The 55,090-nt window shown below is 69.1% G+C and carries 58 protein-coding genes and 1 tRNA gene (1 of these 59 only partly in view); 22 read left to right on the top strand and 37 right to left on the bottom strand.

Features of this window, described 5'->3' with window-relative positions; genetic code table 11:
• Positions 1-115, top strand: the end of a protein-coding gene (gene slmA / locus CR157_RS07355; RefSeq protein WP_110282917.1) for a nucleoid occlusion factor SlmA. 503 nt of this gene lie to the left of the window's left edge; the window shows 115 of its 618 coding nt (coding positions 504-618); the start codon falls outside the window, past its left edge; its stop codon occupies positions 113-115.
• A gap of 15 nt (positions 116-130) precedes the next feature.
• Here slmA and CR157_RS07350 read toward each other — a convergent pair whose 3' ends face one another.
• The 6 genes from CR157_RS07350 to ftsY all read right to left on the bottom strand — a co-directional run bounded on the left by CR157_RS07350 (position 131) and on the right by ftsY (position 8,482).
• A complete protein-coding gene (locus tag CR157_RS07350; RefSeq protein WP_110282916.1) occupies positions 131-1,477 on the bottom strand; it encodes a DUF3999 domain-containing protein in 1,347 nt (448 codons plus the stop codon).
• Complete coding sequence (locus CR157_RS07345) at positions 1,474-4,173, bottom strand: DUF2339 domain-containing protein (protein WP_110282915.1); 2,700 nt, start codon at positions 4,171-4,173, stop codon at positions 1,474-1,476. Before CR157_RS07345 ends, CR157_RS07350 begins: the two co-directional genes overlap by 4 nt.
• Positions 4,174-4,363: 190 nt before the next feature.
• On the bottom strand, positions 4,364-5,230 hold the full coding sequence (rpoH, locus tag CR157_RS07340) for an RNA polymerase sigma factor RpoH (protein ID WP_110282914.1): 867 nt from the start codon (positions 5,228-5,230) through the stop codon (positions 4,364-4,366).
• 287 nt (positions 5,231-5,517) lie between these two features.
• The gene (gene ftsX / locus CR157_RS07335) at positions 5,518-6,495 is read right to left on the bottom strand and encodes a permease-like cell division protein FtsX (protein ID WP_110282913.1); all 978 of its coding nucleotides are present in this window, start codon (positions 6,493-6,495) and stop codon (positions 5,518-5,520) included.
• Positions 6,492-7,160: a cell division ATP-binding protein FtsE gene (gene ftsE, locus CR157_RS07330; RefSeq protein ID WP_110282912.1), complete on the bottom strand. Its 669-nt coding sequence runs from the start codon at positions 7,158-7,160 to the stop codon at positions 6,492-6,494. The genes ftsX and ftsE overlap by 4 nt, the downstream gene beginning before the upstream one ends.
• Positions 7,157-8,482 (bottom strand): signal recognition particle-docking protein FtsY, encoded by a 1,326-nt coding sequence (gene ftsY, locus CR157_RS07325; protein WP_110282911.1) that lies wholly within the window; start codon positions 8,480-8,482, stop codon positions 7,157-7,159. Before ftsY ends, ftsE begins: the two co-directional genes overlap by 4 nt.
• 90 nt (positions 8,483-8,572) lie before the next feature.
• Between ftsY and rsmD the strand changes: the two genes are divergently transcribed.
• The gene (gene rsmD, locus CR157_RS07320) at positions 8,573-9,235 is read left to right on the top strand and encodes a 16S rRNA (guanine(966)-N(2))-methyltransferase RsmD (RefSeq protein ID WP_110283446.1); all 663 of its coding nucleotides are present in this window, start codon (positions 8,573-8,575) and stop codon (positions 9,233-9,235) included.
• A 151-nt stretch (positions 9,236-9,386) separates the two neighbouring features.
• Entirely contained in the window at positions 9,387-9,581 is a 195-nt protein-coding gene (locus CR157_RS07315; protein ID WP_110282910.1) for a cell division protein ZapB, read from the top strand.
• 10 nt (positions 9,582-9,591) lie between these two features.
• On the opposite strand, the gene CR157_RS07310 is transcribed toward CR157_RS07315, so the two are convergent.
• The 7 genes from CR157_RS07310 to CR157_RS07280 form a co-directional block, all read right to left on the bottom strand.
• Complete coding sequence (locus CR157_RS07310) at positions 9,592-10,047, bottom strand: GNAT family N-acetyltransferase (RefSeq protein ID WP_110282909.1); 456 nt, start codon at positions 10,045-10,047, stop codon at positions 9,592-9,594.
• A complete protein-coding gene (locus tag CR157_RS07305) occupies positions 10,025-10,855 on the bottom strand; it encodes a hypothetical protein (RefSeq protein WP_181422001.1) in 831 nt (276 codons plus the stop codon). Before CR157_RS07305 ends, CR157_RS07310 begins: the two co-directional genes overlap by 23 nt.
• Entirely contained in the window at positions 10,852-11,163 is a 312-nt protein-coding gene (locus CR157_RS07300; protein ID WP_110282908.1) for a BolA family protein, read from the bottom strand. Before CR157_RS07300 ends, CR157_RS07305 begins: the two co-directional genes overlap by 4 nt.
• A gap of 204 nt (positions 11,164-11,367) precedes the next feature.
• Positions 11,368-11,754 (bottom strand): hypothetical protein, encoded by a 387-nt coding sequence (locus CR157_RS07295; protein ID WP_110282907.1) that lies wholly within the window; start codon positions 11,752-11,754, stop codon positions 11,368-11,370.
• Positions 11,755-11,814: 60 nt separating this feature from the next.
• On the bottom strand, positions 11,815-13,356 hold the full coding sequence (lysS, locus tag CR157_RS07290) for a lysine--tRNA ligase (protein WP_110282906.1): 1,542 nt from the start codon (positions 13,354-13,356) through the stop codon (positions 11,815-11,817).
• Between the two features lie 105 nt (positions 13,357-13,461).
• Positions 13,462-14,560 (bottom strand): peptide chain release factor 2 gene (gene prfB, locus CR157_RS07285; protein ID WP_110282905.1). Its coding sequence is split into 2 segments (ribosomal slippage): positions 13,462-14,484 and positions 14,486-14,560, totalling 1,098 coding nucleotides; the frame shifts between segments, so codons are not numbered across the junction.
• Between the two features lie 180 nt (positions 14,561-14,740).
• Entirely contained in the window at positions 14,741-16,081 is a 1,341-nt protein-coding gene (locus CR157_RS07280) for an OmpP1/FadL family transporter (protein WP_110282904.1), read from the bottom strand.
• 414 nt (positions 16,082-16,495) lie between these two features.
• Here CR157_RS07280 and CR157_RS07275 point away from each other — a divergent pair, with 414 nt between their 5' ends.
• The gene (locus CR157_RS07275; protein WP_110282903.1) at positions 16,496-16,915 is read left to right on the top strand and encodes a VOC family protein; all 420 of its coding nucleotides are present in this window, start codon (positions 16,496-16,498) and stop codon (positions 16,913-16,915) included.
• Positions 16,916-17,028: 113 nt separating this feature from the next.
• On the opposite strand, the gene CR157_RS07270 is transcribed toward CR157_RS07275, so the two are convergent.
• From CR157_RS07270 to ffh, 10 genes are all read right to left on the bottom strand, one after another.
• Positions 17,029-18,825 (bottom strand): single-stranded-DNA-specific exonuclease RecJ, encoded by a 1,797-nt coding sequence (locus CR157_RS07270; protein WP_110283445.1) that lies wholly within the window; start codon positions 18,823-18,825, stop codon positions 17,029-17,031.
• A gap of 242 nt (positions 18,826-19,067) precedes the next feature.
• A complete protein-coding gene (gene thrC / locus CR157_RS07265; protein ID WP_110282902.1) occupies positions 19,068-20,456 on the bottom strand; it encodes a threonine synthase in 1,389 nt (462 codons plus the stop codon).
• A gap of 241 nt (positions 20,457-20,697) precedes the next feature.
• Complete coding sequence (locus CR157_RS07260) at positions 20,698-22,014, bottom strand: homoserine dehydrogenase (RefSeq protein WP_110282901.1); 1,317 nt, start codon at positions 22,012-22,014, stop codon at positions 20,698-20,700.
• A 100-nt stretch (positions 22,015-22,114) separates the two neighbouring features.
• Positions 22,115-22,852, bottom strand: a complete 738-nt coding sequence (locus CR157_RS07255) for a DsbC family protein (RefSeq protein ID WP_110282900.1) — start codon at positions 22,850-22,852, stop codon at positions 22,115-22,117.
• A 2-nt stretch (positions 22,853-22,854) separates the two neighbouring features.
• The gene (gene xerD / locus CR157_RS07250; protein WP_110282899.1) at positions 22,855-23,757 is read right to left on the bottom strand and encodes a site-specific tyrosine recombinase XerD; all 903 of its coding nucleotides are present in this window, start codon (positions 23,755-23,757) and stop codon (positions 22,855-22,857) included.
• 119 nt (positions 23,758-23,876) lie between these two features.
• Positions 23,877-24,233 (bottom strand): 50S ribosomal protein L19, encoded by a 357-nt coding sequence (rplS, locus tag CR157_RS07245; protein WP_110282898.1) that lies wholly within the window; start codon positions 24,231-24,233, stop codon positions 23,877-23,879.
• A gap of 156 nt (positions 24,234-24,389) precedes the next feature.
• Positions 24,390-25,151 (bottom strand): tRNA (guanosine(37)-N1)-methyltransferase TrmD, encoded by a 762-nt coding sequence (trmD, locus tag CR157_RS07240; RefSeq protein ID WP_110282897.1) that lies wholly within the window; start codon positions 25,149-25,151, stop codon positions 24,390-24,392.
• Positions 25,152-25,198: 47 nt separating this feature from the next.
• Positions 25,199-25,747 carry a ribosome maturation factor RimM gene (gene rimM / locus CR157_RS07235; RefSeq protein WP_110282896.1) on the bottom strand — a complete coding sequence of 183 codons (549 nt, stop codon included), beginning with the start codon at positions 25,745-25,747 and terminating at the stop codon, positions 25,199-25,201.
• Positions 25,748-25,790: 43 nt separating this feature from the next.
• Entirely contained in the window at positions 25,791-26,039 is a 249-nt protein-coding gene (gene rpsP, locus CR157_RS07230; protein ID WP_110282895.1) for a 30S ribosomal protein S16, read from the bottom strand.
• A 335-nt stretch (positions 26,040-26,374) separates the two neighbouring features.
• Positions 26,375-27,784 carry a signal recognition particle protein gene (gene ffh, locus CR157_RS07225; RefSeq protein ID WP_110282894.1) on the bottom strand — a complete coding sequence of 470 codons (1,410 nt, stop codon included), beginning with the start codon at positions 27,782-27,784 and terminating at the stop codon, positions 26,375-26,377.
• A 180-nt stretch (positions 27,785-27,964) separates the two neighbouring features.
• Between ffh and CR157_RS07220 the strand changes: the two genes are divergently transcribed.
• Both CR157_RS07220 and CR157_RS07215 read left to right on the top strand, forming a co-directional pair.
• The gene (locus CR157_RS07220; RefSeq protein WP_110282893.1) at positions 27,965-28,765 is read left to right on the top strand and encodes a cytochrome C assembly family protein; all 801 of its coding nucleotides are present in this window, start codon (positions 27,965-27,967) and stop codon (positions 28,763-28,765) included.
• An 81-nt stretch (positions 28,766-28,846) separates the two neighbouring features.
• A complete protein-coding gene (locus tag CR157_RS07215) occupies positions 28,847-30,130 on the top strand; it encodes an HlyC/CorC family transporter (RefSeq protein ID WP_110282892.1) in 1,284 nt (427 codons plus the stop codon).
• Here CR157_RS07215 and CR157_RS07210 read toward each other — a convergent pair whose 3' ends face one another.
• Positions 30,131-30,841 carry a 1-acyl-sn-glycerol-3-phosphate acyltransferase gene (locus tag CR157_RS07210; RefSeq protein WP_110282891.1) on the bottom strand — a complete coding sequence of 237 codons (711 nt, stop codon included), beginning with the start codon at positions 30,839-30,841 and terminating at the stop codon, positions 30,131-30,133. It lies immediately after the preceding gene.
• Between the two features lie 8 nt (positions 30,842-30,849).
• A complete protein-coding gene (locus CR157_RS07205) occupies positions 30,850-31,467 on the bottom strand; it encodes a TetR/AcrR family transcriptional regulator (RefSeq protein ID WP_110282890.1) in 618 nt (205 codons plus the stop codon).
• 192 nt (positions 31,468-31,659) lie between these two features.
• Here CR157_RS07205 and CR157_RS07200 point away from each other — a divergent pair, with 192 nt between their 5' ends.
• Both CR157_RS07200 and CR157_RS07195 read left to right on the top strand, forming a co-directional pair.
• Positions 31,660-32,337: an SOS response-associated peptidase gene (locus tag CR157_RS07200; RefSeq protein WP_110282889.1), complete on the top strand. Its 678-nt coding sequence runs from the start codon at positions 31,660-31,662 to the stop codon at positions 32,335-32,337.
• 9 nt (positions 32,338-32,346) lie between these two features.
• Entirely contained in the window at positions 32,347-35,244 is a 2,898-nt protein-coding gene (locus tag CR157_RS07195) for an insulinase family protein (RefSeq protein ID WP_110282888.1), read from the top strand.
• Positions 35,245-35,399: 155 nt separating this feature from the next.
• Here the strand turns inward: CR157_RS07195 and sbcB are convergent, their stop codons facing one another.
• The 4 genes from sbcB to minC all read right to left on the bottom strand — a co-directional run bounded on the left by sbcB (position 35,400) and on the right by minC (position 38,882).
• Positions 35,400-36,893, bottom strand: coding sequence for an exodeoxyribonuclease I (sbcB, locus tag CR157_RS07190; RefSeq protein WP_110282887.1), 1,494 nt, complete (start codon positions 36,891-36,893; stop codon positions 35,400-35,402).
• A gap of 81 nt (positions 36,894-36,974) precedes the next feature.
• Entirely contained in the window at positions 36,975-37,226 is a 252-nt protein-coding gene (minE, locus tag CR157_RS07185; protein ID WP_102588074.1) for a cell division topological specificity factor MinE, read from the bottom strand.
• Positions 37,223-38,041: a septum site-determining protein MinD gene (gene minD, locus CR157_RS07180; RefSeq protein ID WP_110282886.1), complete on the bottom strand. Its 819-nt coding sequence runs from the start codon at positions 38,039-38,041 to the stop codon at positions 37,223-37,225. Before minD ends, minE begins: the two co-directional genes overlap by 4 nt.
• 82 nt (positions 38,042-38,123) lie before the next feature.
• Entirely contained in the window at positions 38,124-38,882 is a 759-nt protein-coding gene (gene minC, locus CR157_RS07175) for a septum site-determining protein MinC (protein ID WP_110282885.1), read from the bottom strand.
• Between the two features lie 260 nt (positions 38,883-39,142).
• Here minC and CR157_RS07170 point away from each other — a divergent pair, with 260 nt between their 5' ends.
• Positions 39,143-41,917, top strand: coding sequence for a DUF349 domain-containing protein (locus CR157_RS07170; RefSeq protein WP_110282884.1), 2,775 nt, complete (start codon positions 39,143-39,145; stop codon positions 41,915-41,917).
• Positions 41,918-42,035: 118 nt separating this feature from the next.
• Here CR157_RS07170 and phbB read toward each other — a convergent pair whose 3' ends face one another.
• Positions 42,036-42,782: an acetoacetyl-CoA reductase gene (gene phbB / locus CR157_RS07165; protein ID WP_110282883.1), complete on the bottom strand. Its 747-nt coding sequence runs from the start codon at positions 42,780-42,782 to the stop codon at positions 42,036-42,038.
• 192 nt (positions 42,783-42,974) lie between these two features.
• On the opposite strand from phbB, the gene CR157_RS07160 reads away from it, so the two are divergent.
• Positions 42,975-43,051: transfer RNA gene (locus CR157_RS07160), tRNA-Met, on the top strand.
• A 101-nt stretch (positions 43,052-43,152) separates the two neighbouring features.
• Here the strand turns inward: CR157_RS07160 and CR157_RS22560 are convergent.
• Entirely contained in the window at positions 43,153-43,299 is a 147-nt protein-coding gene (locus CR157_RS22560; RefSeq protein ID WP_181422000.1) for a hypothetical protein, read from the bottom strand.
• A complete protein-coding gene (locus CR157_RS22555) occupies positions 43,274-43,417 on the bottom strand; it encodes a hypothetical protein (RefSeq protein WP_181421999.1) in 144 nt (47 codons plus the stop codon). The genes CR157_RS22560 and CR157_RS22555 overlap by 26 nt, the downstream gene beginning before the upstream one ends.
• 80 nt (positions 43,418-43,497) lie before the next feature.
• Here CR157_RS22555 and CR157_RS07150 point away from each other — a divergent pair, with 80 nt between their 5' ends.
• A complete protein-coding gene (locus CR157_RS07150) occupies positions 43,498-44,433 on the top strand; it encodes a tetratricopeptide repeat protein (RefSeq protein ID WP_110282881.1) in 936 nt (311 codons plus the stop codon).
• Positions 44,434-44,467: 34 nt separating this feature from the next.
• Here CR157_RS07150 and CR157_RS07145 read toward each other — a convergent pair whose 3' ends face one another.
• On the bottom strand, positions 44,468-45,646 hold the full coding sequence (locus tag CR157_RS07145) for a MalY/PatB family protein (protein WP_110282880.1): 1,179 nt from the start codon (positions 45,644-45,646) through the stop codon (positions 44,468-44,470).
• 57 nt (positions 45,647-45,703) lie between these two features.
• On the opposite strand from CR157_RS07145, the gene CR157_RS07140 reads away from it, so the two are divergent.
• From CR157_RS07140 to CR157_RS07110, 8 genes are all read left to right on the top strand, one after another.
• Positions 45,704-46,138: a hypothetical protein gene (locus CR157_RS07140; protein WP_110283444.1), complete on the top strand. Its 435-nt coding sequence runs from the start codon at positions 45,704-45,706 to the stop codon at positions 46,136-46,138.
• An 87-nt stretch (positions 46,139-46,225) separates the two neighbouring features.
• A complete protein-coding gene (locus CR157_RS07135; RefSeq protein WP_110282879.1) occupies positions 46,226-46,633 on the top strand; it encodes an acyl-CoA thioesterase in 408 nt (135 codons plus the stop codon).
• Positions 46,630-47,100 carry a Cys-tRNA(Pro) deacylase gene (gene ybaK, locus CR157_RS07130; protein ID WP_110282878.1) on the top strand — a complete coding sequence of 157 codons (471 nt, stop codon included), beginning with the start codon at positions 46,630-46,632 and terminating at the stop codon, positions 47,098-47,100. The genes CR157_RS07135 and ybaK overlap by 4 nt, the downstream gene beginning before the upstream one ends.
• Positions 47,101-47,185: 85 nt before the next feature.
• Positions 47,186-47,512, top strand: coding sequence for a hypothetical protein (locus CR157_RS07125; RefSeq protein WP_110282877.1), 327 nt, complete (start codon positions 47,186-47,188; stop codon positions 47,510-47,512).
• Entirely contained in the window at positions 47,484-48,005 is a 522-nt protein-coding gene (locus CR157_RS07120) for a DUF501 domain-containing protein (protein WP_110282876.1), read from the top strand. Before CR157_RS07125 ends, CR157_RS07120 begins: the two co-directional genes overlap by 29 nt.
• 62 nt (positions 48,006-48,067) lie before the next feature.
• Entirely contained in the window at positions 48,068-48,193 is a 126-nt protein-coding gene (locus tag CR157_RS22980) for a hypothetical protein (protein ID WP_258364096.1), read from the top strand.
• Between the two features lie 135 nt (positions 48,194-48,328).
• Positions 48,329-48,883, top strand: a complete 555-nt coding sequence (locus CR157_RS07115) for a TIGR00730 family Rossman fold protein (RefSeq protein WP_110282875.1) — start codon at positions 48,329-48,331, stop codon at positions 48,881-48,883.
• Positions 48,884-48,923: 40 nt separating this feature from the next.
• Positions 48,924-49,895 (top strand): NAD(P)H-quinone oxidoreductase, encoded by a 972-nt coding sequence (locus tag CR157_RS07110; protein ID WP_110282874.1) that lies wholly within the window; start codon positions 48,924-48,926, stop codon positions 49,893-49,895.
• A 29-nt stretch (positions 49,896-49,924) separates the two neighbouring features.
• Here the strand turns inward: CR157_RS07110 and CR157_RS07105 are convergent, their stop codons facing one another.
• On the bottom strand, positions 49,925-50,425 hold the full coding sequence (locus tag CR157_RS07105; RefSeq protein WP_240566764.1) for a hypothetical protein: 501 nt from the start codon (positions 50,423-50,425) through the stop codon (positions 49,925-49,927).
• A gap of 74 nt (positions 50,426-50,499) precedes the next feature.
• A complete protein-coding gene (locus CR157_RS07100; protein WP_110282872.1) occupies positions 50,500-51,015 on the bottom strand; it encodes a tetratricopeptide repeat protein in 516 nt (171 codons plus the stop codon).
• Between the two features lie 243 nt (positions 51,016-51,258).
• On the opposite strand from CR157_RS07100, the gene CR157_RS07095 reads away from it, so the two are divergent.
• Together CR157_RS07095 and yaaA are read left to right on the top strand one after the other, a co-directional pair.
• On the top strand, positions 51,259-52,290 hold the full coding sequence (locus tag CR157_RS07095; RefSeq protein WP_110282871.1) for an NADP(H)-dependent aldo-keto reductase: 1,032 nt from the start codon (positions 51,259-51,261) through the stop codon (positions 52,288-52,290).
• A 112-nt stretch (positions 52,291-52,402) separates the two neighbouring features.
• Positions 52,403-53,182 (top strand): peroxide stress protein YaaA, encoded by a 780-nt coding sequence (gene yaaA, locus CR157_RS07090; protein WP_110282870.1) that lies wholly within the window; start codon positions 52,403-52,405, stop codon positions 53,180-53,182.
• A 7-nt stretch (positions 53,183-53,189) separates the two neighbouring features.
• Here the strand turns inward: yaaA and CR157_RS07085 are convergent, their stop codons facing one another.
• The gene (locus tag CR157_RS07085; protein WP_110282869.1) at positions 53,190-53,762 is read right to left on the bottom strand and encodes an isochorismatase family protein; all 573 of its coding nucleotides are present in this window, start codon (positions 53,760-53,762) and stop codon (positions 53,190-53,192) included.
• 99 nt (positions 53,763-53,861) lie between these two features.
• Between CR157_RS07085 and CR157_RS07080 the strand changes: the two genes are divergently transcribed.
• Complete coding sequence (locus tag CR157_RS07080) at positions 53,862-54,665, top strand: Tim44 domain-containing protein (RefSeq protein ID WP_110282868.1); 804 nt, start codon at positions 53,862-53,864, stop codon at positions 54,663-54,665.
• Positions 54,666-54,735: 70 nt separating this feature from the next.
• On the opposite strand, the gene CR157_RS07075 is transcribed toward CR157_RS07080, so the two are convergent.
• Complete coding sequence (locus tag CR157_RS07075) at positions 54,736-54,930, bottom strand: hypothetical protein (RefSeq protein ID WP_110282867.1); 195 nt, start codon at positions 54,928-54,930, stop codon at positions 54,736-54,738.
• Positions 54,931-55,090: the final 160 nt, after the last annotated feature.

The following is a 55,090-nucleotide window of genomic DNA, read 5'->3' as shown; positions in this document are numbered from 1 at the left end:
CTCCCAGTACGTGCGCAGCGACTTCCGCCGCCGCCCCACCGAACACTGGGACGACCAGTGGACGCTGCTCTCGGCGCAACTGCTCAGGGAGACGCCGCAGCTGGCGAGGGCCTGAGAGGCCGGGTGGGCCTCAGCCGCGGGCCTGGCGCAACAGCCCCAGCGCCAGGCCCGCCACCAGGGCCGCCCCTCCGCCCAGCACCGCCCACAGCAGCCAGGTCGTCCAGTCGCGAGGGGGTCGCAGCGCCCGCTCGCCGGCCAGCTCCCTCGCCGCACCGGCCGTGGCCACCGCCGGCCGCCACGCCTCCCCCCGCTGCTCGCGCAGCGAGGCCAGTACCGTCGCTACCGGCGCTTCGGCGCGCCTTGCCCGGGCGCTGCCGGCCGCCAGGCTGAAGGGCGCCTCGCCCTGGGCCAGGAACACCACGCGCTCGGGACGATACCCCAGGCGCAGGGTCGGCGCCGTGCCGGCCGCCTCGCCCTCGGCCGTCAGCCGCCAGTGGCGATCGCGCACCGGGCCGGCGATCTCCCGGGGCGGCGAGCGCACCTCGCCGCTCTCGTCGTCCAGTCGGTAGCCGATCCAGGGGCCGCTGCGCCGCCGCCAGTCGTCGCCCTCGTCGTCACGACTCCACAGCGTCCAGCGCCCGACCCCGGCCCCCGAGGCCGGTTCGACATCGGCCCGTACGACCGGGAATCGCCCGTCGAGCCGATAGTCGACGCCGCCCTCCGCCCGCCGCTGGCCGTCGAGGGCCAGCCACTGCCAGGGCCGCTCGGCGCGAACCGGCATCGGCACCGCGCGCACCTCCTCGAGTTCGAGTGGCGCCTCGCCAACGGTCGGGCGCAGCCGCAGATAGGGGGCCGAGACCCCGCCCAGCATCAGCTGTCGGCGGGTGATGCGATGCCCCTGATGCGTCAGGTCGAGCAGCCGGCCCCGCTCCAGCACCGTCCGCCAGCGCTCGAGGTCGTCACTGGCCTCGACCCGATAGGCGGTATCCACTGGGGCCCGGGATTCAGGCCAGGCCAGTTCGAGCGCCAGCAGGGGCTCGTCGACGGCGCCGACATCCACCAGGGCGGCCCCGTCCGGTCGCCGCGGCGCACTCTCCTCCAGCCCCCGGGTCTCGACCCGCCTCAGCCGCCCCTGCGCATCGGTCTCGCTGATCAGTTCCCAGCGGGCCCCGCCCTCGGTCTCGGGGGCGGGCAGGGGAAACCAGGGCACCGCCAGGGTCGCGGCGATCGGGTCGGCCGAGGCGTCTTCCGGCATCACCGTCGTGGGCACGGCCACGCCCCGGGCATCGAAGACCTGGAGATCCCCCAGGGCAGCATCCCGGGCACTGCGATACATGGCCGGGTCCAGCGTCAACCGATAGGCCCCGCCGGCCTCCCCCGCCAGGATCAGCGGCCACTCGCGCACCCAGTCCGCCTGGTGGTCGCTTGCCGATACCAGCAGCGGCCAGCCGAGCAACAGCGCCAACAGGCGTCTCATGGTCGCCCCTCCCCGATACCCTCGGCACGCGGCACCTCGCGGCGCGGTGGTGCCGGCGCCACATATCCCACCCCGATGCACAGCAGCCCGTAGCCGATGAAGGAGACGATGCCCAGCAGGTTGCCGAGGTGGACACGATCGACCAGCACCAGCTTGGCCAGCACCACCGCCATCAGGACCGCGGCCGCGAGCCACACCTGGCGCTGCCCGCGCCGCGAGCCGACGATCCAGCCGGCCACGCCGAGCAGGCTCCACAGCAGGGTCAGCCCGGTCTGGACCAGGCCACTCGCGAGCATCGCCGGCGACCAGACGACATCCGCCCGCAGGTGCAGGCCCCGCAGCACCGTCACGGTCAGCAGCACGAAGCCGGCCGCCGCCAGCACCGCACCGCTACGCTCCTGCAGCCAGCCGGGTAGCCGGCGGGCCTGACGCGCCTGCCACAGCAGCAGCAGGACCGCCCACTGCGCGAGCTCCAGGGGATTGAGCAGCGGCCACCAGGGCAGGGGCACCGGATCGCCGGGCTGACCCAGCGCGACCAGCCAGGCCAGCGCCAGCAGCGCCAGAAAGGACGCCAGCAGCGACCGCCGCCAGGCCTCGGCCTCGACCGCCAGTGGCCGCAGCACCCAGCCCGGGCGGTGCTGCAGCAGCGCCGCCATCAGCAGCCAGGGCAGCAGCGCCGCGCCCAGCGACCAGGCCAGGCCGAGCGGTGGCGCCACCAGCCGGGCCAGCCACCCCGACCAGAACAGCGGCCAGGCCCACAGCCAGGCGGCCTGGGCCCAGGCCACCGGACGCCTGACCGCCGCAGCGCCGGACGCTGGGTCACCGGCCAGGCCGGACAGCAGGCGATAGCCCAGTGCCACGTGCACCGCCCAGGCCCAGAGCGTCGGCCCGGCGCCGTCCGGGGGCACCCAGGGCCGCCCGGGGGCCGGCAGCGGCGTGGCCAGCAGGGGCTGGGCGAGCAACACCAGGCCCAGCAGCAGGGCCCCGGCCAGGCTCCAGGCCAGGGGCGGCTCGCGCAGCCGGCGATGGACCTCGCCGAGCAGCGCCCCGCTCAGCGCCAGGAACACCAGCAGCGCACCGGCCGCATGCTCCGAGGCCACGAAGCGCTCGATCTCGTGCACGCCATTGCCGAGCCACCAGGCCAGTCCCCAGAGATACCAGGCCAACGCCAGGCGGGGTCGTGCGGCCCGGCGGTAGCTCCAGGCACTGGCGAAGCCTGCCAGGGCGATCAACAGGGCGCCCATGAAGGCGGGATTGGCCAGCGCCCGCGCATCGCCACCGGCCAGGACCTGGCCCCCCAGCAGGGCCAGGCCGGCCAGCAGCTGCAGCCCCACGCCGGCGACCTGCGGCAGCCGGCGTTGCTGGCGCAGCCCCAGCCAGATCAGGGCCGCCCCCTCCAGGGCGAAGGCGCTGGCGGTCAGCCGGGCCGAGAGGGCCAGCGGCACCGCCAGGGTCGCGAAACCCACGGCCAGCAGGGCATGGGCCTGCCCCAGGAAACGCAGGGCCGTCTGGCGCAGCAGCCGACGGGCCAGCAGCGCATAGACCAGCGCCAGCCCCAGGGCACAGTAGGCCAGCGGCATCCGGGCGCCCTCCAGCAGGGCCGACTGGAGGGCAAAGGCCACCAGCGGGGTGCCGAACACCAGGCTGCCGTCCACGCGGCGGCTGTCGACGAGGCCGCCAGTGGCCGCCGGCCGATGACGGGCGTGAAAGACGGGAATCAACAGGTAGAGGACGAAGAACAGCACCAGGAACGGCTGCACGGTGGCGATGTCGGCCGGGCGATAGGCCAGCACGCCCCAGGCCGTGGCGATCACGAAGGTGAAGACGAAGCCGAGCAGGTTGAGGACCCGCCAGGGCCGATACCAGGCCATGGCGAAGATGGCGACGTTGAGCAGCGCATAGTAGCCGAACAGCACGACGTGGTGCCCCTGCCCGGTGGAGAGCCACAGGGGCGCCAGGAAGCCGGCCAGGATGCCCATCACCGCCAGGGCCAGGGCGTTCTGCCTCACCCCCAGCACGCCCAGGCCCGCCACCAGCGCGACGCTCAGGACGAAGGCCGCCTCCACCGGCAGCAAGGGGTAGAGCCTGGCCGCGGCGAACAGCACCATCAGCAGCACGCCGATGGCACCACCCTGGAGGCTCAGCGCGAAGGCGCGGCGGCGGCCCCGCTGGCGCCAGCCGAAGGCCAGGCCCAGGATGGCGACCGCGGCGATGCCGGCCAGGCGCAGCTCGATGGAAAACGCCAGCCAGCCCTGGTCGGTGGCATATTTGATCAGGGCGGCGACGCCGGCGAAGAGCACCAGCATACCGACCTTGACCGGCACGTTACCCTCGCTGAGCCAGCGACGCGCGGCCGCCTTGCCGCGGGAAAGCAGCGGGCCGAGCCGGTCGATCGGGGCCGTCGACGGGACACCGGCGTCGCTCGGCTCGACATGGGGCGGGACCGCCTCCCAGGCCTCCCGGGGAGTGCCGGCCACAGGGGAGGCGGCCGCCGGCGAGGGGCGTCGATCGGCCCTGCCGGTCGCGGCTCCCTCGCGCCCAGCTTCCCCACCGGCGCCTTCACGCCCCCTCCCATGTCTCAGGGCCGCCTCCAGCGCCTCGACGCGGCGCTGCAGCCGGCCGATCCTGATCAGCGCCACCCCCAGCAACACCGGCACCGCCAGCACCATCAGCAACAGCAGCAACATGCCTTCCATGTCATGCCCCCTCACCCGCGCCATTCGACCGCGGGCCCTGCCGAATCCGGCACTCGGCACCAGGCCCCCTCTCCTTTCCCTCCGCCCTCTCAATCTAAACGAAAACGGCCCGCCTCACCCAAGGGGGAGGCGGGCCGTGCGCTCCGGCCGCGCTTTTATCGCTCAGATCATCTATCGCTCAGGTCATCGCTCAGGCCACGAGGGTATCGCCGATCTGCAGGCGAATCTTCTTCATCGCGTTCTTCTCGAGCTGACGGATGCGCTCGGCGGAGACGCCGTAGACATCGGCCAGGTCGTGCAGCGTGGCCTTGTGCTCGGAGAGCCAGCGACGCTGCAGGATGTCGCGGGAGCGCTCGTCGAGCTCCTCCAGGGCCAGCCGCAGGCGCCGGGTGGCATCGCCTTCCCAGTCGCTGTCCTCGAGCTGGGTGGCCGGGTCGGCGGCGTCATCGTCCAGGAAGTGCACGGGGGCCTGCCAGGCGGACTCCTCGTCGTCGCCGGGCGAGGCATCGAAACCGGCATCGTGGGCCGACAGGCGGCCCTCCATCTCGCGCACCACCTCGGGCTTGACGTCGAGGTCGCGGGCGATGGCATCGACCTCGTCGTTGTTCAGCCAGGCCAGGCGCTTCTTGGCACTGCGCAGGTTGAAGAACAGCTTGCGCTGGGCCTTGGTGGTGGCGATCTTGACGATCCGCCAGTTGCGCAGCACGAACTCGTGGATCTCGGCCTTGATCCAGTGCACGGCGAAGGAGACCAGCCGCACGCCCTGATTGGGGTCGAAGCGCTTGACCGCCTTCATCAGGCCGACGTTGCCCTCCTGGATCAGGTCCGCCTGGGGCAGGCCATAGCCGGAGTAGCTGCGGGCGATGTGCACCACGAAGCGCAGGTGCGACAGCACCAGGCGACGCGCCGCCTCGAGATCGCCCTCCTCGTGCAGGCGAAAGGCCAGCTCGCGCTCTTCGTCGGCGGTCAGCATCGGAATGACGTTGACCGCCTGGATGTAGCCGTTGAGGTCATGTCCCGGGGAAAGGTGGCCCACCGGCAGAAGACTGGTGCTCATATGCAGGTTGTCTCCTTCTCCAAGCCCAGAGTCTTGGCCCAGGTTGATGTCGGGGTCCGCTGCCTTTGATGGCAGCGACCAGAAAATGTTCCACTGATTCGACTGATCTCCAGCGAATATACGGCGGGGTTGGGGAACTCGGCAACCGTATCGCCCCTTCTGAACGAGAGACGACGGCCTTGCCGCGGCCGAGCCTCCGCTCTTCGCGGCCGAACCTCCGCTCTTCGCGGCCGAACCTCCGCTCTTCGCGGCCGAACCTCCGCTCTTCGCGGCCGAACCTCCGCTCTCTATCGCGGCCGAACCTCCGCGAGATGGCGGTTCACCGCGATCCAGGCACCCAACCAACCCAGAAGTGTACTACAGACGAGCAGGATTGCCGAGCCGGAAAGCCCCAGCCGGGGCAGACTGAAGCTGGCGCCGTAGCTGGCCGCCAGCGCCGAGACCGGGGCGGCGAGCCAGCCGCTGCCGACTGTCAGCAGCCCCCAGGCCAGCACGCCTCCCCCCAGGCCATACCAGGCGCCGCTGTAGAGGAAGGGCCGGCGCACGAAGGCGTGGGTGGCACCGATCAGGGTCACCACCTCGACCTCCTGACGGCGGCTCTCCACCGAGAGCCGGATGGTATTGCCCACCACCAGCAGCACCCCCAGGCCGAACAGCACCGCCAGTGCCAGGGCCACGCGCCGCCCCAGCTCGGCCAGGTGGCGCAGCCGCTCGATCCAGGCCAGGTCGAGGCGCACCTCCTCGATACCGGCCATCGTCTCCAGCCGCTCGGCCAGCGCCCGCACCGCCTCGGGGGCCGGATCGACGGGGGTCACCACCACGCTGGCCGGCAGGGGGTTCTCATCGAGCCGACCCAGGGCATCGGCGAGCCCCAGCGCCTGCTGGAACTCGGCCATGCCCTCGGCGGCGGTGATCAGCCGGGTGCGCGCCACGTCCTCGTGGGCGACCAGGGCCTCGTCGATGCGCGCCGCCTGCGCCTCGGCCACCCGGGGCTCGAGATAGACGGTGAGGGTCGCACTCTCCTCCAGCTCGGCATCGAGCAGCCGGGCACTGTCCAGGGTCAACCAGAGCGTGGCGGGCAGTACCAGGGCGATGGCGATGGCCAGCATGGTCAACAGGCTGCCGACGGGGCGGCGGACCAGGCGCAGGGCACTGTCCAGGCACATGGCGCGGTGGTGGCGTGCCCAGCCCCGCAGGCGGCTCGAGGAGCGGGTGCGACGACTGCGGGCACCGCGAGGGGGCGGTTGTGCCGGGCGGCGGCTCATGCGGCCTCCTCGTCGGCGACCAGGTGGCCATCGCGCAGGCGCAGCACCCGGTGGCGCAGGCGGGCGATCAGCGCCAGGTCGTGGCTGGCGATCATCACCGTGGTGCCAATGCGATTGAAGTCCTCGAACAGCACCATGATATCGGCGGAGAGTTGGGGGTCGAGGTTGCCGGTGGGCTCATCGGCCAGCAGCAGGGCCGGCTTGTTGACCACCGCCCGGGCGATGCCGACACGCTGTTGCTCGCCGCCGGAGAGCTCGATGGGCAGGGCCTTCTCGCGGTGCAGCAGCCCTACCTTGTCCAGCGCCGCCCGCACCCGCCGCGCGCCCTCGCGGGGCTCGACGCCCTGGATCTCCAGCGGCAGGGCGACGTTGTGGTAGATGGAACGGTCGAAGAGCAACTGGTGATCCTGGAAGACCACCCCGATCTGGCGACGGTAGAAGGGCACCTGGCTGTGATGCAGCCGGTCGATGTCGTGGCCGGCGACCAGCACCCGCCCGCGGGTCGGCCGCTCGAGCCGCATGATCAGGCGCAGCAGCGAGCTCTTGCCGGCCCCGGAGTGGCCGGTGAGGAAGACCATCTCGCCTCGTCGTACGCGAAAGTCGATGTTGGCGAGCGCCTCGAAGCGCCCTCCGTAGCGCTTGCCGACATGCTCGAAGGCGATCATGCGGAGGCGGCGTCCCGATCGGCGTCCCGGTCGAACAGGGCGTCGACGAACTCGCTCGCCACGAAGGGCCGCAGGTCATCGAGCGACTCGCCGACGCCGATGAAGCGGATCGGCGTACCGAGCTGCTTGGCCAGGGCGAAGATGATGCCGCCCTTGGCGGTACCGTCGAGCTTGGTCAGGGTTACCCCGGTGACCGGTACCGCCTCGTTGAAGGTGCTGGCCTGGGACAGCGCGTTCTGGCCGGTGCCGGCGTCGAGCACCAGCATCACCTCGTGGGGGGCCGTGGCGTCGAGCTTGCCCATCACCCGGTGGACCTTCTTCAGTTCCTCCATCAGGTGGGCCTTGTTGTGCAGGCGACCGGCGGTATCGGCAATCAGCACGTCGATGCCCCGCGCCTTGGCCGCGGCGACGGCGTCATAGATCACCGAGGCGCTGTCGGCACCGGTGTGCTGGGCGATCACCGGCACGTCGTTGCGCTCGCCCCAGACCTTGAGCTGCTCCACGGCGGCGGCGCGGAAGGTGTCGCCGGCGGCCAGCATCACGCTCCTGCCCTCGCGCAGGAAGCGCTGGGTCAGCTTGCCGATGGTGGTGGTCTTGCCGACCCCGTTGACGCCCACCACCAGGATGACGAAGGGCCCCTCGCCCTTCGACGGCAGCTCGAGGGGCCTGGTGACCGTCTCGAGCATGGTGGCGAGCTCGTCCTGAAGCGCGCGGAAGAGCGCCTCGGGATCCTTGAGTTCCTTGCGCGAGACCCGCTCGGTGAGGCGGTCGATGATCTCGGTGGTGGCCTCGATGCCCACGTCCGCCATCAGCAGCTGGGTCTCGAGGTCCTCCATCAGTTCGTCGTCGATCTGCTTCTTGCCGAGGAAGAGCCCGGCGAGGCCGTCGGAGAGGTTGGCGCGGGTCTTGCCGAGCCCCGAGCGGATACGGGCGAACCAGCCCGCCTTCTCCTGCCGGCCTTCCTGCCTCGGCTTCTCCTGCAGCGCGGCCCGCGGCGCCTCCTCGGCGGACTCGGTCGCCGGTGTCGGGGCATCGGCCGCCGCCCCGGTCTCGCGGGTCGGCTCGGGCTCGATAGTCGGAGCCTCGTCCGGCGCCGGCGCGCGGGCCTGCGGGGTCGAGGGCTCGGGCGGCGTGACGGCGGCCGCCTCGTCGGGCGCGGCCGCTTCCGGCCGCGCGGTGCTCTCCTCCGCTTCGGCGCCGGTTTCGGCCGCCGCGTCGTCGGCCTTCGCCGGGGCCTCGTCCTCGGTCAGGAGTTCGTTCTCCTGCTGCTCCGGCTTCCCGGGCTTGTCCTGCTGCTTCTTGCGCTTGAAAAAACCGAACATGAGATGCTTCAGCCTCGCGGGTGAACGAATCGCCACATCCTACCATCGCGCACCATGACTGTGGATAAGGCCGCGGGTACAATGCCGGCCATGACACGACGCTCCTCACGCCCTCGCCGCCGGCAGCGCGGCACTGGCGGCGCTCCACGCCGGGCGGGACACGGCAAGCTGCGCATCATCGGCGGCGACTTCCGTCGCCGGCTGCTGCCGGTGCTGGACAGCCCGGGCCTGCGCCCTACCCCCGACCGGGTGCGCGAGACCCTGTTCAACTGGCTGACCACGGCCACCCCGGGCGCCCGGGTGCTGGACCTCTTCGCCGGCACCGGGGCGCTGGGACTGGAGGCACTGTCCCGTGGTGCTCGCCGGGCCTGCTTCGTGGAGCGTGACGGCGGCGTGGCCGACGCCCTCGCCGACAACCTGGCAACCCTCGGCGCCGGCGAACGCGCCCGGGTGGTCACCGCCGACGCCCTGGCCTTCCTCGCGGGGGAGCCCACGCCCTGCTCGCTGGTCTTCCTCGACCCGCCCTTCCGCCAGGACCTGGTCGCGCCCTGCTGCCTGGCACTCGAGACGGGCTGGCTGACCGAGGACGCCTTCATCTACCTGGAGGCCGAGTCGGAGCTGGTCCCTCGCGTGCCGGACCACTGGCAACTGCACCGGGAGGTGCGCGCCGGCGACAGCACCGGACGCCTCTATCGCCGCCAGGGCCAGAGCGGCACCGGGTCGCCGGATGAGGGCTATCGCAGATGGCGGTAACGCCGATTGCCCTGGTCGCCGGATGGCGACGCTTGCTGAGGCCCGGCCACGGCGTTACGCTGCGCGCTGATCGAATCCCACCCCGGGCCAGCCAGACCGGCAGATGCTCGGGCGAACGAGCGCACCGCCAGGACATTGTCAGGAGAACAGGATGAGCATCGAACTCTTCAACCGGCTCGAGCAGAAGGTCACCAGCGCCGTCGAGGCCCTGGAGCTGCTCAAGATGGAAGCCGAGGAGCTGCGCGAGGAAAATTCCCGCCTGAAACAGGAGCGCGAGGAGTGGGAGCGCCGGCTCAGCGACCTGCTGGGCAAGTTCGACGAGGTCGACACCGGCGCGGGCAACTGAGCGCCGCGCCTCACCACCGGTCGAGCGGGAGCGACATCAGCACGGCGTCCTCCCGCCCTTCCCCGGCCTCCCGGGGCGGGTAGTAGCCACGCCGGCGGCCGTCCTCGGTGAAGCCGGCCCGGCGATAGAGGGCGATGGCGCCGCCATTCCCCGCCCTGACCTCCAGCAGCAGGCGCTCGCTCTGCCAGCGCCGGGCCTGCTCGATCACCGCCCCGAGCAGCTCTCCCGCCAGCCCCCGACGACGATGGTCCGGCGCCACCAGCAGCGCCTGCAACTCGGCCTCGAAGGGCAATCTCGCCACGATCGCATGCCCCACCAGCCGCCCCCTGGCCTCGATACCGACTACCCGGGTATCGATATCCGCCAGCGCCTGCGCCAGCATGCCCCGGGACCTGGGGGGCGACGCTGCCTGCCGCTCGAGCGCCGCCAGGGCCGCCAGGTCATCAGCCGCCAGCCGGCGCAGCATCGTCGTCCTCGCCGGTGCCCTGCCAGGCCTCGCGCCAGCCGGCGAGCCGCGGCCACAGCGCCCGCTTGGCCTCGGCACTGCCGGCCAGTTCGTCCAGCCCCGGCCCCTGCCAGGCGGGCAGGTCGAGCAGGGCGCAGTGCGCGCCCTCGACGGTCAACACCCTGGCCAGGGTGGCATCGTGGCCGAAGATCAGCAGGCGCTCCGGGGCCCAGCCACGGCGACGGCGGCCCTCGAGAAAGGCCTGCAGTCCCTGGCGTGCCTCCTCCAGGGGCGCATCCACCGGCAGGCCTTCCATCTGGGGCCAGTGGAAGGTCTCGAACTCGAGCGGACGCTCGGGCAGCACCCCGGCGGCCTGCAGCAGGTTGGCCAGCAGCCGCTGCCGGGTGGCATCGGGCTGGCTGGCCCGGGGCAGCAGCAGCAGCCAGCGGCCATCGAGGCAGGCCACCTGGAGCGTGAAACGCAGCGCCTTGGCCGGCTCCGTCGCGGGGCGCTCCTCGCCCCCGGCCGGGGCCTCCGCCGCGCCGGGGACCTCGCCGCCCCCCAGCAACGCCCGGGCCTTGCCCGGCCCCGCCGGCCGTTGACTGCGCTCGCGGGGCGCTGGCTCGGGGGTCGGGCGGGCCGGGGCCTCCCGGGCCGACTCGTCGAGCAGGGCATGCAGACGCTCGGCCGGGGCCTCGGTGGGGGCCGGCGCGGGCCGCTGCCACTCGCAGGCGGGGGTGGGCCGGGCGTTGGGCAGCCGGTAGCGGGCCTCCCAGGCGGTCAGCCCCATGGCCTCGAGATACTGCCGGCGCTGCGGCTCGGGAGTCACGACCCGCTGCCGCCCCGGCAGTTGGGCGAGGCCGGCCGGTCCTCGCCGCGGGCCTGCCACTCCTCCGGGGTATAGAGGTGCAGGGCCAGGGCGTGGACCGGGCCCGCCAGCTCGTCGGCCAGCAGGGTATAGACCTGCTGGTGACGCTTGACCGGCATCAGCCCCTGGAAGCGGCCGGACACCAGGGTGACCTTGAAGTGGGTCTCGGAATTGGCCGGTACGCTGTGCATGTGGCTCTCGTTCTCCACCGTGAGGACGGTGGGGTCGAGGGCCTGCAGCTTCTCTTCGATGATGGCCTGGGTGCGCATGGCGGCTCCTCGATACTGGATGGATGGGGCCATTGTACTCTCTCAGTCGGGCCGCGACGACGCCGCCTCGCGGGCGCCGCTCGGTGCCCGCGAGGCGGCGTCGTCGCCGGGCCGTGTTGCGAAGAGTCGACTCATGTCAGGAATCCATAACGAGGAAACCGGCCGAAGCCGGTTTCTCGAGGTCACTCCCGAGCAGCGGGACGATCAATCCTGGTCGGTCTCCAGGAGCAGGCTATCATCGACCTCGGAGATCTCGAGGGCCGCCTCGTCGTCCAGGTCGATAGCGAGATAGCTGTGCTCGACCTGCAGGAAGCGCTGGAACAGCGCCCAGTCGAGAGCTTCGGGCCACTGGCGCTCGTCCTCTTCCCAGGCGCGCAACTCGGTCTCGAGGATCTCGAGGTAGCGCTCGCGCACGAAGGCCTCGAGGGCCTCGGGCGTGTCCATCTCGGGAATCAGGTAGACGGTGCTTTCCCGTTCGACGTCGGCCAGGGTCAAGTCGTCGTCCCCCACCGTGGGTTCCAGCGCATTGATCCATTCCACGAAATGCCGGGTCGGCCTGACGCTCAGGGCGGAGCGGTTGAGCAGTTTCATCGTGGTCTCCTCGACGTCGAAACGCTGACCATTATGGGCGCTCGCGGCGCCCCTTACCAACTATTCCACCGCCTCGGGGCGCATGGCCGGGAACAGCAGCACGTCGCGGATCGAGGCGCTGTCGGTGAACAGCATCACCAGCCGGTCGATGCCGATGCCCTCGCCCGCCGTGGGCGGCAGGCCGTACTCCAGGGCCCGCACGTAGTCGGCGTCGTAGAACATCGCCTCGAGATCGCCGGCCTCCTTCTCCGCCGCCTGGGCGCGGAAGCGTTCGGCCTGGTCCTCGGCGTCGTTGAGCTCCGAGAAACCGTTGGCGATCTCGCGACCGCCGACGAAGAACTCGAAGCGCTCGGTGACGAAGGGATCGTTGTCCTTGCGTCGCGCCAGGGGGCTCACCTCGGTGGGATACTCGGTGATGAAGGTCGGCTGCTGCAGGCGATGCTCGACGGTCTTCTCGAAGATCTCGATCTGAACCTTGCCCAGCCCCCAGCCATCCTTGACGTCGATGTCCAGGCGCTCGGCGATCTGGCGCGCGGCCGACTCGTCGGCCAGCGCCTCGGCCTGGATCTCCGGGTTGAACTGGAGAATCGCGTCGAACACGCTGATCCGTCTCAGTCGCTGGCCGAAATCGTACTCGAAGGTCTCCAGCACCTCGCCCTCGGCATTGCGCACGGTGTTGACCACGGTGGTGGTGCCGAGCACCTGCCGGGCGACGCTGCGCAGCATCTCCTCGGTGAGATCCATCAGGTCATGGTAGTTCGCATGGGCCTGATAGAACTCGATCATGGTGAACTCGGGGTTGTGCCGGGTGGAAAGCCCCTCGTTGCGGAAGTTGCGGTTGATCTCGAAGACCCGCTCGAAGCCCCCCACTACCAGGCGCTTGAGGTAGAGCTCGGGCGCGATGCGCAGGTACATGTCGATGTCCAGCGCATTGTGGTGGGTGACGAAGGGGCGCGCAGCGGCACCGCCGGGAATCGGCTGCAGCATGGGGGTCTCCACCTCCATGAAGCTGCGGGCCTCGAAGAAGCGGCGCATGGCGCTGATCACCGCGGCACGCACCTCGAAGGTCCGACGCGAGTCGGCGTTCATGATCAGGTCGACATAGCGCTGACGGTAGCGGGCCTCCATGTCGGTGAGGCCGTGGAACTTGTCGGGCAGCGGGCGCAGGCTCTTGGTCAGCAGCTTCGCCTCGACCATCATCACGTAGAGGTCGCCCTTGCCCGACTTGTGCACCGGCCCGCGGCCGGCCACGATGTCGCCGATGTCCCAACCCTTGACGTCCTCCAGCACCTCTGCCGGCAGCCCCTTCTTGTCGACGTACAGCTGGATCTGGCCCGAGACGTCCTGGATGACGATGAAGGGGCCGCGCTTGCGCATGATCCGGCCGGCGACCCCGGCATGACGGCCCAGGGCCTCGAGCGCCTCCTTCTCCTTGTCACCCAGCTCGGCAGCCAACTCGGCGGCCAGGCTGTCGCGACGGAAGTCGTTGGGGAAGGCGCTCTCGCCGCGGCTCTCGGCCAGCCGGCGACGCTCGGCCAGCTTGGCGCGGCGCTCGGCGATCAGGCGATTTTCGTCGTGTTGAGGTGAATCCTGGTTGGCCATTACGCTACCTGTAAAGAATGAGCTACGGGCCACGGGCCACGGGTTACGGGCCACGAGCGATAAGGGACGATGTTTCGCTCGCAGCTCGTCGCTCGAGGCTCGTGGCTACAGTCCTTGCTTGAGACTGGCTTCGATGAACGGGTCCAGATCGCCGTCGAGCACCTTGTCGCAGTTGCTGGTCTGCACCCCGGTGCGCAGGTCCTTGATGCGCTGGTCATCGAGCACGTAGGAGCGGATCTGGCTGCCCCAGCCGATGTCCGCCTTGGAGTCCTCGGCCTCCTGCTTGGCGGCGTTGCGCTTCTGCATCTCGTGCTCCCACAGCTTCGCCTTGAGCTGCTTCATGGCGAAGTCGCGGTTGGCGTGCTGGCTGCGCTGGCTCTGGCAAGCCACCACGATGCCGGTCGGCTCGTGGGTGATGCGTACCGCCGAGTCGGTGGTGTTGACGTGCTGGCCGCCGGCGCCGCTGGAGCGGTAGGTATCGGTGCGCAGGTCCGCCGGGTTGATCTCGACCTCGAAGCTGTCATCGACTTCCGGCGAGAGGAACACCGAGGCAAACGACGTGTGGCGGCGGCCGCCGGAGTCGAAGGGGCTCTTGCGCACCAGGCGATGCACGCCGGTCTCGGTGCGCAGCCAGCCGAAGGCGTAGTCGCCCTGGATATGCACCGTCGCCGACTTGATGCCCGCCACCTCGCCGGCGGAGGCCTCGATGATCTCCGCCTTGAAACCGTGATGCTCGGCCCAGCGCAGGTACATGCGCAGCAGCATGTTGGCCCAGTCCTGGGCCTCGGTGCCGCCGGAGCCGGCCTGGATGTCCAGGTAGGCGTTGTTCTGGTCCATCGGGCCGGCGAACATGCGCCGGAACTCGAGCGTCTCGAGGCTGGCCTTGAGCCCGTCGAGCTCCTTCTCGACCTCGGCGACGGTGGCTGCGTCCTCCTCCATCTCGGCCAGCTCCAGCAGGTCGCGGCTGTCACCCAGCCCCTGGTCGAGCTCGTCGATGGTGGCCACGATCTGCTCGAGCGAGGCACGCTCACGGCCGAGCTTCTGGGCATAGTCGGGGTCGTTCCAGACGCCCGGGTCCTCCAGCTCGCGGGTGACTTCCTCTAGCCGATCCTTCTTTTCGGCATAGTCAAAGATACCCCCTCAGGACGTCTGTCCGCTCAGACAGGTCCTTGATGAGGTTATGGACGGGGTTGGTTTCCAGCATGGGGCTCGCCTGAGTCTGCAGTGGAAAATCGGCCGCCGGAGCGCTGGCAGCGAGCCAATGCGCCGACGGCACGGAAAAGGCGATCATTGTAGCGAATGTGCCGCCGCGTCGCATCCACCACGACCCGAGAATACGACCCCGGATCGCCAGCCCCGGCCGAGGCTGGCGGGGACACTGACGTCAGAAGCGATAGTCCACCGAGAGGGCGAAGACATCCGCCGAGACCTCATAGGTCCCCGAGAGGTTGCCCCGCGTCGCGTTCTCCTCCTTGGCCCCATCCTGATTCATGTCGACATCATCGCCGAAGACACGCATATAACCGGCGGTGATGCCCAGGTCGGCGGTCGGCATCCAGGTAGCCCCCAGGGTCGCCCAGGTACGGTCGGCGTCCGGCACCCGCGGGGTGCGGAATTCGCTGCCGGGGATCGGCGTCTCGTCATGACCCAAGCCGGCACGCAGCAACCACTGCGGGGTGAGCGCATAGTTGGCCCCCACCGAGAAGGCCCAGGTATTGTCCCAGTTCTCCTCGGTACGGCTCGGCGCCCTGCCATCCTCGAACTCCACCACCAGTTCGTCGAAGCTGCTCCACTCGGTCCACTCGGCATTGGCCATCAGCGCCAGGCGGTCGGTCAACTGGTGATAGACCCCCAGATTCAGGTTGGCTGGGGTAGTAAGCTCTGCCTTTCCTCCAGTTCCCGTTACGAGGCCTGCGTCAATGGCGCCATCCGAGACGGGATCGGTACCCTTCACCTTCAGCTCGCCATCGAGCGTCAGATCGATTTCCGAACGGTAGCCGATGCCCAGGCGGGTCTTTTCGGTGGCCTGGAACAGGGCCCCGAGGATATAACCATACCCCCAGTCGTCGCCGGTCACTTCGCCAATGACATCGTTCTGCCCAGGGGTGGCACCGGGCAAGCCCTGCATGGCGGCCGCCGACCCGAAGTCGATGGCATTCGAGAGGGTCGCATCGGCATACTGGGCACGCAGGCCAACGGCCAGGTTCAGGCGGTCAGAAGCCCGATAGTTCAGGGTCGGTTGGAAGTCGATGGTCTCGAGCTCGGACTCGATGGCGTGGTAACGCCCGATCCAGTCCTCGTCGTACTTGGTCGACAGGCCATAGGGCGCATAGACGGCCAGGCCAAGATCGAACCGCTCCTTGAGCCGGGTCTTGGCAGCAAAGGACGGCACCAAGGCGGCCTCCCCGCCCTGGCGTGAACCGCCACGGTCAAAATCAAACATTCCCGAGGCATCGGATGCTTCGGCGTTCCTGAGCTCGAAGTCGGCATCGATATAGGCCAGCCCACCGACGACCTGGTTGCCGTCGATATTGCCGAGGGCCGCCGGATTGTAGGCCATGAAGCCGGCATCCTCGGCCCCGGCAGCGGCGTTGGACAGGGCGTTGGCCAGGGTCTTGGCACTCTGCTCACGGACCTGGAAGCCGGAAGCGAAGGCTTGAGAGGCGACCAGAGCGGAGGAGGCAATGGCCACGGCGATGGAGAGCTTGTTGAACTTGTTGTGCATGGTCTCGACGTCCTTTTCCAGATTCGTGCTGGAGCTGGTTGTGTAATGCACCCTCGCCGGGGTGCTGGTGAGCTGCCCCGTTTTCGCCTATTGCACGCCATCGTTCAAGGGCAAACGTTCGTTTTAATCCGAAAATCGCTAATACTTTGGTCGCACGGTCGTTTTAACTCCTGAGCTTTCATTGGGTTAACCAAAATATTTCGACTGCACTCCGGAGAGCACCTTCCGAGCATGAGCGGTGAGTCACCGAAGGGGGTTATCCCTGGGCAATCATCCGATCAACCCGCGAGGCCCGCGATTCCGCTAACCGACAAGCCGAGACGGTGCGCCACTACAGCCGGTGGTTCTGGCTGGCCCGGCGCTGACGGCGACCTGCTAGGCTGAAGGGAAGGAAGCCATCGCCGGGAGGTGGTCATGCCCAAGCTCAACGGCGTGCTGGAAACCGCGCTCTACGTGGAGGACATGGACCGTGCCAGAGCCTTCTTCGAGGGGGTGATGGGACTCGAGCCCTTCAACGCCGACCATCGCTTCACCGCCTATGACGCCGGTGCCGGCTCGGTACTGCTGCTGTTCCTGCGGGGCGAGACGCTGGAGACCGTGGTGCTGCCGAACGACATGGGCACCATCCCCCCCCATGACGGTGCCGGGCGGGTGCACCTGGCCTTCGCCATCGCCGCCCGCGAGCTCGAGACCTGGGAGGCCCAGCTCCACGACCATGGCGTGACCATCGAAGGCCGTACCCACTGGCCACGTGGCGGGGAGAGCCTCTATTTCCGCGACCCGGATGGGCACTTGGTAGAGCTGGCCACCCCCGGGGTCTGGCCGACCTACTGAGACTCTCGCGGAATAACGGCGAAAGCCTGCTCTATCATATTTACCGCGCCCCCGACGACCATCTGGTGGAGCTGGCCACGCCCGGTGTCTGGCCGACTTATTAGGGAACGTCGTCAGGGGGTTCGTTCGGCGTGCTCGATCATCAGCTGCAGCGACTCCCGCCCCCGCCAGCGGTTGCGGTTGAGCTTGTAGGCACAGCGCAGCCGGTCGCCGACGCCGAAGGCCGGGATCTCGCCGGGCGTGAGCGCCCGGAACCAGATCGCCCGGGTGGCGGCGGCGCCGGCGGAGAGCTCGAGCATCAGGTGGCTGCCGTCGGCCCCGACCGGGCGCAGGGCCTCGATCAGGAACTCGCCCTCGAACAGCGGCGCATCGAATTCCCGCCCGTAGGGCCCCAGCACCTCGAGCTCGGCGAGGGTGGCGAGGCTCAACTGGTGCGGGGCCAGCTCGCCGTCGGTGAAGACCCTGGGGTAGAGCTCGGTGTCGCCGAGCTGCTCGGCCACCGCCTGCAGGAAGGCCGCGCGGAACTCTCCCAGCCTGTCCACCGGCACCCCGACCCCCGCCGCGCCGCGATGGCCTCCGAACCGCGGCAGCGCCTCCGGGGCCAGCTCGGAGGTGCGCTGCAGGGCGTCACGCAGGTGCAGCCCCTCGATGGAGCGTCCGGAGCCGGTGAGCATGCCGGGCGCCGCGGCCGGCGTCAGCACCAGGGTCGGCCGGCCGAAGGCCTGCACCAGCCGCGAGGCGACGATCCCCTGCACCCCGGGATGCCCGCTCTCGAGAAACACCACGATGGCCGGCTCGTCGGCAGTCAGCGGCGCCATGGCCAGGGCCCTGGCCTGCTCGGTCATCTCCGCCTCGATGGCCTTGCGCGACTGGTTGTCCTGATCGAGCGTCTCCAGATGGCGATGAGCGATGGCATCGTCTTCGGCAAGCATAAAGTGCAGCGCCGCATAGGGATCGTCGAGCCGCGAACGGGCATTGATCCTCGGGCCCATCTGGAAGGCCAGGGTCTCGGCGTCGAAGGGCACGCTGTCATCGCCCAGCCTGGCCGCCATGGCCCGCCAGCAGGCGGCGTCCATGCGGTTGATCAGGGTCAGGCCGTGGCTGACCACCGCTCGGTTGGCCGCACTGCCCCCCAGCGACACGCAGTCGGCCACGGTGCCCAGCGCCACATAGGAGAGCCAGGGCGACAGCTTGGGCGTGGACGCCGGCAGCACGCCCCACTCGATCAGCACCTGCCGCGCCAGTGACATCGTCAGCCAGGCCACCATGCAGCCGGCGATCGTCGGGTCGGGGTAGTCGCAGTCGTTGCGGGTGGGGTTGACGGTGGCATAGGCCGAGGGCGGCGGCCCCTCCACCGGCAGGGCGTGGTGATCGCTGACCACCACCTCGATGCCGGCCGCCTTGAGCCGGGCGATGCGCGGCTCGTCGCTGCTGCCGCAGTCGGCGGTGATCACCAGGCTCGGCCGCGGCGCGAGCGAGAGGGTCCGTTCCACCAGCGGCAGGCTGATGCCGTAGCCGTCATGGATGCGGTGGCCGATCAGGCTGTGCAGCCGGGCTTCCGGCACCCCGAACAGCTCGACCAGGGTCCGCCGGATCACCACATGGGAGGTGATGCCGTCGACGTCATAGTCGGTGAGGATGCCGACATGCTCGCCGTCGACCACCGCCCGGGCGATGCGCTCGGCGGCACGACGGGCATCCGCCAGGCGCTCGGGATGCGCCAGGTGGCGCAGGCTCGGCGAGACCAGCGGGGCGAGCTCCCCCCGGTAGCCGGCCAACCGCCCGGCCAGTACCCGGGCCTGCAGCTCGGTGAGCCCCTCGGAGCGGGCGCGGGCGTAGAGCGCCTCGTCGCGGGGGCGCGGCTGGATACGCGGCTTCAGCCGCTCATGGAGATCAAGGGGATCGGTCACGGCATCCAAGCCAGACTCCTTTCTCGGCGGTTCTCAGGGTCCACACGACGACGCCCGGTACACCGGGCGTCATATCGAGACAGCAGGAGCACCGAACATGGCACCGAGGCCGCCCCTATGGGGTCAGACCCCAGCCCAGTTGTCCAGCCTGTCAGGGTGCACCTTGCCAAGCGTAGCCGACCCCGCCGGGGTCTGACCCCATAGGGCCCGCCGGCGCCGGCAACATCGTCCCGACCGGGGCCTCAGCGGCGGTTCTCCGCCACGAACTTCTGCACTGCGGCCAGCTCGGCGGGCAGCACGGTATAGCGCTCCTCGCGCTCGAGCAGGTCGTCCATGTGCGGCGGCAGCGGCACGCCCGGGAAGCCCGCCTTGACCACCGCCTCGGCGAACTTGGCCGGATGCGCCGTGGCCAGGGTGATCATCGGCGTCGCGGCATCGGCCCGCACCCGCTCGGCGGCACGGTAGCCGGTGGCGGTATGCGGGTCGAGGATCTCCTGGGTGCGATGGTGCGCCTCGCGGATCACCTCGAGGATGGTGGCGTCATCCACGCTGTGGCTGGCGAACTTCTCGCGCAGGCGGGAGAGCGGTGCGTCGGCCAGCGCCGCCGGCTCGGCCTGGAAGCGCTCGAGCAGGGCGCGCACGGCGTCGCCGTCGCGCTCGTAGGCCTCGAACAGCAGCCGCTCGAAGTTGGACGACACCACGATATCCATGGATGGCGCCAGGGTCGCGACGAGCGCCTTCTTGGAAAAGTCGTTGTCGGCCAGGGTGCGGTGCAGGATGTCGTTGGCGTTGGTGGCGATGACGAACTGCTCCACCGGCAGGCCCATGCGGTAGGCCATGTAGCCGGCGAAGACATTGCCGAAGTTGGCCGAGGGCACGCAGAAGCTCACCGGGCGGTGCGGCGCCCCCAGCGCCACGGCGGAGGCCACGTAGTAGACGATCTGGGCCATGATGCGCGCCCAGTTGATCGAGTTCACCGCCACCAGCCGGGTGCCGTTCAGGAACGACTGGTCGGCGAAGCTCGCCTTGACCATGGCCTGGGCATCGTCGAAGTTGCCCTCGATGGCGACGTTGAAGACGTTGTCGGCGAGCACCGAGGTCATCTGGCGGCGCTGCACCTCGGAGACCCGGTTGTGCGGGTGGAGGATGAAGATGTCGAGGTTGTCGCAGTGGCGGCAGCCCTCGATCGCCGCCGAGCCGGTATCGCCGGAGGTGGCGCCCATGATCACCGCGCGTTCGCCGCGCTTGGCCAGGAAGTGGTCGAGCAGGCGCCCGAGCAGCTGCAGGGCCACGTCCTTGAAGGCCAGGGTCGGGCCATGGAACAGCTCGAGCAGGAAGTGGTTGGCATCGAGCTGGTTGAGCGGCACCACGGCATCGTGGCTGAAGGTGGCGTACGCCTCCGTCACGATCCGCCGGAAGGTCGCGTCGTCGATCTCGCCGTTGACGTAGGGCTGCATCACCCGGAAGGCGATCTCGGCGTAGGAGAGGCCGGCCATGGCGGCCAGGTCGTCATGGCAGAGCGTCGGGATCTCCTCCGGTACGTAGAGACCGCCGTCGCTGGCCATGCCGGTGAGCACGACCTCCTCGAAGGAGAGCGCGGGTGCCTGCCCGCGGGTACTGATATAGCGCATTGTTCGGTTCCTTTGCTCGCTCGGGGCTGATCCGGCGACAAGCCTGCGAGGAGGCGCTGTGAACCCATCCCTGGGCGCTACCGATGCCATCCCTGGCATAGGACCTCCTCTTCGGCTTGTCCCCGGCGCCCCTCGCTACAGATAGCGGCAACAACCCTAGGCAGCTACAAGCTCTCCAGTATCCGCTGGTTTGCTCTTTCAGCTTCAAGCTTATAGCTTACGGCTCCGGGCGAAGCCCGGCTCATTCCTGTTCGTCGAGGGACTCGACGCGGATCCGCGTCACCGGACCGGCGATGTCGGCCAGCGACTCGATGTGCCGGATCGCCTCGTTCATCTGCTTCTCGCGGGTGCGATGGGTCAGCAGGATGATCGGCACCAGCTCGCCCTCGGTGGCCTCCTTCTGGATCAGGGCCTCGATGGAGATGCCCTGCTCGGCGAGGATGGTCGCCACCCGGGCCAGCACCCCGGGGCGATCCACCGCCAGCAGGCGCAGGTAGTAGGCGGTGACGATGTTCTCCATGGGCATGATCGGCATGCCGCCGTCGTCCTCGCCGATGCCGCTGAAGGCCAGGTAGGGCACCCGGTAGTGGTGGTCGGTGGCGATGTCGCGCGCCACGTCGAGCAGGTCCGCGACCACCGCCGAGGCGGTGGGCTCGGCACCGGCGCCGGCCCCGTAGTAGAGGGTCGGGCCCACGGCGTCGCCCATGATGGCGATGGCGTTCTTGACGCCATGCACGTTGGCCAGCAGGCGCTCCTGGGGAATCAGGGTCGGGTGCACGCGCAGTTCGAGGCCGGTCTCGGTGCGCTTGGAGATTCCCAGGTGCTTGATGGTGTAACCCAGATTCTCGGCCTGCTCCACATCCTCGGCGGTGACCCGCGAGATGCCTTCGGTATAGGCCTTCTCGAACTGCAGCGGCACCCCGTAGGCGATGGAGGCGAGGATGGTGAGCTTGTGGGCGGCGTCGATGCCCTCGACGTCGAAGGTCGGATCGGCCTCGGCGTAGCCCAGCGCCTGGGCCTCGGCCAGCACGTCCTCGAAGGCCCGCCCCTCGTCGCGCATGTGGGTGAGGATGTAGTTGCCGGTGCCATTGATGATGCCGGCCACCCATTCGATGCGGTTGGCGCCGAGGCCCTCGCGCAGCGACTTGATCACCGGGATGCCACCGGCCACGGCGGCCTCGAAGGCCACGATCACGCCCTTCTCGTGGGCCGCCTTGAAGATCTCGTTGCCGTGCACGGCGATCAGCGCCTTGTTGGCGGTGACCACGTGCTTGCCGTTCTCGATGGCGGTGAGCACCAGCTCGCGGGCCACTTCGTAGCCGCCAATCAGCTCGACCACCACGTCGATGTCGGGGTTGGTGGCCACCTCGAAGACGTCGGCGGTGGTCTTGATGCCGGTGATGTCACACCCGGGGTTGGAGCTGCGGTAGGCGACCTGCTCGATGACGATCGGGCGCCCCGCGCGGCGAGCGATTTCGTCGGCATTGCGCGTCAGCACGTTGAAGGTCCCGCCACCGACGGTCCCCAGGCCACAGATTCCCACTCTCACCGGTTTCAATGTCTTTCCCCTCTTTGTCGTGCAAGTTGTCGTGCAAGTGTCGCAGCGTAGGTCGAGCGGCCTTCGACGGGCCGCTCGTGACGTGTCGTCGCGGCCCCGGTCACTCCTCCAGGCCCAGCATGGCGGCCAGGCGCTCCGCCGGCACATAGCCGGGCACCAGGCGGCCGTCGGGCAGCACGATGGCCGGCGTGCCCTGGACGCCGAGCTCCATGCCCAGATGATACTGTGACTCGACCGGATTGTCGCAGTCCGCGGCACCCGAGAGGCGCTCCTCCCGCTTGGCCGCGCTCATCGCCTCGGTCGGATTGTCGGCGCACCAGACCTGACGCATCACCCGCGCGCCCTCGCCATTCATGCCGGCCCGCGGAAAGGCCAGGTAGTGCACCTCGATGCCCAGCTCGTTGAGCCGTGGCACCTCCTCGTGGAGCTGGCGGCAGTAGGGGCAGGTGGTGTCGGTGAACACCGTGAGCGTGGCACGGCTTTCGGCGCCGCGGAAGATCACCCGCTCGGCATCGGGAATCTCCGCCAGGCGCTCGGCGCGCTCGGCATTTCGCCCCTGCTCGGTCAGGTTGACCAGGCCCTGGCCGGCGTTCTCGTAGAGATCCCCGACCAGGAAGTGGCGCCCCTCGGCGTCGCTGTAGAAGCTCTCGCCGGTCTCCAGGCGGACCTCATAGAGCCCTTCCATCGGCGTCTCCCGGACGCTCTCCACCGGCATCGGCTGGCCATTCACCGCCAGCCTCTCGGCCAGGCGGGCGGCCGGATCGGCCTGGGCGAGCAGCGGGCCGGCCAGGGTGGCAGCCAGCAGGCCGCCGAGGAATGTCGGGACGTGTCTTCTCATGTTCAGCCTCGCGGATGATGGTCGGCGTGCAGGGCTTCCAGTCGCACCTGCGCCACATGGGTATAGATCTGCGTGGTCGAGAGATCGCTGTGACCGAGCAGCAGCTGTACGACACGCAAGTTGGCCCCATGATTCAACAGATGGGTGGCAAAGGCGTGGCGCAGGGTGTGCGGCGAGAGTGGCCGGTCGATACCGGCGACGCGCGCATGGACCTTGATGCGGTACCAGAAGGCCTGGCGCGTCATCGCTCGATCGCCGCGCCCGGGAAACAGCGCCGGCCGGGTGACATCGGCCATCAGCGCCCCACGGGCGGTACGCAGGTAACGCTCGAGCCAGGCTACCGCCTCCTCCCCGAGCGGCACCAGGCGGTCCTTGTCGCCCTTGCCGCGCACCCGCACCACGCCCTGGCGCAGGTTCAACGCATCGGTGGTCAGCCCCACCAGCTCCGAGACCCGCAGGCCGGCCCCGTAGAGCACCTCGAGCATGGCCCGGTCACGCACCCCCAGGTCGGTGGTCAGGTCGGGCGCCTCGAGCAGCCGCTCGACCTCGGCCTCCTCGAGGGTGTTCGGCAGCGCCGGCCGCACCCGGGGCAGTCGCACCTCGACCAGGGGGTCCGCCGCGATCATGCCCTCCGCCAGCGCCCAGCGATAGAAGCGCCGCAGGCTCGACAGCAGGCGGGCGGTACTGCGCAGTTGGTAGCCGGCCTCGCGGCGCTCGTCGATCCAGGCCGGCAGGGTTCCGGCCCCCGGGGCCAGCAGACGTTCCCCCCGTGCCTCGAGTCGCTTCCCCCAGGCCGCCAGGTCGCGGCGATAGGCGTCCAGGGTGTTGTCGCTCGCCCCCTGCTCGAGCCACAGGCCATCGAGGAAGGCGTCGATCAGTGTGCTCGCGTCATCGCCCGTCGGCATCCGACCTCCCGGGTGGTCCGGCCCTCTACAACGAAACCCCGCCCCGCGGCAGCGGTGACGGGGTTTCGCGATCGGTGCGGGGCATCAGCCCCGGCACCGCAAGCCGGCAGGCCTCGGCCTCAGGCCAGCTTTTCCTTGATGCGGGCGGACTTGCCGCTACGCTCGCGGAGGTAGTACAGCTTGGCCTGGCGCACGTCGCCGCGACGCTTGACGCTCACGGAGTCGACCAGCGGGCTGTAGGTCTGGAAGGTCCGCTCGACGCCGACGCCGTGGGAGATCTTGCGCACGGTGAAGGCGGAGTTCAGGCCGCGGTTGCGCTTGCCGATGACCACGCCCTCGAAGGCCTGCAGACGCTCGCGGCTGCCTTCCTTGACCTTGACCTGCACGACCACGGTGTCACCCGGGGCGAACTCCGGCACCTGCTTGCTCATCTGCTCGGCTTCGAGCGCCTGGATCACCTTGTTCTTGCTGCTCATGACAATGACTCCTCGATAACGTGACTCGCCGGATCCGGTTCGTTGCCGGTGAGTCGTGATCCCGGCGCCCGAGCCGAGGCTCGAGAGCGCGGGAGCTGATTGGTGACACAGGTCCGCGACTCCTCAGGAGTCGGCGTCCTGCACCTCCGCCCTGACCTACCTGGTGGACAGAGCGTATTCCTCGATGAACTCCGCGAGCAGTCGCTGCTGCTCGTCGCTCAACGTCCTGCCCTCGAGCAGGTCGGGACGACGCTGCCAGGTGCGTCCCAGGGACTGCTTCAGCCGCCAGCGCCGGATGGCACCGTGGTTGCCGCTGAGCAGGACCTCCGGCACTCGCCGCCCGTCGATCTCCTCGGGGCGGGTATAGTGCGGGCAGTCCAGCAGCCCGTCGTTGAAGGAGTCCTCGACCGCGGAACCCTGATGGCCCAGCACCCCGGGCACCAGCCTGGCCGCGGCATCGATCAGCACCATGGCCGGCAGCTCGCCGCCGCTGAGCACATAGTCGCCGATCGACCACTCCTCATCGATGTCGCCCTCCACCACGCGCTCATCGATGCCTTCATAGCGCCCGGCCACCACCACCAGGGGGGGGCCCGAGGCCAGCTCCTGCACGCCCGCCTGATCGAGGCGGCGCCCCTGGGGCGACAGGTAGATCACCCTGGGGCGTTCACCGGTGGCGACATGGGCCCGCTCACGGGCGGCATGAATCGCCGCGCGCAGGGTGTCGACCTTCATCAGCATGCCGGGGCCACCGCCGTAGGGGCGGTCATCCACGGTGCGGTGGCGGTCGGTGGCGTAGTCGCGGGGGTTCCAGAACTCCAGCGCGATACGCCCCTTCTCCACCGCCCTCCCGGTGACGCCGTGGCGGGTGATCGCCTCGAACATCTCGGGAAACAGCGACACGACGCCGATCCACATGCCCTGCTCACTTTCCGTGCCCGGGGCTTCCGAGGTCAGGTCGGGACTCAAAACTCGGGGTCCCAGTCGACGCGCATCACGCCGGCCTCGAGATCCACGTCCAGCACCACGTCATCGGGCAGGAAAGGCAGCAGCCGCTCGCGATCGTCTATGGCGTCATCGCCCTGACCCTTCACGACCATGACGTCGTTGGCGCCGGTCTCGAACAGGTAGGCGATGCGCCCGAGCACCACGCCCTCGCGGGTCACCACCTTCAACCCTTCCAGCTGATACCAGTAGTAGTCATCGCCGGAGAGCTCGGGCAGTTCCGCCTTGGGCAGCAGGATCTCGGCGCCGGCCAGGGCCTCGGCCGCCTCGCGGCTGTCGACGCCCTCCAGCAGGGCCACCAGCCCCTTGCCGTGCCGGCGCCCCTGGACCAACCGCCGGCGAACGAGCCGACCGTCGTGGCGCAGGACCCACTCGGCATAGTCGAGGATGCCTTCCATCGGGCCGGTGTACGAATACACCTTGAGCCAGCCCTTGACACCATAGGGGCTGGTCAACTTGCCCAGCACCACATGATCGTCGCTCGGCTGCGCTTGCGCGTTATCGCTCATCGACGACCCCGTGACGGACCTTCAGGCAGGCAAGTCAGGCCCTTCAGGCCTGCTTGCGCGCTTCCTTGACCAGTTCGGCGACGCGGCCGGAGAGCTGCGCGCCCTGGCTCTGCCAGTGGGCGATGCGATCCAGGTCGATGCGCAGGCGTTCTTCCTGACCGCGGGCGATCGGGTTGAAGAAGCCCAGGCGCTCGATAAAGCGGCCATCGCGAGCGTTGCGTGAATCGGTCACGGTCAGGTGGTAGAAGGGACGCTTCTTGGCGCCACCACGTGCCAGACGAATGGTAACCATGGCGTAGTCTGTCCTTCGGTTGAGGTTACGGTTGACTCTGCTGGGCCGCGGCGGTGAGCCACGGGCCTTCAACATTGCTTCTCGAAACGTTTCTGTTCAGAGCACGGCTGCTCGGGAAGCGGGCCGCAGGCCCGACTTCGGGCATTCGGTCACGACAGCGGCCGCGAACATTCGCGGTCCTGCCAGTGAAGACGCAGCATTCTACGGAAAACAGCCCGGCTTGGGAACCTTTTTCGGGGGACCGGCAGGGCTATCGCAGATGGCGGCAACGCTCGAGGCGGTTCCAGCGACAGGTCGGCGCCTCTCGCCAATTGCAGCCATGACTGACCCAAGGCTCAGCGCCGGGGGAAGCCGCCGGGCCCTCCCATCCCACCGGGGCCGCCGGGGCCGCCGGGACCGCCTCCGCCCATCATGCCGGACATGCCGCGCATCATGTTCTGCATGCCACCCTTCTTGCCCGCCTTCTTCATCATCTTCTGCATCTGCTTGTGCTGCTTGAGCAGGCGGTTGAGATCGGGCACCTGGAGGCCGGCACCTGCGGCGATGCGGCGCTTGCGCGAGCCGTTGATGATCTCCGGCTTGCGCCGCTCCTGGGGGGTCATGGAGTTGATCAGCGCCTCGAGCTTGCCCAGCTCCTTCTCGGGCCCGGGCCCCTGGGCCATCTCGGCCATCTGGCCCATGCCCGGCAGCTTGCCGAGCAGCCCCCCCATGCCGCCCATCTTCTTGAGCTGCTGGAGCTGGTCGCGGAAGTCCTCGAGGTCGAAGCCCTGGCCCTTCTTGACCTTCTTGGCCAGCTTCTCGGCCTTGCGCTTGTCGACGGTGCGCTCGGCTTCCTCGATCAGCGACAGCACGTCGCCCATGCCGAGGATGCGCGAGGCCACGCGATCCGGGTGGAAGGGCTCGAGGGCATCGACCTTCTCGCCCACCCCCATGAACTTGATCGGCTTACCGGTGACGTGACGCACCGACAGCGCCGCACCACCGCGGGCGTCGCCATCGGCCTTGGTCAGGATCACCCCGCTCAGCGGCAGGGCATCGGAGAAGGCCTTGGCGGTATTGGCGGCGTCCTGGCCGGTCATGGCGTCGACCACGAACAGCGTCTCCTGGGGCGTCACGGCCTTATGCAACGCCTGGATCTCGGCCATCATCGCCTCGTCGATGGCCAGGCGGCCGGCGGTATCGACGATCACCACGTCATGGAACTGGATCTTGGCGTGCCTGATCGCCGCCTCGGCGATGGCCACCGGCTGCTGGTCGCTGCGCGAGGGGAAGAAGTCGACGCCCACTTCGGCGGCCAGGGTCTCGAGCTGGTCGATGGCCGCGGGACGATAGACGTCCGCCGAGACCACCAGCACCTTCTTCTTCTCGCGCTCGCGGAGGTAGCGCGCCAGCTTGGCCACGGAGGTGGTCTTGCCCGCCCCCTGCAGGCCGGCCATCAGCACCACCGCGGGCGAGCCCTTGAGCACGAGCCCCTCGTTGGCCTCGCCCATGACCGCCTCGAGCTCCTGCTGGACGATCTTGACGAACTGCTGGCCCGGCGAGAGGCTCTGCGACACCTCCTGCCCCACGGCACGCTCGCGCACCCGCTCGATGAACGCCTTGACCACCGGCAGCGCGACGTCGGCCTCGAGCAGCGCTCGACGCACCTCGCGCAGGGTGTCCTTGACGTTCTCTTCGGTCAGGCGCGCCTGACCCTTGATCGACTTGAGCGTCTGCGACAGACGCTCGCTGAGATTCTGGAACATTGGCCTCTCCAGTGACGACGGCCGGAATATGGGCAGGGATTATACGCCCTGTCGCCGCGAGTCTCCATGCGCGACACCGGCAAGCCGCGCGGTCTGTGCGCAACCCGGGGGATTGGGTATAGTAGCGACACGCTGTTCAACCACCATCAGGCGCTCGCGTAGGCGCATGGAAAGCAATCGATGCAGGCGCTTCCCCTGGCCATCCTGGCCTTCATCCTCTATGTCGCCGCAGCCTCCTGGCAGGCCCTGACCCTGGCGCGGCGGGTACCGTCGCGCCCCGCGCTGGTCCGTGGCCTGGGCGTGCTGGGGCTGCTCTGCCATCTGCCGCTGGCCGCCGGGCTCTTCGGCCAGGGCCAGGCGGTGCTGCCCGGCCTCTCCACCAGTGCGATCGTGGCCGGCGCCGTGGTGGTCCTGCTGCTGATCGTGGTCAGCTTCTTCAAGCCGGTGCTCAACGCCGCCGTGGGACTCTTCCCGCTGGCCGGCGCGGCGCTGCTGCTGGCCACGGGCCTGCCCAGCCCCGAACGCACGGCCGGCCTGACGCCGGGGATCGCCCTGCACGCCCTGAGCTCGGTGCTGGCCTTCGCCGTGCTGGCCATCGCCGCCGTCCAGGCGGTGCTGCTGGGCCTGCAGAACCAGGCGCTGCGCCATCATCACACCCGCGGCATCGTCCAGGCCCTGCCGCCCCTGACCACCATGGAGCGGATCCTCTTCGAGCTGATCTGGGCCGGCCTGGCCCTGCTGACGATGTCGATCGCCAGCGGCTTCTTGTTCGTCGAGAACATGTTCGCCCAGCACCTGGCCCACAAGACCATTCTCTCGCTGGCCGCCTGGGTGATCTTCTCGGTGCTGCTGTTCAGCCACCACCGGCTGGGCTGGCGCGGCATGCGCGCGGTGCGCTGGACCCTGGGCGGCTGCGCCGTGCTGCTGCTGGCCTACTTCGGCAGCAAGTTCGTGCTGGAGGTCGTACTGAGCCGTGGCTGAGCCGGCGACCCCGGTCGCCTTGACACTGCCGTGTCGAGTCCCTACAACTCGAGCCTGATACGCCATTGAGGATGCTTCGACTTGAGCGACGACTTCCCGCTGGGATTGCTGTTCGGCCTACTGTTCCTGCTCATCTGTCTATCCGCCTTCTTCTCCAGCTCCGAGACCGGCATGATGTCGATCAACCGCTACCGCCTGAGCCACCAGGCCAACAGCGGCGAGTCACGCGCCCTGCGGGTGGTCCGACTGCTGTCGCGCCCCGACCGCTTGATCGGCGTGATCCTGATCGGCAACAACCTGGTCAACAACCTGGCCGCCGCCATCGCCACCGTGCTGGCGATCCACTTCTTCGGTGAGGTCACCGGCCCGGCCGTCGCTCCCCTGATCCTGACCATCGTGATCCTGATCTTCGCCGAGGTCACGCCCAAGACCTACGCCGCCGTGAAGCCCGAGCGCATCGCCTACCCCGCCTCGCTGGTGCTGGAACCGCTGCTCAAGCTGCTCTATCCGCTGGTGTGGCTGGTCAACGCCATCTCCAACGGCCTGCTGCGCCTGCTCGGCGTCAAGAGCATCGAGGGCGGCGGCGACAACCTGACCCGCGACGAGCTGCGCACCGTGGTGCACGAGGCCGGCACCCTGATCCCCCATCGCCACCAGGCGATGCTGCTGTCGATCCTCGACCTCGAGAATGTTACCGTGAACGACATCATGGTCCCGCGTCACGAGGTGATGGGCATCGACCTCGACGACGACCTGGAGGAGATCCTGACCCAGATCCGCACCAGCCAGCACACCCGGGTGCCGGTCTACAAGGGCGACATCAACAACATCATCGGTATGCTGCACCTGCGCAACGCGGCGCGCTTCCTCTCCCGCCAAGAGGTGACCAAGGCCGCCATCGTGCAGGAGGCCCGGGAGCCCTACTTCATTCCCGAGTCCACCCCCCTGCATACCCAGCTGCTCAATTTCCAGAAGCAGAAGCGCCGGATCGGCATCGTGGTCGACGAATACGGCGATGTGGAGGGCCTGGTGACCCTGGAGGACATCCTCGAGGAGATCGTCGGCGAATTCACCACCGACATGGCGGGCCAGGATCAGGAGATCCACCTGCAGGACGACGGCAGCCACGTCATCGACGGCACCGCCAACATCCGCGACATCAACAAGACCCTGGGCTGGCAACTGCCCACCGATGGCCCCAAGACACTCAACGGCCTGATCCTCGAGCACCTGGAGTCCTTTCCCGACGGCGCCGCCTGCCTGCAGATCGGCAATGTGAGAATGGAGATCCTCGAGGTGCGCGACAACCTGATCACGGCCGCCCGCTGCTGGACGCCGCCACGCCGCCCCACCAGGCAGCGCTAGTCAGCGCTGCGAGAGGGCGGCGCACGACCGTCGCTCGACCCACTGGTCGGCCTGCGCCTTGAGGGAGCGCACCCTGGCCTCGACCCGGGGACGGCTGGCCTCATGGGGCGCCAGGGGCTCGCCGAAGTAGAGCGCCACCCTGGCCCGGAAACGCCGCGGCGGCTTGCTCAGCGCACGGCCGCCATGGTGCGAGGTCCAGGACCCCCACAGGCCGGACAGCCCCACGGGAATCACCGGCACCGGGTCCCGGGCCAGGATCAGTTCCAGGCCACGCCGAAAGGGCTGGACCTCGCCGTCCGGGGTCAGCCGCCCCTCGGGAAACAGCATCACCACCTCGCCCTCGGCCAGCGCCCGGCTGACCTTCTCCAGGGCCCGGCGGATATTGCCCGGGTCGCGCCGCTCCGACTCCACCGGGATGGCCCCCACCAGCCGGAACAACCAGTTGAGCCAGGGCGAATCATAGATCGGCTTGTCCATCAGGAAGCGCAACGGTCGGCGGCTGGCACCACCGATCACCAGGGCGTCCATGAAGCTGACATGATTGCAGACCACCACCGCGGGACCGCGGGCGGGAATGTGGCCCTGGCCTCTCAGGCGCAGGCGATAGAGCAGGCAGACCACCAGAAAGACCAGCCAACGGACGAGCGGCCGCGGTTTCCGGACCAGTCCCCAGCTCCCCGCCAGCAGGGTGCCGGTGGCCACCAGCCACATCAGATTCGTCACGTCACGTCGGGTCTGTGTTTCAGGCCGGCGAGGGTGGTGTGGAGCAGTTGATCGAGCAGCTCGCCAACCTCCAGCTGCTGCCCCTGCCAGTAGCCGAGCCGCTCGTTGAGGCCAAGCTGCACCAGGCCATGGACGCTGCCCCAGAGGGTGCGCCCCAGCCGGCGGGCCTCCTGGTCGTCCAGCGCCGGCTGGTACTCCCTGAGGGTGGCCTCGACGCGCAGGAACAACCCCTCGATCATGTCGCTCTGGCGCTGGTCGAGCTCACCCTCCTGGGCCAGGGGGTAGTCGAACAGCAGCTGCCAGCGGAAGGCGTCGCGCTGGGCGAACTGCCAGTAGGCCCTGGCCAGCGCCTTGAGGCGCTGTTCCGGGGCGGCGCTCTCGGTCAGCGGCTCGATCACGGCACGCAGGCGAGCCAGGGTCTCGATGTTGACGTGCTGGAGCAGGTTGCTGAAGCTGCCGTAGAGCTTGAGCAGGGTACTGGGAGCGCAACCGACCTCGCGCGCCAGGGCGCGCAGCGACAGCGTGTGCGCAGGGTGCTCCTGCAGCCAGGCATCACATGCCGCCATGACCTGGGCATGTAGCGCCTCGGGCGCGTGCTGTCTGGGACGGGCCATCGGATTCCTCGCAAGATGGTGGCGGGCGGTACTCGGCTTGCCCACCTAGGATAGCGCAGATCGAACACTGTTTTCGACAGCTTATCCATCCCTCGGACAAACGCAAGTCCATGACGGGATCGCCGCCGATTCGGCGCTTTTCTCGCCCGTTCGACTTGGGTACCCTATCGCTCCATCACCCGCGGAGTGTCCATGGCCGGCCGACTGCACATCGCCTCTCTCGATCTCGAATGCCTGCTGCCCGGCCTGGAGGTCGATGCCCCCCTGGTGACCAGCCCCAACCTGGCCCCGCGACGGCCGCTCTCGGCGATCCGCCTGGAAGCCGACCGGCCGCACCTCTCCCGGCTGTTCTGGGGCCTGACGCCGCCCTGGCTCGAGGTGCTCGACCGCGCGCCTCACTGCGCCCGGGCGGAGTCGCTGGAGGCGCGCCCCATGTTCCGCGAGGCCTTCCTCGCCCGCCGCTGCCTGGTGCCGGTCAGTGGCGTCTACGCCTGGCGAGTCCAGGCGCGCTTCAAGCAACCCTTCCTGGTGACCCGGGTCGACCGGGGCCCGTTGCTGCTGGCGGGACTCTGGTGCCGCTTCCATACCAGCCTGGTCGAGCACACGGATTCCCTCGCGCTGATCACCGTGCCCACCAACGCCCTGCTCGCCCCCCTCACCGATCGCCTGCCGGGAGTGATCGCGCCCGGCGACGGCCGGCGCTGGCTCGACCCACGGACACCGCCCGGGGAAGCGAGGGCGCTGCTGACCACCGCCCCCATGGAACTGTTGGGCGCCTTTCCGGTATCAAGACGTGTCAATGATCCCGCGCACCAGGACCCGGCCTGCGCCTACCCCACCGGCCCCATGCTGCGCCGGAACCCCCGATAAGGAGAGACGATGTCCATCGCCGCCCTCAGCGCCATTGCCGCTTGCCGTGCCAGCGCCCGACGGCCAGCACGTCCGCTCGGCCTGCTGGCCCTGGCCGGCGCCCTGCTGTTCGCCCTGCCCTTCACCTCGGCCGTGGCCCGTGAACCGGCCCCCGAGCCGGAGGCCGTCGCCGAGGTCACCACGCCTCTGACCAGCCCTCACGACGCCCGGGACTATCGCGTGCTGACCCTGGAGAATGGCCTCACCGCCCTGCTGGTCAGCGATCCCGAGGCCGACAAGGCCGCCGCCTCGATGAACGTGGGCGTGGGTAGCGCCCAGGACCCGGACGATCTGGCCGGCCTGGCCCACTTCCTCGAGCACATGCTGTTCCTCGGCACCGATGCCTTCCCCGAACCGGACGCCTACCAGGCCTACATCTCGCGCCACGGCGGCACCCACAATGCCTTCACCGCTCCCCAGGACACCAACTACTTCTTCGACATCGAGCCCGAAGCGCTGCCCGGTGCCCTGGACCGCTTCAGCCGCTTCTTCGTCGCGCCGCTGTTCAACGCCGACCAGCTCGAGAGCGAGCGCAACATCGTCCACTCCGAGTACATGGCGCGCATCCGCGATGACGGCCGCCGCGAGAACGACGTACTCAACCAGCTGCTCAACCCGGCGAACCCCACCACCGGCTTCGCCGTGGGCAGTCGCGATACCCTGGCCAGCCCGCCCGAGGGGGAAGCCTCCCTGCGCGACAGGGTGATCGACTTCTATACCCGTCACTACGACGCCAACGTCATGCACCTGGCGCTGATCGCCCCCCGCCCCCTGGACGACCTGGAGGCACTGGTGACCGAGCGCTTCGCCGAGATCGCCGACCGCGGACTGTCGCGCCCGGAGATCGAGGCACCGCTGGTCGTGGAAAGCAGCCTGCCGCGACGCGTCGAGGTCCAGTCGGTGCGAGACAGCCGTCAGCTGCGCTTCCTGTTCCCCGTGCCCGACCCGATTCGGGAGTACCGCCACAAGCCCGCCGACCTGCTGGCCCACCTGCTCGGCCACGAGGGCGTCGGCAGCCTGCTCGCCGTGCTGCGCGAGGCGGGCTGGGCCGACGGCCTCGCCGCCGGCGTCACCCGCGGCGACGGTCACCACGCCCTGTTCAGCGTCGGCATCAGCCTGACCCCGGCCGGAGCCGAGCGACTCGACGAGATCGAGGCGACCCTGTTCGCGGCCATCGCGCAGATCCGCGAAGCGGGCCTCGACGCCTGGCGCTACGATGAACAGGCCCGGCTGGCCGAGCAGCAGTTCCGCTTCCAGCAGCACGGCTCGCCGCTCAATGGCGCCATGCGGCTGGCGATGAACCTGACCCACTTCCCGGTGGAGGACGTGCAGTACGCCCCCTACCGCATGGACGGCTTCGACCGGGCGGCGACCGAGCGCTACCTCGACGCCCTGCGCCCCGACCGGCTGATTCGCCTCTACAGCGCCCCGGACGTGGAGGGTGAGCAGGTCTCGCCCTGGTTCAATGCGCCCTGGCGCGAGGTCGGCGACGACGAGCTGACCGAGGCCCGCCCCCTCGCCGGCCTTGCGCTCCCTGCCCCCAACCCCTATATCGCCGAGGACGTGACGCTGCTCGAGGAGCAGCACGACAAGCCCAGCCTGGTGATCGACGAGGCGGGCTTCGCCCTCTGGCACTTGAGTGACGCCACCTTCGACACGCCCAAGGTGGAGTGGCGCTTCAGCCTGCAGCACCCCGAGGCCTCGGCGACTCCCCGGGAGGCCGCCCTGGCCCGGGTACTGGCCGGCTGGCTGGGTGACAGCCTCAACGAGGCCCTCTACCCGGCCCGGCTCGCTGGCCATCACTTCGAGGCCTACGCCCACGCCCGCGGCATCACCCTGTCGTTCTCCGGTTGGCGCGACCGTCAGGACCAGCTGATGCACCGTGTGCTGGCACAGCTCCAGAGCGGCGAGATCGATGCCGCGACCTTCGAGCGCGTGCGCTACCGCCTGCAACGGGAGTGGCGCAACGCGCCCCAGGCCGCGCTCCATCGCCAGGCCCATCGCACCCTCGCCGAGGCCCTGGTACGCCCCCAGTGGCCCACCGATGCCCTGCTCGAGGCGAGCCGGGAGCTCGAGGTCGACGACCTGCGCGACTACCGCGAGGCCTTCCTCGCCGAGCTGCGCCTCGAGGCCATGGCGGTGGGCAACCTGGATGCCGAGCTGGCGACCCGCGAGGCCCGCCTGGTGGCCGAAGCCCTCGCGCCCCGCCTGCCGGAGGAGCGGATTCCCGACCTGGTGCCACTGCGCGCCGATTCCGACCTGCCGGCGCTGGTGCCCGTCACCACTCGCCAGGAGTCGCTGGTGCTGCGCTACCTGCAGGGCCCGGATCGGTCGCTGGAGAGCCAGGCGCGGCTGGCCGTCCTGGGCCAGTTGATCGACACGCCCTTCTACCAGCGGCTGCGCACCGAGGAGCAGCTCGGCTATGTGGTCAACGCCGGCTACTCACCGCTGATGGATGCGCCTGGCATCGGCCTGCTGGTGCAGTCTCCCGACACCGAAAGCGAGGCGATCCAGGCCCGCATCGATGCCTTCCTCGACGATTTCGAGGGACGGCTCGAGGCGCTCGACGACGCTGACCTGGCCCCCTATCGCCAGGCCGTACATGCTGGCCTGATGCAGCGCGACACCAGCCTCTCGGCCCGCGCCACCCGGCTATGGCAGGCGATGTCCTTCGGCGATACCGGGTTCGACCGCCGCGAGCGGCTCGCCGAACGAGTCCTGTCGGTCACCGCCCGGGACCTGCGCGAGGCCTGGTCGCGGCTGCGCGAGGCCGCCGTGGCCAACGTCACCTTCGACCCGGGCGACGAGCCCAGCGACGTGGCCGAGTTGACCCAGCACCTGGCGCCCCTGCCCGAAGCCGACGACTGACTGATAATAGTGAGGGAGTGAGAGGCAAGAAGTGAGGGGCGCCGGGGCAGGCCGAAGAGGAGGTCCGATTCCAGGGAAGGAATCGGTAGCGCCCAGGGAGGGGTTTACAGCGCCTCCTTGCAGGCCTGCCGCCGGATCAGCCCCGAGCCCTATGATCATGCATCGAAGGCCTGGGGCGGCATGATCGCCTCCACATGCATCACCAGCTCCTCGAGGACCTGCCGGTCACGGTCGGACAGCGGGACGCCATTGAGCCGCTCGATCTCCCGGGCGAAGTCCTTGAGCGTCAGGCTCGAGAGGGCCGGATCGTTCATCCGAGCCCAGCGGAAGGCCTCCCACTGGACCTGCTCCTCGCTCTCGAGGGTCTCGGGATAGCTGCGCGCCCGGTAGCGGAACAGCATCTCCTCGAGGCGCGGGTCCTGGAAGGCGAAACGCGCGCCGACCAGCTCCCAGGGGTCGGTCTCGCGTACCCGCTGCATCTGCTGGCGATCCGAGGGCGAGAAGAAACCGCCGGCATAGAGCATCAGGTCGGGGTCACGGGGGCCGTCCGGGGGCGGCTCGGCGAACACCTCGGCGACCCGGGCGGCGACCTCGGGCCGGGCGGACAGGAGCTTCCAGTGCTGGCGGCAGGCGGCCACGTCCAGCCCCAGGCGAGCGACGATCTCGCCGTAGTCGCCCTTGGTGGGGCCGTCCACGTCCTTCAGGGCGCTGGCCGGGAAGAGCACCGGGCACTTGTTGATATGGATCACCTTGAGCGGGATGCGCTCGGCCCCCTCGGCCAGGTCGTCGTTGCTGACGAAGACCCGCTGGCGGATCTGCTCGGCACTGAGGTCGAACAGCGGGGAGGGATCCATCGAGAGATCATAGACGATCACCCCGTTGGGGTTGCTCGGGTGCTCGGCCAGCGGCATCACCAGGGCGCTGCAGGCGCGGCTCGCCGGGTAGCGACGCGAGATGTGCAGCACCGGCTTGCGGCCCGGCACGTCGAGCAGCTTGGCCACCTGGCGCTTGCCGCGCAGCCCCAGCAGGTAGTCGAAGAGCTTCGGGTTGCGGGATCTCAGCAGCCGTGCCAGGGCGATGGTGGCACGCACGTCGGCCAGGGCGTCGTGGGCGCCGGCATGCTCGATGCCGTTGGCAGCGGTGAGGGCCTCGAGCCGGAAGCTGGGAGCGCCATCGTCGCGCTTCGGCCATTCGATGCCGGCCGGGCGCAGGGCGTGGAAGGCACGCACCACATCGATCAGGTCCCAGCGGGAGTTGCCGTTCTGCCACTCCCGGGCGTAGGGATCGAGCAGGTTGCGGTAGAAGAGGTGGCGGCTCACCTCGTCATCGAAGCGCATGCTGTTGTAGCCCAGGGCACAGGTGCCCGGCTCACTCATCAGCGCCTGGATACGGCCGGCGAACTCGGCCTCGGGCAGGCCACGGCGACTGGCCTGCTGGGGCGTGATGCCGGTGATCAGGCAGGCCTGCGGGTGGGGCAGGAAGTCATCGGCCGGCTTGCAGAACCACGTCACCGGCTCGCCGATCTCGTTGAAATCGGCATCGGTGCGGATGGCCGCGAACTGGGAGGGGCGATCGCGGCGCGGGTCGGCACCGAAAGTCTCGTAGTCGTGCCACAGGAAGGTCAACGGGGCGGCATGAGGCGGCGCCATGAGCGAGGTCTCTCCGAACGGTGCAGGCATGAAGGGGAACAGCCTAGCACAGCCTCGCCCGCCTCTCAGCCGGCTCGATGCTCAGGCCCTGGGCAGGGTGACGTTCAGCTCCAGCACCGAGCAGTTGTCCTCGCTGTCGAGGCTGATGTTGATGGCATCGTCGTCGACCTGGACATAGCGGCGGATCACTTCCAGCAGTTCCTTCTCCAGCATCGGCATGTAGTCCGGCTGTCCACGCTGGCTGCGTTGGTGGGCGACGATGATCTGCAACCGCTCCTTGGCGACCGACGCGGACTTCTTGCGCTCTCTCTTCAGGAACTCGAGCAACTTCACCGGCGACCTCCTCCGAACATTCGGCTCAACAGGCTCTTCTTCTGGTACTCGTGGAAGCGCAGCGGGACCTCCTCACCGAGCAGGCGGGCCACGGTATCGGTATAGGCCTGGCCGGCGTCGCTGTCGGCATCGTGGGTGACCGGCACCCCCTGGTTCGAGGCCCGCAGCACCGCCTCGGACTCGGGAATCAGCCCGAGCAGGTCGATGGCCAGGATCTCGCGGATGTCCTCGAGGTTGAGCATGTCCCCCAGGTCGACCCGCGTCGGGTTGTAGCGGGTGATCAGCAGGTGCTCGCGGATCGGGTCCTCGCCGCGCTCGGCCCGTCGCGTCTTGGACGACAGCAGCCCCAGGATGCGGTCGGAATCGCGCACCGAGGAGACCTCCGGGTTGGTCACCACGACCGCCTCGTCGGCGAAGTACATCGCCAGCTGGGCGCCGCGCTCGATGCCCGCCGGGGAGTCGCAGAGGATGTAGTCGAAGTCCTTGTTGAGAGTGTTGAGGACGGTCTCGACCCCCTCCAGGGTCAGGGCATCCTTGTCGCGGGTCTGGGAGGCCGGCAGGATATGCAGGTTGTCGACCCGCTTGTCGCGGATCAACGCCTGGTTGAGCCCCGCCTCACCCTGGATGACGTTGACCAGGTCATAGACCACGCGCCGCTCGCACCCCATGATCAGGTCGAGGTTGCGCAGCCCCACGTCGAAGTCGATGACCACGGTCTTGTTGCCTCGCAGTGCCAGGCCAGTGGCAATGGCTGCCGCACTTGTTGTCTTGCCGACCCCCCCCTTGCCGGAGGTCACAACGATGATCTTGGCCAAGTTACACTTCCTGTCAGTCATGGTGGAAATAAGGAAAAAAAGAGACGTCGATACGCCACCGGCCGGACACGGCGGAACAGGCTCAGGTCAGCGTTGTGATGCCCAGCTGATTGTCAGTCAGGCGCACCTGAACGGCCGTGCCCAGCAGGCGGGGGTCGATGTCCTCGAGTCGCTTGTAGTTGCCGGCCACCGAGAGCAGCTCGGCGTGCAGTTCGCGACAGAAGATGCCGGCCTGGAGGTCGCCGTGGATTCCCGCCAGGGCCCGGCCACGCAGGGCGCCGTAGACATGCACGCTACCGGCGGCGAGCACCTCGGCACCGGCATTGACGGCCCCGATCACCACCAGGTCGCCCTCCGGGGCCGTCACCTGCTGGCCGGAGCGTACCGTGCCACGGTAGATGCGGCCGCTGCTGCCCTTCACTGGGGGCGCCTCCTGCTCCGCCCCCTCGCCCGCCACCGGCTCGGCAGGCGTCGGCTCGTCGGGTGGCACGCTCTCCAGCGACCGGGGCCGACTCGCCTCCTGGGGCGGGAACCAGCCCAGCCCAAGCGCCCAGGCCGACTGCTTGACCGGATCGGGGCCGCCGCGCACCGCCACGGGCAGCAGCTTGTGGGCCCGGCAGACCGCACAGATGCGCTCCAGGGCCAGGTGCGGCTCGTCGAGCTTCTCGACGTTGAGCACCACCGGAGTATGCTGGAAGAAGGCCGGAGACTGACTGAGCTTGCCGGCGAGCTGCTCACGGATGCGCTCGGGGTCGGCGCTGGCCAGCTCCATGACCGTCATCGGCAGCATGCCTCCCTTGAAGGTGAACGCCATGCTGTCCCTGTCCACTTTGAGACTCATTGCCGAACTCCACGTCGGGTGATGGTCGGGGTACCTGGTCAAAGCTAAGCGAGTGACTCGTCCCCTGCAACTGATCATAAGCTCAGCGACCTCCGGTTGTCAGTGTCTCCAGTCGGCCACACCCCACATCTGCCGCGGGCTTTTCCGCAGGCGCGACGCATGGTTAGATACATTCATGGCCTGCGGCCGCGTGTCGCCACCGATGCCAACAACAAGATCGCTTGCGCCTGCCTCTCGGCGCTTCCATGTCAGGATGGTCAATGTCTGGACTCCTTCGTCGCCTCTTTTCTCCTCGCTGGCAACACCCCGACCCCGGGGTTCGCCGCCAGGCCGCCGACCGCCTCGACCCGTCGCGTCCCGAACAGCGCCAGGCCCTCGAACGGCTGGCCCGGGATGCCGACCCGGGCGTCCGCCAGGCCGCCCTGGCGCGCCTCGATGACCCCGAACGCCTGTTGGCCCTGCTCGACGAGGGCTCCTCTCCCGAGCTGCATGCCCGTCTCGTCGCGCTGCTGACGGGCCGCCAGGGCGACCTCGAACTGGCGACCCGCATCGCCCTGACCGAGCGCCTCGATGCCGACACCCTGCTAAGCGAGATCGCCCTGCAGGGCGACAATCAGCAGCTGCGCCTGGCTGCCCTGGCCCGCCTCGAAGGCGAGGATGCCCTGATTCGCCAGGCCTGCGACAACGGCATCGCCGCCGTGCGCCATGCCGCCGCGGCCCGGGTCACCAGCGAGGCCGGCCTGGCCAGGCTGGTCCAGTCGGCCCGTCGCGACCGCCAGGTGATGCGCCAGGCCCGCGAGCGCCTCAACCGGCTGCGAGCCGATGCCGCCTCGCTGGCCGCCGTCCGTGAACGCCGCGAGGCACTGCTCGAAACGCTGGAGCGACATGCCCAGTCCGCCTGGGAACCGCTCTATGCCGGCCGCTTCCGCCACCTGGTGCGCGAGTGGAGCGCCCTGGGGGACCTGCCCGATGCCAGCCAGGAGCAGCGCTACCAGGACGCCTGCCTGCGCTGTCGCAAGGTGATCGGCGACCACGAGGCCCAGCAGCTCTCCCGGGCAGCCGACCACCAGCGTCGCGAGGATGCCGACCAGAACCGCGAGGCCCTGGTGGAAGCTCTGGAGGAGAGCCTCGACGCCCTCACCCGCAGCGAGCGGATCACCGAACAGGACATCGCCAGCCTGCGCGCCCAGAAGCGGTTGCTGGCCAACCGCTGGCAGACCCTCTCCGACCATCACCTGGCCGACGAGTCGCTGCGCCGCCGCTATGATGCGGCCCTGGCCAGCTACGAACGCATCGCCCAGGCCTGGGTCAGGTTCGAGGAACGGGCCGCGGCCATCGGTCAGGCCCTGACCGATGGCGACGAGGATCGCCTGGCCGCCCTGGTCGAAGCCAGCGGCTGGCCCGACGACCTGGCCCCCGCACCGCTCCTGCAGCAGGCCCGCCGACGACTCGCCGCCAAGCCTGCCGACGACGACCTGGAGAGCCGCCTGGCCCGCTTCACCGACGACCTGGCCCAGCTCGAGTGCCTGCTCGAGAGCGGCGCCTTCAAGGGCGCCAGCCGCCTTCACCAGCGCCTGCGCCAGCAGGCCGACCACCTGCCCGAGGCACGCATCCGGCCCCAGCTGGCAACCCTCAAGCGCCTCGCGGCCCGGCTGGCCGAGCTTCGCGACTGGCGGGGCTTCGTCGCCGGTCCCAAGCGCGACCAGCTGTGCCAGGCCATCGACGCCCTGGCCGAGGACACCTCGCTGGCCGACGCCGAGCTCGACCGCCGCCACCGTCAACTGGTCAAGGAGTGGAAGTCACTGGGTGACGCCGCCGCCAACCGCCAGCAAGCCGCCAGCTTCCGGGCCGCCTCGGACCGTATCCATGAGCGCCTGGCGCCCTGGCGCAAGCGCCTGGACGCCGAGCGGGCCCGCAATCTGGAGGCCCGTGAGGCGCTCTGCGAGCAGCTCGAGACGCTGCTCGCCCAGCCCGCCAGCGAGGCCGACCCGGACGCGCTGCGCCAGATCCGCGACAAGGCGCGGGAACAGTGGCGCCGCAGCTCCCCCGTCCCGCGCGACAGCGCCGAGGCCATCGGACGCCGCTTCGGCCGCATCCGTCACGAGCTGCAGGCGCTGATCGATCGCCGGGCCGAAGAGGTTGCCGGGGCCAAGCGTCAACTGATCGAGCAGGCCCGGGCCCTGCTCGAAGGCGACCAGCCTGCCACCCGCCGTGCCGAGCAGGCCAAGGCGCTGCAGCGACGATGGCGAATGCTGGGCCGTGCCCCGCGGGGAGAGGAGCAGGCCCTGTGGCGAGAGTTCCGCAGCCTGTGTGACGGCATCTTCGCCAGCCGCGAGGCCGAGCGCGACGACCGTGCCCAGCAGGCCCGGGAGCGCCTGGAAGCGATGCAGGCACTGATCGACCGCCTCGATGCCTGGCACCCGACCGACAGCCGCGACGCCCGGGTACTGGAGCGGGCCATCCAGGAGGCTGCCGCCCTGGAGCCACTGCCCTCCGGTCGCCGCACCGAGGGCATGCGCCGGCGCTGGACGGGCATCGTCCGGGCACGCCGCGAGCGCCTGGCTCGCCTGGCGGTGCTCGAGGAGGTGAACCGGTGGCGCGACGTCCAGCCGCTGCTGGCGCGCCACCTGGAGGCCGATGCCGCCAGCCTGGCCGGGGAGGCGTGCCATGACGTCGAGCCACCGGCGGAAGTGCCCCTGCCCGAGGACATGCGCCAGGCTCACGCCCAGCGCAATGCGGCACGCCGCCAGCCCGGCGACCCGGCGGAGATCGAGGAGCGGCTCACCCGCTTGCGGGTGCATCTCTCGCTGCTTGCGGTCGGTCGGGTCAGCCACCGCGACGACCCGTTGCGCCTGGCGATCCAGGTCGAGCGGCTCAACGAGAACCTCGGGCGAGAGCCGTCCCGGGCCGAGGAACTCCACGGCGTGCTGCGCGAACTGCTGGCCACCGGGCCGGTGCCCCCGGCCCTCTGGGCCCGGGAGGTCGGCGAATTCGACCGCATGCTGGAGAGCCTGACCCACTTACCCCCGCCCTGAGCCTCCCGGCCGGGGCCATGAACACGAAAGCGCGAGGCATCGGCCTCGCGCTTTCAGCTTGTCCCCCAGCTCGCCACCGGGATCGCCGGCGACGGAGGCGGTCACGACGGGCGGGCGGTCAGCCCATGAACTGGCCGCCGTTGATATCGATGTTGGCGCCGGTGATGAAGCCGGATTCCTTGTGGGCGAGGAAGGCGACCAGGCGGCCGATCTCCTCGGGCGTCCCGTAACGCTTGACCGGGATGGTCTCGCGGATCGCTTCACGCACCTTCTCGGGGATATTCATGATCATGTCGGTGGCGATATAGCCGGGTGACACCGTGTTCACGGTGATCCCCTTGGTGGCGGTCTCCTGCGCCAGCGACATGGTCAGGCCGTGCATGCCAGCCTTGGCGGCGGCGTAGTTGACCTGGCCGAACTGCCCTTTCCGGCCATTGATGGAGGAGATGTTGATGATCCGGCCGTAGCCCTCCTCCAGCATGTCCTCGATCACGCTACGGCAGGTGTTGAAGACACTGTTGAGGTTGGTGTCGATGACCTCGCGCCACTGCTCGGCGGTCATCTTCTTCAGGGTGCCGTCACGGGTGATGCCGGCACAATTGACCAGCACACTGACGGGACCATGGGTTTCGCGAATCTCCTTTATCCCTGCCATGCAGGAATCGTAGTCGGTGAGGTCGATGCCGGACAGCGCAATGTTCTCGTAGCCGTCGGCCTTCTGGGTCTCGAGCCAGGCTCTGGCCTTCTCCGGGTTGTGATATCCCGCGATCACCGTGAAGCCCTCGGCGGCCAGCGAACGACAGATCGCTGTCCCGATACCACCGGTGCCACCGGTGACCCAGGCGACGGGTGCTTGGTTGGTCATTGACTACCTCCCTGATATGCGTGGCGCCTTGTCTGGCACAGGCCGGGAATGGCCCAGTGCCAGCATGCTTGTCTCGATTGTCGTCTTCATGACAATCGCCAGCAGTATGGACCAGGACAAGCACTACGGACGAGCGTTTGAAATCGCCTCTTGACCCAGGCCGTGGAGCCTGTAGAATACGCCTCACGTTGATGCGGGGTGGAGCAGTCTGGTAGCTCGTCGGGCTCATAACCCGAAGGTCATCGGTTCAAATCCGGTCCCCGCTACCAAATGTCATCGAGAAAGCCGATTCCCACGGGAGTCGGCTTTTTCGTATGTGATATAACCCTCGGTCATCGGTTCGCTTTCTAATCAACTTCAGCGGTCCCCGCTACCCTTCCCCCTTGATGACGGCCGCCATGCCCAGCCGGCCGACGCCCGGCAGCTTGAGCGCCGGGCGCCGCACGTCCACTCCCAGCGCGAGCCCCAGCAGGTTGAGCTCGAGCCCCTCGTCACGCCCCAGGGTCACCCCCAGCACGCCACCCAGCGAGGCCGTCGCGCCACGCCCGCTCGGTGGCCAGCATCCACAGGGGACCCGCCAGCAGCAGTGCCACCGCCAGCCCCAGGCCGGCCGCCAGGCGCAGGATTCGTCGCATCGATGGTATGCTCCCCTTGAAGTCCCGGCCCGCTACCCGCATCTCCGGAGTAAATTCACACTGACCCAAGGCCACTGACCATGTCCATCGTCGACCCCCGCACCGGCGAGCCGCTCGCCGTCGACACCGCCTCCGGCGACAGCCCCGACCCGACGCCGAGCCGTCCTGATGCCGAGGTGATCATCGACGTAGACCGCGACAACATCCAGCAGCTGCTCGAGCTCTCCATGCAGGTGCCGGTGCTGCTCGACTGCTGGGCACCCTGGTGCGAGCCCTGCAAGAACCTGATGCCGGTACTCGAGAAGCTGGCCCGCGAATACCAGGGCACCTTCATCCTCGCCAAGCTGAACATCGACGAGAACCAGGAGATCGCCGCCCAACTCGGCGTGCGCTCGGTGCCGGACGTCAAGCTGATCAGCCAGGGTGGCCTGGTCGACCACTTCCAGGGCGCCCTGCCCGAGAAGCAGATCCGCGAATGGCTCGGCCGCTACATCCCGTCCCCGGAGGATGTCCCGCCGAGCCCCGAGGAAGAGGCCGCCGAGGCACTCGCCACCGGTGACGCCGCCACCGCCCGGGCACTTTACGAACAACTGGTGCAGCAGAATCCCCAGCACTCCCCCTATCAGGTGGAGCTGGCCCGCGCCCTGGTGGCCGAGGGCAAGGTCGAGGATGCCAAGTCGCTGCTCGACAACCTGCCGCCGGAGGAGCGAGACGCCGCCCCGGCCCGGGGCGTGCGCGCCAGCATCGAGTTCGGCGAGGAGGCGCCCTCGGCGGCGGAGCTGGCGGCCCTCGCGGGCCGTGACGACAGCGAGGCGCGTTTCAAGCGCGCCCTGCGCCAGGTCGCCGATGGCGACTACGAGGCCGGCCTGGAGTCGCTACTGGCGCTGATGAAGGCCGACCGTGCCTACGGCGACGATGCCGCGCGCAAGACCCTGCTGCGAGTCTTCGACGCCCTGGGCGCCGATCACCCGCTGACGGTCACCTATCGTCGCAAGCTCTTCGCGCAGCTCTACTGAGCGTCTCCGGGGCGAGGTCGCGCCCTGGGGGGGGTCAGCCCCTCAGCACCCGGTCGAGACGGTCCAGTGCCGCGCCCAGCTGGGAGGCGGTGGTGCCGAAGTTGAGCCGCACGAAGCCCGGCCAGCCGAAGCCGGCCCCCTCCGAGAGCGCCACCCCGGCCCGCTCCAGCAGCACCTGCTTGGGCGAACCGTCATGCCCTGCCAGGCCGTGTGCCTGGCGCAGGTCGAGCCAGGCCAGGTAGGTGGACTCCGGCGGGCTCATGGCCACGCCGGGCCACCGAGCCACCCGCTCCACCAGGGTCCGGCGGTGGCCGCGCAGCACCCCGAGCAGCGCCCGCCGCCAGGGATCACCGTGGGCGTAGGCGGCCTCGGCAGCCACCAGCCCCAGGACATTGCCGTCAGGCTGCAGGCCGCGCACCATGGCGGCGAAGCGCCGCCGCAGCCCGGCATCGGGAATCACCGCGCAGGCGGTGGTGAGCCCCGCCAGGTTGAAGGTCTTCGACGGCGCCCACAACGTCAGGATGCGCGAGGCGAGTTCCGGGAAGGCCGCCGCCAGCGGACGATGCTGCGCCCCCTCATCGAGCAGCAGGTCGCAGTGCAGTTCGTCGGAGACCACCAGCAGGCCGTGGCGTTCGACCAGCTCGGCGAGCCCGGCCAGCTCCTCCTGCGTCCAGACCCGCCCGGTGGGGTTGTGGGGCTGGCACCAGAGCAGCAGTCGCGTCTCGGGAGTGATGGCGGCTTCCAGCGCCTCGAGGTCGAGGCGCCAGGGCTCACCCGGCGAGGCCGGCTCACACAGCGCCGCCTGCTGGGGCAGCCGGCCGGTGCGCTCGGCCACCTTGAGAAAGGGCGGATAGATGGGCGTCACCGTCAGCACGCCATCGCCCGGCTCGGTCAGCGCCAGGCTCGCCAGGTGCAGGGCAGGTACCACGCCGGGCAGCCACAGCTGCCACTCCGGCTCGATCGTCCAACCGTAGTGCGCGGCGCTCCAGGCACACAGGGTGTGGCGCAGCGAGTCGGGCACCAGGCCGTAACCGAAGACGCCATGGTCGACCCGGGCACGCAGCGCCTCGACCACCTCCGGGGGCGAGGTGAAATCCATGTCGGCGACCCACAACGGCAGCACCCCATCGCCGTAGTGATGCCACTTCTGCGATGGCCAGTCGCCCCCCTTCGGGTGGCGACGCTCCACCGGCGTGGCAAAATCATGATTCATGCGTACTCTCCCCAGTCACGACATCCAGGCCAGGACAACCATCAGATGAACGAGACCATGCCGCAAAGCGGCTTCTATGCCAAGGTACGCCGCGGGCTGCCGGCGTTGATCGGCCAATGGCAACGCCTGGGCCAGGGCGATGCGGACCGTCTGGCGCTGATCCTCGCCGAGACCGCCCGGGTGGCAAAGCTCGGCGAACCCGAGGCCACTCCGAGCGGCGCCACCCTGCTCGAGTGGAGCGCCCCCGATGCCGGCGACGCCATTCCGCTCTGGGCGGCACGCACCGCCACCTTCCTACTGGTGCAGATGCCCGCCCGCCCGCTGCCGGCGAGCGACGACGAGGCCTGCGCCTGGGCCTACTGCTGGCTGCGCAACCGCGACTTCGATAGCTTCGAGGCCGCCGAGTGCGCCCTGCCGGACCACCTGCGCAAGCCCCTGGCCGCCGCCCTCAAGGCGGCATGGACCGACCGGCAGGGCCTGCGCCTGGTCTGAGCGGGCCGCCGGCACTTGACCAAGCGCTTGCTAGGGATAAAGCTGTCCAACCGGATCCGACGACGATCCCCAGACAAGGAACTCCCCATGTTCGCACGCACCATCGAGCCCGCCTTCTATGACACCGATGCCTTGGGTCACGTCAACAACACCCGGCTGCCGGCCTGGTTCGAGCTGGCCCGCAACGACCTCTTCCGCCTCTTCACCCCGGACCTGGACCCGCGCAAGTGGCGCCTGATCATGGCGCGGATGGAGGTCGACTACCGGGCCGAGCTGCAGTACGGCAGCGAGATCGAGATACGTACCTACGTCTCGCGCCTTGGCAACAGCTCCTTCACGGTGAGCCAGGAGGCTCGGCAGAATGGCCGGTTGACCAACCGGGGCCATACGGTGATGGTACACTTCGATTATCGGGCCAAGCGCGCCATCCCCATCGAGGGTGAGCTGCGCGAGGCGCTGGAGGCCCATCTGCAGGAGGAGCCCGCAGACGCATGACACCGGCGGTGAAGGCGCTGGAGAAGGCCGGAACGGCCTTTACGCTGGCCAGCTACGACCACGACCCACGCACCCCGGCCTACGGCGAGGAGGCCGCCTGTGCCCTCGGCCTGTCGCCCGACGAGGTGTTCAAGACCCTGCTCGCCCGCCTCGCCGACGGCCGCCTGGTGGTGGCCATCGTGCCGGTCTCCGGCCAGCTCGACCTCAAGGCACTGGCCCGGGCCGCCGGGGCCCGCAAGGCCACCCTGGCCGAGGCGGAGGCGGCCGAGCGCGCCACCGGCTACCTGGTGGGCGGCATCAGCCCGCTGGGGCAGAAGAAGCGCCTGCCCACCTACCTCGACGCCAGCGCCGAGGATTTCACGGCGATCCACGTCAGCGGCGGACGCCGCGGGCTGGAGATTCGCCTGGCGCCACAGGACCTGGCCCGCCTCACCGGGGCACGCCTGGTCGCCCTCGCCAGGACCTGAGACGGCGGCGAGCCGAATGGCGCCCCGCGCTGTCCCATTGGTACGCCCCGGCATCACCGGGACACCCCCACAACAGGAGCCGGTCATGGCCATCCGCTACGACCTCTGGCTGGACCCCGACAACATCGCCCGCCACCGTGCCGTGGAGGCAGACCTGATCCGCTTCTTCATGGAGCGCTTCGCCGACTATCCGCACATCCGCTTGTTCGGCGCCGACCCTTACGATTATGATGCGCCATTCAATCGCCTCCATGACGCGCTGATGGCCAGGGCCAACGAGTACTGCGAGCGGCAATGGCGCTATGTGCCGACGCCCGAGCAGCTCACTCGCGCCTTCTTCCTGGCCGTCGGCCGTTCGAACAAGTTTGTACGGGACCCCGACGATGCTGATCCGCACCGATCAGACGCCTGACGAGCGCCAGCTGGCCATCATCGCCGACCAGCTTGGCCGTGCCCCCCGAGGCATCGAGGCCGTCTCGGCCACCGACGGCGCAGGCACCCCGCTGGTGCTGCGCATGGCCCCCATCGTCGGCGGCAAGCCCTTCCCGACCCTCTACTGGCTCAGCTCCGAGCGCCTCAAGGTCGAGCTCTCGCGCATCGAGGCCGCCGGGGTGATCAAGCGGCTCGAGACCCGCCTGCAGGACGACCCCGACTTCCTCGCCGCCTATCACCGCAGCCACCGCGACTATGTCGAGGCCCGCTGGCGCTTCATGAGCGACACCCAGGCAGCCGAGGTCATCCGACTGGGCTACGATGGCGTGCTCAGGGAGCGCGGCATCGGCGGCATCGGCAACTGGGACCAGGTGCGCTGCCTGCACACCCAGTATGCCCACCACCTCTGCGGCGACAACGTCATCGGCCAGTGGCTGGATGCCGAGTACGGGGTCGCCGACTGCCTGCCCTGAACCATCCCCGCCGTCCCCGAACCCTAACCCCAAGACCCACTCCCCAGAGAAGGAGCCCCCTGATGTACGTCGATACCCATGTGATTGCCAGTCTCGCCCTGATCGCCAGCATGGTGGTGATCACCGGCGTGGGCATCAAGCTGCTGCGCCAGGCCATGAAACGCGACGCGGCCAGCGGCTCGCGCTGAATACGGCCGTTTGCCAGCACATCGCCAAGGGCGCCATGACGGCGCCCTTCGCGTATCCAGGAGGGCGGGAAGGGTCACGGGCTTTCGGGACCACCGCCGCGGCGCTAGGATGGAGGCCTTGCCAAGGAGAAGAGCATGTCGAGATTCTGCGTCTACCTGGGGTCACGGGACGGCCGTGACCCGCACTTCCTCGAGGCCACTCGCCAGCTGGGTAGCGAACTCGCCCGTCGCGGCCACACCCTGGTCTACGGCGGTGCCCGCATCGGCCTGATGGGCGCCCTGGCCGATGCCGTCATGGCCGCAGGCGGCGAGGCGATCGGCGTGATGCCCGATCACCTGGTGGAGCGCGAGCAGGCCCACCACGGGCTCAGTGAGCTGATCCGGGTGCGCAACATGCACGAGCGCAAGGCGAACATGGCCGCCCATGCCGACGCCTTCATCGTGCTACCCGGTGGCATCGGCACCCTGGAGGAGTTCTTCGAGGCCTGGACCTGGCACTACCTGGGGCTGCACGACAAGCCGATCGGCGTGCTCGACACCGGTGGCTTCTATGCCCCGCTGCTGGCCTTCCTCGACAGCACCGTGGAACACGGCTTCCTCAACGGCCGCACCCGGGCCGAGCTGATCGATGCCACCGAGCCGGCCGCCCTGCTCGACGCCCTGGAAGCCCGCCTGACGACTACCGACTGAGCCACCGCTTTCGTTCATGCCAACCCGAGGAGCCGGCGCCATGCATGCCATCACCATCGACGGAGAACGCCTGCGCTGGCGGGAGATCAGCGGGCCGGGTCCGCTGGAGAGTGGACAGGTGCGGATCCGCGTGGCCTGGGCCGGCGTCAACCGCGCCGACCTGATGCAGCGCGCCGGGCACTACCCGCCGCCCCCCGGGGCAAGCGGGACCCTCGGGCTCGAGGTCAGCGGCACCGTGACCGAAACCGGCCCCGGCGTCGAGCGCCTGCGCGCGGGCGACAAGGTCTGCGCCCTGCTCGCCGGGGGCGGCTACGCCGAGGAGGTGGGGGTGGATGCCCGCCAGGTGCTGCCGCTGCCCGCGGGGCTGGACCTACGTCAGTCGGCGGCGCTGCCCGAGGTCTACGCCACCGCCTGGCTCAACCTGTTCATGGAGGGAGCCTTGACGACGGGCGAGCGGGTGCTGCTGCATGCCGGCGCCAGCGGCGTGGGCACCGCCGCCATCCAGTTGTGCCGGGCCTTCGGCCATCCCTGCTTCGTCACCGTGGGCAGTGCCGAGAAGCTCGCCGCGTGCCGCGCCCTGGGTGCCGAGGCAGGCTGGAACCGCCACGACGGCAGCTTCGTCGAGGCGGTGAAGGCCTGGGGCGGCGCCGACATGATCCTCGACCCGGTGGGCGCGAGCTATCTCGCCGACAACCAGCAGGTGCTCAATGCCGACGGACGCCTGGTGCTGATCGGGCTGATGGGCGGGCGCCGTGCCGAGCTGGACCTGGGACGGATGCTGATGAAGCGCCAGCGGCTGATCGGCTCGACCCTGCGCGCCAAGTCGCCGGCGGCCAAGGGCGCCATCCTCGATGCCCTGCTGGCCCATGTCTGGCCCAGGCTCGCGAGCGGCGAGCTCGAGCCGCTGATCGACCGCACCTGGCCGATCACCGAGGCCGAGGCGGCCCACGAGCACGTCAGGCGCGATGCCAATATCGGCAAGGTACTGCTGTCGGTCAGCGGCGAGGACTGAGACGCCAATCAATGCCTTTCAGGACTGAGTCAGGCGTCGCCGGCGAGTTCGCGGGTACGCTGGTAAGTGAGCTGCAGCAGGCGGGCGTCGTCGCCGGCCCGGTGACGGTGGATACCCAGCTCGCGCACCAGCGCTTCCTTGGTGGCCGTCCACAGCGCCAGCTGCCCCTCGCTGAGCAGCATGCGCAGCGCCTCGAGGCGGAACGCCGGCAGCAGGCCGGCATGGTGGAAGAGCAGGGATAGCCAGGTGTTGTCATAACCCCAGCTGTCGCTGTAGGCGATGCCCAGGTCGGACAGCTCATCATTGAGCCAGCGCGCCACCTGGCGCACCGGATACCCCTCGCGGGCCAGGCGGCCACGACTGATCCCGTGCAGCAGTTCCGCCGTGGGATCCCAGTGGATCCACTCGGGAAGCGGCTGCACGAGGAAGGCGCAGGTGCTGCCATCGGGCCGGGCCAGGCCGACCTCGATGGGGTAGCTGCCACGCCCGAATCCGGACGCTTCGATATCCAGCAGTGTCGGTAGCGTCACGGGAAGGCGGGTCCTCGATGATGGGTCACCAGGTCGGGGGCAAGGCCGGGGCATGTTTCCGGCCTCAGGTTGACCTAGTGTCGCGTCTCGGCTTCGCCACTGTCCAGTTGGTCGGCGAACCCGGCCTGGCGATCGGCCAGCCGCTGCCAGTACTCGGCGCGCTCGGCGTCCATCGGCAGACCGAGCTCGCCCAGGCGGTAGGCCCTGGCCAGGCGGTCGGCGGCCAGGGGATGGCCGGCCTCGCCGGCACGGGCGTACCAGGTCACGGCGTGATCATCGCGGCGCGGATAGAGGGCGCAGCCGTGCTCGTGGATCTGCCCGGCCCGGTACTGGGCACGGGCATCCCCGGCATGGGCCGCCTCGAGCACATAGCGGGCACCGCGTGCCTTGTCCTGGGGGCTGACGCCGCGATGGAAGAGCATGTGCCCGTAGAGCGACAGCGCCGCCGGGTGACCGGCATCGGCGCAGCGCTGGAAGAGGTGCATGGTCAACTTCTGGGTGCGCGGCGAACGAGGCAGCCAGCGAGTATGGAACAGCTGCTCCGCCAGACGATACTCGAGCCGAGTGAACAGTGATGATGCCTGAGGCATGGCAAGCAACCCTGGTCCTGTGGTGCCGAAGACGACCTCGCCCACTACCCTGTGTGCGGCGTCATTCGCATACTGTGACAGCAGCCCTGCGGACTCCGCCGGGGCAACGGGGCCGCAAGCATACGCTCGCCCCGGCGGCGACTCAACCCCCCCACATTTGCCGCCCTGGTCGACCTGCCGCTACCATGCCGACTCCAGACCTGACGTTTCCAGGACACCAGAGCCTTGCAAGGGGAGTGACGGATGCAGACGCGACCGCTTGGCAACACCGGCATCGAGGTCAGCCGACTCTGCCTGGGCACCATGACCTTCGGCGAGCAGAACAGCGAGGCCGATGCCCACGAGCAGCTCGACCGCGCCGTGGCCTTCGGCATCAACTTCATCGACACCGCCGAGATGTACCCGGTGCCGCCGAAGGCAGAGACCCAGGGGCGCACGGAAGCCTATATCGGCAGCTGGCTGAAGCACCGCAGCTCCCGCGACGACATGATCATCGCCACCAAGGCCGCCGGCCCCGGCCTGGAGCATGTGCGCGGCGGGCCGCGCCTGACCCGCGAGCACCTCAGGCAGGCCATCGACGACAGCCTCTCCCGACTGCAGACCGACTACGTCGACCTCTACCAGCTGCACTGGCCGGATCGTCACACCAACTTCTTCGGCCGGCTCGGCTACGAGCATGACGAGGAGGAGGACAGCACGCCGCTCGAGGAGACGCTCGCGGCGCTCAAGGAGCTGGTGGACGCCGGCAAGGTCCGCGCCATCGGGCTGTCCAACGACACGCCCTGGGGGGTCATGCGCGCCCTGCACCTCGCCGAGACTCTCGGCCTGCCGCGGGTGGCCTCCATCCAGAACCCCTACAACCTGCTCAACCGCACCTTCGAGGTAGGGCTCGCCGAGATCGCCCATCGCGAGAACGTGGGGCTGCTGGCCTACTCGCCACTGGCCTTCGGCATGCTCTCGGGCAAGTACCTCGACGGCGCCCGCCCGGTAGGCGCCCGCCTCACCCTGTTCGAGCGCTTCCAGCGCTACACCAACCCGCTGGCCGAGGAGGCGACACGGGCCTACGTGCAGATCGCCCGTGACCATGACCTCGATCCGGCGCAGATGGCCCTGGCCTTCGTCAATTCCCGCAGCTTCCTGACCAGCAACATCATCGGCGCCACCACCATGGAGCAACTCGAGGACGACCTGGCGAGCGAGTCGCTCCGGCTCGAGCAGAGCGTGCTCGACGCCATCGAGGAGGTACACCGGCGACTCCCCAACCCCGCTCCCTGAGCCCCTCCCGACAAGGCAGTGGGCTATCGAGGCGATAGCCCACTGCGAGTCGGCGGCTTGGTATACTCGAGGCATCGCCGTCAGGCCCATCTACCAGGTACAGGAGCGCCCCATGCTGAGCGTGATCTCGCCCGCCAAGTCGCTGGACTTCGAGACGCCGGCCACCACGGCCCGGCATTCCCAGCCGGACTTCCTCGATCGCAGCCGTGAACTGATCGAGATCCTGCGCGACTACTCGCCACAGCGGCTCAGCGAGCTCATGGGCATCAGCGACAAGCTGGCCGGCCTCAATGCCGCCCGGTTCGCCGAGTGGCACACCCCCTTCACCCCGGACAACGCCAAGCCTGCGGCCCAGGCCTTCAAGGGTGACGTCTACGTGGGGCTGGAAGCCGATACCTTCGGCGACGACGACAACGCCTTCGCCCAGGACCACCTGCGCATCCTCTCCGGCCTCTACGGCCTGCTGCGCCCGCTGGACCTGATCCAGCCCTACCGCCTGGAGATGGGCACCCGGCTCGACAACCCCGCCGGGCGCGACCTCTACGCCTTCTGGAGGGAGACCCTGACCGCGGAGCTGGACAGGGCCGTGGCCGCCAGCGGCAGCCCGGTGCTGGTCAACCTCGCCTCCAACGAGTACTTCAAGGCGATCGACCCCAAACGGCTCTCGGCCCGGGTCATCACCCCGGTGTTCAAGGACGAGAAGAACGGCAAGTTCAAGATCATCAGCTTCTATGCCAAGAAGGCACGCGGCCTGATGGCCGCCTGGATGATCCGCCAACGGCTGGACGACCCTGACGGTCTCAAGGCGTTCGACGTAGCCGGCTATCGTTTCAACGACGCCATGTCACAAGGCGATACCCTGGTCTTCACCCGCGAGGAAGGCGCGGCCTGAACGAGATTCAGAAGCACAGGGGCCGGGTGGAGCGGCCCTTGAGGAAGCGGCGATGGGCCTGCTTGAAGCGTTCGTCGTCGCAGCGGTGCAGCCACTCGTAGGCCACCATGTCGGCGCTCACCGCCACGGCACCGGCCTGGACCATGCGCTCCCGGGCCAATCGCGCCTCGGCGGCCCGCCGACTCGCCGTGGCCTCCACCAGCCAGTAGACCTCATAGCCTGCCTCCAGCAGGCCGAGGCCAGTCTGCATCACGCAGATATGGGCCTCGGTGCCGCACAGCACCACCTGCCGCTTCCCGCTCTCGGCCAGCGCCGCGGCAAATTCCGGTTCCTCATGGGCGCCGAAGTGGACCTTCTGCCACAGGCGATGGCCCGGGAGCGCTGCCAACAACCGTGGCTCACTGCCGCCCATCCCCTGCGGATACTGCTCGGTGACCCACACCGGCACGTTCAGTGACTCGGCCAGCCCGCCCAGCCAGGCGGCTTCCGTCACCGCCTGGTCGCCATTCTCGATCACCGGCAGCAGAGCGGCCTGCAGGTCGACGATCAACATCAGGCTCCTTTCGCGTCTCAGGCGCATCGGCGTTCTCCGGGGCTTTATTGTCGTGAGTGACCAGCATAGTAGAATCACTCGACCTGAAGCTTACCTTGCTGCACATCCCTGAATGGAGATCTCTGAATGCGCCATCTTCTCATCATGCTGGTGGTCGGTGTGCTGGGCTTCGGCCTCGCCGTGGATCATGCCGACGCCCGCCGCCTCGGTGGCGGCAAGAGTTTCGGTACCCAGTCCCGTACCGTGGAGCGCCCTGCCGCCGCCACCAACCAGGCGGCACCCGCGCGCCAGGGCCAGGCAGCCGGCTCGCGCATGCCCGGCATGCTGGGTGGCCTGCTCGCCGGCGGCCTGCTCGCGGCGTTGTTCTTCGGTGGTGCCTTCGACGAGCTGCGCCTGATGGATATCCTGCTGGTTGCCGGCGTGGCCTTCCTGCTGTTTCGCCTGCTGGCGCGCCGTCGCCCCGCCATGGCCGCGGCGCAGCCCGACCAGCCGGCAACCCGCGTGCAATCTCCGGCCTTCCAGGCCGAGACCGCCTCAGCGGGCGGCGGCGCGGCCTTCGCCGGCGAGCCCGAATGGTTCGACCGCGAGCGCTTCCTGGGCGGCGCCAAGGAGCACTTCATGACCCTGCAGCGCGCCTGGGACAACAATGATTTTGCCGGCATCCAGGAGTACGTGACGCCGGAGCTCTACAACCTGTTGCGTGAAGAGCGCGCCGGGCATCCGGCCAACAACCGCACCGAGGTCGTGCGCCTGTTCGCCGAGCTGGGCGACGTGCGCGAGGAGGGACAGCGGGCCGAGGCCACGGTGATCTTCCACGGCATTCTCGACGAGAACGGGGAGCACAACGAATTCAACGAGACCTGGCACCTGGTCCGCGAGATGCGCGACGGCGCCCCCTGGTACGTGCAGGGCATCGAGCAGAACGGTTGAACGATCGCCGCCCCTGAACGGCAGGAGGCCGGGCAATCGCCCGGCCTCCTGCATTTCTGCCGCCCTGTGGTCAGTTCTCTTCGGCGGAGTCCTGGATCTCGTCGCCCATCTCCTCGATGCCCTCGCCGGCATCCTCCATCGCCTCGTCGATGTTCTGACCGGCTTCCTCGGCCGGGCCCGGATCATCCTCGCACGCCACCAGCCCGCCGGCCATCATGGCAATCAGCATTGCCAGGCCAAGTCTCTTGAGCATATCGGTCTTCATGGTTGTCTCCTCCTGAGAGCTCTCTATCCACCAAGTCGTTACATTTGGCCCTTGAAAACCCTAGTCGAATTGACGTCCCATGACCACTACGCCCTGCAACCCTCTGTAACCGGCACACGACCATCCCGAAACTCGCCGACCGGAAACGAAAAAACCCCGG

Origin of the sequence: Halomonas sp. LBP4 (genome assembly GCF_003202205.1) — a bacterium.
Taxonomy (GTDB): Bacteria; Pseudomonadota; Gammaproteobacteria; order Pseudomonadales; family Halomonadaceae; genus Halomonas; species Halomonas flagellata.
Note: the sequence above shows the minus strand (reverse complement) of the source record. Positions and strands in the feature narration are given on the sequence as shown.

Bases quoted from the DNA above. Each gene is read 5' to 3' on its own strand.
- CR157_RS07350 (WP_110282916.1), bottom strand. From the start codon at position 1,477: ATGAGACGCCTGTTGGCGCTGTTGCTCGGCTGGCCGCTGCTGGTATCG.
- CR157_RS07345 (WP_110282915.1), bottom strand. From the start codon at position 4,173: ATGGAAGGCATGTTGCTGCTGTTGCTGATGGTGCTGGCGGTGCCGGTG.
- rpoH (WP_110282914.1), bottom strand. From the start codon at position 5,230: ATGAGCACCAGTCTTCTGCCGGTGGGCCACCTTTCCCCGGGACATGAC.
- ftsX (WP_110282913.1), bottom strand. From the start codon at position 6,495: ATGAGCCGCCGCCCGGCACAACCGCCCCCTCGCGGTGCCCGCAGTCGT.
- ftsE (WP_110282912.1), bottom strand. From the start codon at position 7,160: ATGATCGCCTTCGAGCATGTCGGCAAGCGCTACGGAGGGCGCTTCGAG.
- ftsY (WP_110282911.1), bottom strand. From the start codon at position 8,482: ATGTTCGGTTTTTTCAAGCGCAAGAAGCAGCAGGACAAGCCCGGGAAG.
- rsmD (WP_110283446.1), top strand. From the start codon at position 8,573: ATGACACGACGCTCCTCACGCCCTCGCCGCCGGCAGCGCGGCACTGGC.
- CR157_RS07315 (WP_110282910.1), top strand. From the start codon at position 9,387: ATGAGCATCGAACTCTTCAACCGGCTCGAGCAGAAGGTCACCAGCGCC.
- CR157_RS07310 (WP_110282909.1), bottom strand. From the start codon at position 10,047: ATGCTGCGCCGGCTGGCGGCTGATGACCTGGCGGCCCTGGCGGCGCTC.
- CR157_RS07300 (WP_110282908.1), bottom strand. From the start codon at position 11,163: ATGCGCACCCAGGCCATCATCGAAGAGAAGCTGCAGGCCCTCGACCCC.
- CR157_RS07295 (WP_110282907.1), bottom strand. From the start codon at position 11,754: ATGAAACTGCTCAACCGCTCCGCCCTGAGCGTCAGGCCGACCCGGCAT.
- lysS (WP_110282906.1), bottom strand. From the start codon at position 13,356: ATGGCCAACCAGGATTCACCTCAACACGACGAAAATCGCCTGATCGCC.
- CR157_RS07280 (WP_110282904.1), bottom strand. From the start codon at position 16,081: ATGCACAACAAGTTCAACAAGCTCTCCATCGCCGTGGCCATTGCCTCC.
- CR157_RS07275 (WP_110282903.1), top strand. From the start codon at position 16,496: ATGCCCAAGCTCAACGGCGTGCTGGAAACCGCGCTCTACGTGGAGGAC.
- thrC (WP_110282902.1), bottom strand. From the start codon at position 20,456: ATGCGCTATATCAGTACCCGCGGGCAGGCACCCGCGCTCTCCTTCGAG.
- CR157_RS07255 (WP_110282900.1), bottom strand. From the start codon at position 22,852: ATGAGAAGACACGTCCCGACATTCCTCGGCGGCCTGCTGGCTGCCACC.
- xerD (WP_110282899.1), bottom strand. From the start codon at position 23,757: ATGCCGACGGGCGATGACGCGAGCACACTGATCGACGCCTTCCTCGAT.
- rplS (WP_110282898.1), bottom strand. From the start codon at position 24,233: ATGAGCAGCAAGAACAAGGTGATCCAGGCGCTCGAAGCCGAGCAGATG.
- trmD (WP_110282897.1), bottom strand. From the start codon at position 25,151: ATGTGGATCGGCGTCGTGTCGCTGTTTCCCGAGATGTTCGAGGCGATC.
- rimM (WP_110282896.1), bottom strand. From the start codon at position 25,747: ATGAGCGATAACGCGCAAGCGCAGCCGAGCGACGATCATGTGGTGCTG.
- rpsP (WP_110282895.1), bottom strand. From the start codon at position 26,039: ATGGTTACCATTCGTCTGGCACGTGGTGGCGCCAAGAAGCGTCCCTTC.
- ffh (WP_110282894.1), bottom strand. From the start codon at position 27,784: ATGTTCCAGAATCTCAGCGAGCGTCTGTCGCAGACGCTCAAGTCGATC.
- CR157_RS07220 (WP_110282893.1), top strand. From the start codon at position 27,965: ATGCAGGCGCTTCCCCTGGCCATCCTGGCCTTCATCCTCTATGTCGCC.
- CR157_RS07210 (WP_110282891.1), bottom strand. From the start codon at position 30,841: ATGTGGCTGGTGGCCACCGGCACCCTGCTGGCGGGGAGCTGGGGACTG.
- CR157_RS07205 (WP_110282890.1), bottom strand. From the start codon at position 31,467: ATGGCCCGTCCCAGACAGCACGCGCCCGAGGCGCTACATGCCCAGGTC.
- CR157_RS07200 (WP_110282889.1), top strand. From the start codon at position 31,660: ATGGCCGGCCGACTGCACATCGCCTCTCTCGATCTCGAATGCCTGCTG.
- CR157_RS07195 (WP_110282888.1), top strand. From the start codon at position 32,347: ATGTCCATCGCCGCCCTCAGCGCCATTGCCGCTTGCCGTGCCAGCGCC.
- sbcB (WP_110282887.1), bottom strand. From the start codon at position 36,893: ATGGCGCCGCCTCATGCCGCCCCGTTGACCTTCCTGTGGCACGACTAC.
- minC (WP_110282885.1), bottom strand. From the start codon at position 38,882: ATGAGTCTCAAAGTGGACAGGGACAGCATGGCGTTCACCTTCAAGGGA.
- CR157_RS07170 (WP_110282884.1), top strand. From the start codon at position 39,143: ATGTCTGGACTCCTTCGTCGCCTCTTTTCTCCTCGCTGGCAACACCCC.
- phbB (WP_110282883.1), bottom strand. From the start codon at position 42,782: ATGACCAACCAAGCACCCGTCGCCTGGGTCACCGGTGGCACCGGTGGT.
- CR157_RS22555 (WP_181421999.1), bottom strand. From the start codon at position 43,417: ATGCGACGAATCCTGCGCCTGGCGGCCGGCCTGGGGCTGGCGGTGGCA.
- CR157_RS07150 (WP_110282881.1), top strand. From the start codon at position 43,498: ATGTCCATCGTCGACCCCCGCACCGGCGAGCCGCTCGCCGTCGACACC.
- CR157_RS07145 (WP_110282880.1), bottom strand. From the start codon at position 45,646: ATGAATCATGATTTTGCCACGCCGGTGGAGCGTCGCCACCCGAAGGGG.
- CR157_RS07140 (WP_110283444.1), top strand. From the start codon at position 45,704: ATGCCGCAAAGCGGCTTCTATGCCAAGGTACGCCGCGGGCTGCCGGCG.
- CR157_RS07135 (WP_110282879.1), top strand. From the start codon at position 46,226: ATGTTCGCACGCACCATCGAGCCCGCCTTCTATGACACCGATGCCTTG.
- ybaK (WP_110282878.1), top strand. From the start codon at position 46,630: ATGACACCGGCGGTGAAGGCGCTGGAGAAGGCCGGAACGGCCTTTACG.
- CR157_RS07125 (WP_110282877.1), top strand. From the start codon at position 47,186: ATGGCCATCCGCTACGACCTCTGGCTGGACCCCGACAACATCGCCCGC.
- CR157_RS07120 (WP_110282876.1), top strand. From the start codon at position 47,484: ATGCTGATCCGCACCGATCAGACGCCTGACGAGCGCCAGCTGGCCATC.
- CR157_RS22980 (WP_258364096.1), top strand. From the start codon at position 48,068: ATGTACGTCGATACCCATGTGATTGCCAGTCTCGCCCTGATCGCCAGC.
- CR157_RS07115 (WP_110282875.1), top strand. From the start codon at position 48,329: ATGTCGAGATTCTGCGTCTACCTGGGGTCACGGGACGGCCGTGACCCG.
- CR157_RS07110 (WP_110282874.1), top strand. From the start codon at position 48,924: ATGCATGCCATCACCATCGACGGAGAACGCCTGCGCTGGCGGGAGATC.
- CR157_RS07100 (WP_110282872.1), bottom strand. From the start codon at position 51,015: ATGCCTCAGGCATCATCACTGTTCACTCGGCTCGAGTATCGTCTGGCG.
- CR157_RS07095 (WP_110282871.1), top strand. From the start codon at position 51,259: ATGCAGACGCGACCGCTTGGCAACACCGGCATCGAGGTCAGCCGACTC.
- yaaA (WP_110282870.1), top strand. From the start codon at position 52,403: ATGCTGAGCGTGATCTCGCCCGCCAAGTCGCTGGACTTCGAGACGCCG.
- CR157_RS07085 (WP_110282869.1), bottom strand. From the start codon at position 53,762: ATGCGCCTGAGACGCGAAAGGAGCCTGATGTTGATCGTCGACCTGCAG.
- CR157_RS07080 (WP_110282868.1), top strand. From the start codon at position 53,862: ATGCGCCATCTTCTCATCATGCTGGTGGTCGGTGTGCTGGGCTTCGGC.
- CR157_RS07075 (WP_110282867.1), bottom strand. From the start codon at position 54,930: ATGAAGACCGATATGCTCAAGAGACTTGGCCTGGCAATGCTGATTGCC.